Origin of the sequence: Nonomuraea sp. NPDC049784, from assembly GCF_040659615.1 — a bacterium.
Lineage (GTDB): Bacteria > Actinomycetota > Actinomycetes > Streptosporangiales > Streptosporangiaceae > Nonomuraea.
In genome coordinates this window covers 1-53,035 of the sequence record NZ_JBFAMX010000012.1, presented here as the reverse complement: position 1 = coordinate 53,035, position 53,035 = coordinate 1, and the positions used below count along the sequence as shown (strand labels likewise).

At 69.1% G+C, this 53,035-nt stretch carries 65 protein-coding genes and 2 pseudogenes (1 of these 67 cut by a window edge); 26 read left to right on the top strand and 41 right to left on the bottom strand.

What is annotated here, in order from left to right:
• Positions 1-198: the 3' portion of a TetR/AcrR family transcriptional regulator gene (locus tag AB0J09_RS05690; protein ID WP_360685659.1), read on the top strand. 435 nt of this gene lie to the left of the window's left edge; only the last 198 of its 633 coding nucleotides appear in the window; the start codon falls outside the window, past its left edge; its stop codon occupies positions 196-198.
• Between the two features lie 515 nt (positions 199-713).
• On the opposite strand, the gene AB0J09_RS05685 is transcribed toward AB0J09_RS05690, so the two are convergent.
• From AB0J09_RS05685 to AB0J09_RS05675, 3 genes are all read right to left on the bottom strand, one after another.
• Positions 714-1,109, bottom strand: coding sequence for a response regulator (locus AB0J09_RS05685; protein WP_360685656.1), 396 nt, complete (start codon positions 1,107-1,109; stop codon positions 714-716).
• Positions 1,110-1,212: 103 nt separating this feature from the next.
• The gene (locus AB0J09_RS05680) at positions 1,213-1,818 is read right to left on the bottom strand and encodes a response regulator transcription factor (RefSeq protein WP_360685653.1); all 606 of its coding nucleotides are present in this window, start codon (positions 1,816-1,818) and stop codon (positions 1,213-1,215) included.
• 118 nt (positions 1,819-1,936) lie between these two features.
• Positions 1,937-3,769, bottom strand: coding sequence for a DJ-1/PfpI family protein (locus AB0J09_RS05675; protein ID WP_360685650.1), 1,833 nt, complete (start codon positions 3,767-3,769; stop codon positions 1,937-1,939).
• A gap of 293 nt (positions 3,770-4,062) precedes the next feature.
• Between AB0J09_RS05675 and AB0J09_RS05670 the strand changes: the two genes are divergently transcribed.
• Positions 4,063-6,057, top strand: coding sequence for a histidine kinase (locus AB0J09_RS05670; protein ID WP_360685647.1), 1,995 nt, complete (start codon positions 4,063-4,065; stop codon positions 6,055-6,057).
• A 251-nt stretch (positions 6,058-6,308) separates the two neighbouring features.
• On the opposite strand, the gene AB0J09_RS05665 is transcribed toward AB0J09_RS05670, so the two are convergent.
• From AB0J09_RS05665 to AB0J09_RS05630, 8 genes are all read right to left on the bottom strand, one after another.
• Complete coding sequence (locus tag AB0J09_RS05665) at positions 6,309-6,539, bottom strand: hypothetical protein (RefSeq protein ID WP_360685644.1); 231 nt, start codon at positions 6,537-6,539, stop codon at positions 6,309-6,311.
• Between the two features lie 324 nt (positions 6,540-6,863).
• Positions 6,864-7,196, bottom strand: coding sequence for a hypothetical protein (locus AB0J09_RS05660; protein ID WP_360685641.1), 333 nt, complete (start codon positions 7,194-7,196; stop codon positions 6,864-6,866).
• Positions 7,193-7,720, bottom strand: a complete 528-nt coding sequence (locus AB0J09_RS05655) for a thioredoxin family protein (RefSeq protein ID WP_360685638.1) — start codon at positions 7,718-7,720, stop codon at positions 7,193-7,195. Before AB0J09_RS05655 ends, AB0J09_RS05660 begins: the two co-directional genes overlap by 4 nt.
• Positions 7,720-8,238 (bottom strand): DUF5666 domain-containing protein, encoded by a 519-nt coding sequence (locus AB0J09_RS05650; RefSeq protein ID WP_360685635.1) that lies wholly within the window; start codon positions 8,236-8,238, stop codon positions 7,720-7,722. The genes AB0J09_RS05655 and AB0J09_RS05650 overlap by 1 nt, the downstream gene beginning before the upstream one ends.
• Positions 8,239-8,258: 20 nt before the next feature.
• Positions 8,259-8,726, bottom strand: coding sequence for a hypothetical protein (locus AB0J09_RS05645; RefSeq protein ID WP_360685632.1), 468 nt, complete (start codon positions 8,724-8,726; stop codon positions 8,259-8,261).
• 93 nt (positions 8,727-8,819) lie between these two features.
• Entirely contained in the window at positions 8,820-8,978 is a 159-nt protein-coding gene (locus tag AB0J09_RS05640) for a hypothetical protein (RefSeq protein WP_360685629.1), read from the bottom strand.
• Between the two features lie 11 nt (positions 8,979-8,989).
• Positions 8,990-9,508 (bottom strand): hypothetical protein, encoded by a 519-nt coding sequence (locus AB0J09_RS05635; RefSeq protein WP_360685626.1) that lies wholly within the window; start codon positions 9,506-9,508, stop codon positions 8,990-8,992.
• Between the two features lie 10 nt (positions 9,509-9,518).
• Positions 9,519-10,034 (bottom strand): MauE/DoxX family redox-associated membrane protein, encoded by a 516-nt coding sequence (locus tag AB0J09_RS05630; RefSeq protein WP_360685623.1) that lies wholly within the window; start codon positions 10,032-10,034, stop codon positions 9,519-9,521.
• A 113-nt stretch (positions 10,035-10,147) separates the two neighbouring features.
• On the opposite strand from AB0J09_RS05630, the gene AB0J09_RS05625 reads away from it, so the two are divergent.
• On the top strand, positions 10,148-10,576 hold the full coding sequence (locus AB0J09_RS05625; RefSeq protein ID WP_360685620.1) for a hypothetical protein: 429 nt from the start codon (positions 10,148-10,150) through the stop codon (positions 10,574-10,576).
• Here AB0J09_RS05625 and AB0J09_RS05620 read toward each other — a convergent pair.
• The gene (locus tag AB0J09_RS05620; RefSeq protein WP_360685617.1) at positions 10,564-11,088 is read right to left on the bottom strand and encodes a Pr6Pr family membrane protein; all 525 of its coding nucleotides are present in this window, start codon (positions 11,086-11,088) and stop codon (positions 10,564-10,566) included. The two genes, AB0J09_RS05625 and AB0J09_RS05620, sit on opposite strands and share 13 nt — an antisense overlap.
• A gap of 479 nt (positions 11,089-11,567) precedes the next feature.
• Here AB0J09_RS05620 and AB0J09_RS05615 point away from each other — a divergent pair, with 479 nt between their 5' ends.
• From AB0J09_RS05615 to AB0J09_RS05600, 4 genes are all read left to right on the top strand, one after another.
• Positions 11,568-11,951: a hypothetical protein gene (locus AB0J09_RS05615; RefSeq protein WP_360685614.1), complete on the top strand. Its 384-nt coding sequence runs from the start codon at positions 11,568-11,570 to the stop codon at positions 11,949-11,951.
• A 641-nt stretch (positions 11,952-12,592) separates the two neighbouring features.
• A complete protein-coding gene (locus AB0J09_RS05610) occupies positions 12,593-12,730 on the top strand; it encodes a hypothetical protein (RefSeq protein WP_360685611.1) in 138 nt (45 codons plus the stop codon).
• A 73-nt stretch (positions 12,731-12,803) separates the two neighbouring features.
• Positions 12,804-12,968, top strand: a complete 165-nt coding sequence (locus tag AB0J09_RS05605; protein ID WP_360685608.1) for a hypothetical protein — start codon at positions 12,804-12,806, stop codon at positions 12,966-12,968.
• A gap of 41 nt (positions 12,969-13,009) precedes the next feature.
• Positions 13,010-13,156, top strand: a complete 147-nt coding sequence (locus tag AB0J09_RS05600; protein WP_360685606.1) for a hypothetical protein — start codon at positions 13,010-13,012, stop codon at positions 13,154-13,156.
• Positions 13,157-13,221: 65 nt separating this feature from the next.
• On the opposite strand, the gene AB0J09_RS05595 is transcribed toward AB0J09_RS05600, so the two are convergent.
• From AB0J09_RS05595 to AB0J09_RS05550, 10 genes are all read right to left on the bottom strand, one after another.
• Positions 13,222-13,695, bottom strand: coding sequence for a hypothetical protein (locus AB0J09_RS05595; protein WP_360685603.1), 474 nt, complete (start codon positions 13,693-13,695; stop codon positions 13,222-13,224).
• 231 nt (positions 13,696-13,926) lie between these two features.
• Positions 13,927-14,694, bottom strand: a complete 768-nt coding sequence (locus AB0J09_RS05590) for an IclR family transcriptional regulator (protein ID WP_360685600.1) — start codon at positions 14,692-14,694, stop codon at positions 13,927-13,929.
• Positions 14,695-14,722: 28 nt separating this feature from the next.
• Positions 14,723-15,682, bottom strand: coding sequence for a PDR/VanB family oxidoreductase (locus AB0J09_RS05585; RefSeq protein WP_360685597.1), 960 nt, complete (start codon positions 15,680-15,682; stop codon positions 14,723-14,725).
• Positions 15,679-15,933 carry a hypothetical protein gene (locus AB0J09_RS05580; protein ID WP_360685594.1) on the bottom strand — a complete coding sequence of 85 codons (255 nt, stop codon included), beginning with the start codon at positions 15,931-15,933 and terminating at the stop codon, positions 15,679-15,681. The genes AB0J09_RS05585 and AB0J09_RS05580 overlap by 4 nt, the downstream gene beginning before the upstream one ends.
• A gap of 5 nt (positions 15,934-15,938) precedes the next feature.
• Positions 15,939-16,988, bottom strand: a complete 1,050-nt coding sequence (locus tag AB0J09_RS05575) for an aromatic ring-hydroxylating dioxygenase subunit alpha (protein ID WP_360685591.1) — start codon at positions 16,986-16,988, stop codon at positions 15,939-15,941.
• Positions 16,989-17,203: 215 nt separating this feature from the next.
• Entirely contained in the window at positions 17,204-18,748 is a 1,545-nt protein-coding gene (locus AB0J09_RS05570) for a long-chain fatty acid--CoA ligase (RefSeq protein ID WP_360685588.1), read from the bottom strand.
• Between the two features lie 16 nt (positions 18,749-18,764).
• Positions 18,765-20,066, bottom strand: a complete 1,302-nt coding sequence (locus tag AB0J09_RS05565; protein ID WP_360685585.1) for an MFS transporter — start codon at positions 20,064-20,066, stop codon at positions 18,765-18,767.
• Positions 20,067-20,099: 33 nt separating this feature from the next.
• Positions 20,100-20,558, bottom strand: a complete 459-nt coding sequence (locus AB0J09_RS05560) for a MaoC family dehydratase (protein ID WP_360685582.1) — start codon at positions 20,556-20,558, stop codon at positions 20,100-20,102.
• A complete protein-coding gene (locus AB0J09_RS05555; RefSeq protein ID WP_360685579.1) occupies positions 20,555-21,433 on the bottom strand; it encodes an amidohydrolase family protein in 879 nt (292 codons plus the stop codon). The genes AB0J09_RS05560 and AB0J09_RS05555 overlap by 4 nt, the downstream gene beginning before the upstream one ends.
• Positions 21,430-22,341: an SDR family NAD(P)-dependent oxidoreductase gene (locus tag AB0J09_RS05550; protein WP_360685576.1), complete on the bottom strand. Its 912-nt coding sequence runs from the start codon at positions 22,339-22,341 to the stop codon at positions 21,430-21,432. The genes AB0J09_RS05555 and AB0J09_RS05550 overlap by 4 nt, the downstream gene beginning before the upstream one ends.
• 125 nt (positions 22,342-22,466) lie before the next feature.
• Between AB0J09_RS05550 and AB0J09_RS05545 the strand changes: the two genes are divergently transcribed.
• The 7 genes from AB0J09_RS05545 to AB0J09_RS05515 all read left to right on the top strand — a co-directional run bounded on the left by AB0J09_RS05545 (position 22,467) and on the right by AB0J09_RS05515 (position 30,610).
• A complete protein-coding gene (locus AB0J09_RS05545) occupies positions 22,467-23,303 on the top strand; it encodes a PaaX family transcriptional regulator C-terminal domain-containing protein (RefSeq protein ID WP_360685573.1) in 837 nt (278 codons plus the stop codon).
• Between the two features lie 13 nt (positions 23,304-23,316).
• A complete protein-coding gene (locus tag AB0J09_RS05540) occupies positions 23,317-23,781 on the top strand; it encodes a carbohydrate-binding protein (RefSeq protein ID WP_360685570.1) in 465 nt (154 codons plus the stop codon).
• Positions 23,782-23,838: 57 nt separating this feature from the next.
• Complete coding sequence (locus AB0J09_RS05535; protein WP_360685567.1) at positions 23,839-24,828, top strand: LacI family DNA-binding transcriptional regulator; 990 nt, start codon at positions 23,839-23,841, stop codon at positions 24,826-24,828.
• A gap of 181 nt (positions 24,829-25,009) precedes the next feature.
• Positions 25,010-27,175, top strand: a complete 2,166-nt coding sequence (locus AB0J09_RS05530; RefSeq protein WP_360685564.1) for an alpha/beta hydrolase-fold protein — start codon at positions 25,010-25,012, stop codon at positions 27,173-27,175.
• Between the two features lie 177 nt (positions 27,176-27,352).
• Positions 27,353-28,714 (top strand): extracellular solute-binding protein, encoded by a 1,362-nt coding sequence (locus AB0J09_RS05525; protein ID WP_360685561.1) that lies wholly within the window; start codon positions 27,353-27,355, stop codon positions 28,712-28,714.
• A gap of 82 nt (positions 28,715-28,796) precedes the next feature.
• Entirely contained in the window at positions 28,797-29,729 is a 933-nt protein-coding gene (locus tag AB0J09_RS05520) for a sugar ABC transporter permease (RefSeq protein WP_360685558.1), read from the top strand.
• On the top strand, positions 29,726-30,610 hold the full coding sequence (locus AB0J09_RS05515; protein ID WP_360685555.1) for a carbohydrate ABC transporter permease: 885 nt from the start codon (positions 29,726-29,728) through the stop codon (positions 30,608-30,610). Before AB0J09_RS05520 ends, AB0J09_RS05515 begins: the two co-directional genes overlap by 4 nt.
• Before the next feature lie 308 nt (positions 30,611-30,918).
• On the opposite strand, the gene AB0J09_RS05510 is transcribed toward AB0J09_RS05515, so the two are convergent.
• Positions 30,919-31,185, bottom strand: a complete 267-nt coding sequence (locus AB0J09_RS05510) for a hypothetical protein (protein WP_360685552.1) — start codon at positions 31,183-31,185, stop codon at positions 30,919-30,921.
• Positions 31,186-31,383: 198 nt separating this feature from the next.
• A complete protein-coding gene (locus AB0J09_RS05505) occupies positions 31,384-32,298 on the bottom strand; it encodes an alpha/beta hydrolase (RefSeq protein ID WP_360685549.1) in 915 nt (304 codons plus the stop codon).
• A 110-nt stretch (positions 32,299-32,408) separates the two neighbouring features.
• Here AB0J09_RS05505 and AB0J09_RS05500 point away from each other — a divergent pair, with 110 nt between their 5' ends.
• Positions 32,409-32,825: a MarR family winged helix-turn-helix transcriptional regulator gene (locus tag AB0J09_RS05500; protein ID WP_360685546.1), complete on the top strand. Its 417-nt coding sequence runs from the start codon at positions 32,409-32,411 to the stop codon at positions 32,823-32,825.
• A 265-nt stretch (positions 32,826-33,090) separates the two neighbouring features.
• Here the strand turns inward: AB0J09_RS05500 and AB0J09_RS05495 are convergent, their stop codons facing one another.
• Both AB0J09_RS05495 and AB0J09_RS05490 read right to left on the bottom strand, forming a co-directional pair.
• Positions 33,091-33,459 (bottom strand): VOC family protein, encoded by a 369-nt coding sequence (locus tag AB0J09_RS05495; RefSeq protein WP_360685543.1) that lies wholly within the window; start codon positions 33,457-33,459, stop codon positions 33,091-33,093.
• Positions 33,460-33,493: 34 nt separating this feature from the next.
• Positions 33,494-34,267: an oxidoreductase gene (locus tag AB0J09_RS05490; protein WP_360685541.1), complete on the bottom strand. Its 774-nt coding sequence runs from the start codon at positions 34,265-34,267 to the stop codon at positions 33,494-33,496.
• A gap of 81 nt (positions 34,268-34,348) precedes the next feature.
• Here AB0J09_RS05490 and AB0J09_RS05485 point away from each other — a divergent pair, with 81 nt between their 5' ends.
• Positions 34,349-34,921, top strand: coding sequence for a TetR family transcriptional regulator (locus AB0J09_RS05485; protein ID WP_360685538.1), 573 nt, complete (start codon positions 34,349-34,351; stop codon positions 34,919-34,921).
• 319 nt (positions 34,922-35,240) lie between these two features.
• On the opposite strand, the gene AB0J09_RS05480 is transcribed toward AB0J09_RS05485, so the two are convergent.
• Positions 35,241-35,849, bottom strand: coding sequence for a TetR/AcrR family transcriptional regulator (locus AB0J09_RS05480; RefSeq protein WP_360685535.1), 609 nt, complete (start codon positions 35,847-35,849; stop codon positions 35,241-35,243).
• Positions 35,850-35,983: 134 nt separating this feature from the next.
• Here AB0J09_RS05480 and AB0J09_RS05475 point away from each other — a divergent pair, with 134 nt between their 5' ends.
• Together AB0J09_RS05475 and AB0J09_RS05470 are read left to right on the top strand one after the other, a co-directional pair.
• Positions 35,984-36,403: a helix-turn-helix domain-containing protein gene (locus AB0J09_RS05475; protein ID WP_360685701.1), complete on the top strand. Its 420-nt coding sequence runs from the start codon at positions 35,984-35,986 to the stop codon at positions 36,401-36,403.
• 48 nt (positions 36,404-36,451) lie between these two features.
• A complete protein-coding gene (locus AB0J09_RS05470; protein WP_360685532.1) occupies positions 36,452-36,634 on the top strand; it encodes a hypothetical protein in 183 nt (60 codons plus the stop codon).
• Here AB0J09_RS05470 and AB0J09_RS05465 read toward each other — a convergent pair.
• From AB0J09_RS05465 to AB0J09_RS05455, 3 genes are read right to left on the bottom strand one after another with little or no spacing between them, the layout of a single operon-like run.
• A complete protein-coding gene (locus tag AB0J09_RS05465; protein WP_360685529.1) occupies positions 36,606-37,088 on the bottom strand; it encodes a CoA-binding protein in 483 nt (160 codons plus the stop codon). The genes AB0J09_RS05470 and AB0J09_RS05465 overlap by 29 nt on opposite strands.
• Positions 37,085-38,422, bottom strand: coding sequence for an O-acetylhomoserine aminocarboxypropyltransferase/cysteine synthase family protein (locus tag AB0J09_RS05460; protein ID WP_360685526.1), 1,338 nt, complete (start codon positions 38,420-38,422; stop codon positions 37,085-37,087). The genes AB0J09_RS05465 and AB0J09_RS05460 overlap by 4 nt, the downstream gene beginning before the upstream one ends.
• Positions 38,423-38,441: 19 nt before the next feature.
• Positions 38,442-39,647: a homoserine O-acetyltransferase gene (locus AB0J09_RS05455; protein WP_360685523.1), complete on the bottom strand. Its 1,206-nt coding sequence runs from the start codon at positions 39,645-39,647 to the stop codon at positions 38,442-38,444.
• 74 nt (positions 39,648-39,721) lie between these two features.
• Between AB0J09_RS05455 and AB0J09_RS05450 the strand changes: the two genes are divergently transcribed.
• Positions 39,722-40,270, top strand: coding sequence for an OsmC family protein (locus AB0J09_RS05450; RefSeq protein WP_360685520.1), 549 nt, complete (start codon positions 39,722-39,724; stop codon positions 40,268-40,270).
• A gap of 18 nt (positions 40,271-40,288) precedes the next feature.
• Positions 40,289-41,524, top strand: coding sequence for an NAD(P)-binding domain-containing protein (locus AB0J09_RS05445; RefSeq protein ID WP_360685698.1), 1,236 nt, complete (start codon positions 40,289-40,291; stop codon positions 41,522-41,524).
• Positions 41,525-41,533: 9 nt separating this feature from the next.
• On the opposite strand, the gene AB0J09_RS05440 is transcribed toward AB0J09_RS05445, so the two are convergent.
• The 6 genes and pseudogenes from AB0J09_RS05440 to AB0J09_RS05415 form a co-directional block, all read right to left on the bottom strand.
• Entirely contained in the window at positions 41,534-42,550 is a 1,017-nt protein-coding gene (locus AB0J09_RS05440; protein ID WP_360685517.1) for an LLM class flavin-dependent oxidoreductase, read from the bottom strand.
• Between the two features lie 355 nt (positions 42,551-42,905).
• A complete protein-coding gene (locus AB0J09_RS05435) occupies positions 42,906-44,045 on the bottom strand; it encodes an LLM class flavin-dependent oxidoreductase (protein ID WP_360685515.1) in 1,140 nt (379 codons plus the stop codon).
• A 10-nt stretch (positions 44,046-44,055) separates the two neighbouring features.
• A pseudogene (locus AB0J09_RS05430) lies at positions 44,056-44,352 on the bottom strand (pseudouridine-5'-phosphate glycosidase); the annotation flags it as partial.
• Positions 44,353-44,461: 109 nt separating this feature from the next.
• Entirely contained in the window at positions 44,462-44,692 is a 231-nt protein-coding gene (locus AB0J09_RS05425) for a tautomerase family protein (protein ID WP_360685512.1), read from the bottom strand.
• Entirely contained in the window at positions 44,692-44,838 is a 147-nt protein-coding gene (locus AB0J09_RS05420) for a hypothetical protein (RefSeq protein ID WP_360685509.1), read from the bottom strand. The genes AB0J09_RS05425 and AB0J09_RS05420 overlap by 1 nt, the downstream gene beginning before the upstream one ends.
• A complete protein-coding gene (locus AB0J09_RS05415; RefSeq protein WP_360685506.1) occupies positions 44,835-45,086 on the bottom strand; it encodes an HAD hydrolase-like protein in 252 nt (83 codons plus the stop codon). Before AB0J09_RS05415 ends, AB0J09_RS05420 begins: the two co-directional genes overlap by 4 nt.
• A 232-nt stretch (positions 45,087-45,318) precedes the next feature.
• On the opposite strand from AB0J09_RS05415, the gene AB0J09_RS05410 reads away from it, so the two are divergent.
• Both AB0J09_RS05410 and AB0J09_RS05405 read left to right on the top strand, forming a co-directional pair.
• Positions 45,319-45,939 (top strand): GNAT family N-acetyltransferase, encoded by a 621-nt coding sequence (locus tag AB0J09_RS05410; RefSeq protein ID WP_360685503.1) that lies wholly within the window; start codon positions 45,319-45,321, stop codon positions 45,937-45,939.
• 117 nt (positions 45,940-46,056) lie between these two features.
• Positions 46,057-46,266 carry a hypothetical protein gene (locus AB0J09_RS05405; RefSeq protein WP_360685500.1) on the top strand — a complete coding sequence of 70 codons (210 nt, stop codon included), beginning with the start codon at positions 46,057-46,059 and terminating at the stop codon, positions 46,264-46,266.
• On the opposite strand, the gene AB0J09_RS05400 is transcribed toward AB0J09_RS05405, so the two are convergent.
• Positions 46,244-46,828 carry a TetR/AcrR family transcriptional regulator gene (locus AB0J09_RS05400; protein WP_360685497.1) on the bottom strand — a complete coding sequence of 195 codons (585 nt, stop codon included), beginning with the start codon at positions 46,826-46,828 and terminating at the stop codon, positions 46,244-46,246. The two genes, AB0J09_RS05405 and AB0J09_RS05400, sit on opposite strands and share 23 nt — an antisense overlap.
• Positions 46,829-46,922: 94 nt before the next feature.
• On the opposite strand from AB0J09_RS05400, the gene AB0J09_RS05395 reads away from it, so the two are divergent.
• The gene (locus tag AB0J09_RS05395) at positions 46,923-47,831 is read left to right on the top strand and encodes an NmrA family NAD(P)-binding protein (protein WP_360685495.1); all 909 of its coding nucleotides are present in this window, start codon (positions 46,923-46,925) and stop codon (positions 47,829-47,831) included.
• A 242-nt stretch (positions 47,832-48,073) separates the two neighbouring features.
• Positions 48,074-48,205 carry a hypothetical protein gene (locus AB0J09_RS05390; protein ID WP_360685492.1) on the top strand — a complete coding sequence of 44 codons (132 nt, stop codon included), beginning with the start codon at positions 48,074-48,076 and terminating at the stop codon, positions 48,203-48,205.
• Here the strand turns inward: AB0J09_RS05390 and AB0J09_RS05385 are convergent.
• On the bottom strand, positions 48,192-49,013 hold the full coding sequence (locus tag AB0J09_RS05385; RefSeq protein ID WP_360685489.1) for a helix-turn-helix transcriptional regulator: 822 nt from the start codon (positions 49,011-49,013) through the stop codon (positions 48,192-48,194). The genes AB0J09_RS05390 and AB0J09_RS05385 overlap by 14 nt on opposite strands.
• 160 nt (positions 49,014-49,173) lie before the next feature.
• On the opposite strand from AB0J09_RS05385, the gene AB0J09_RS05380 reads away from it, so the two are divergent.
• Positions 49,174-49,899, top strand: coding sequence for an alpha/beta fold hydrolase (locus tag AB0J09_RS05380; RefSeq protein WP_360685486.1), 726 nt, complete (start codon positions 49,174-49,176; stop codon positions 49,897-49,899).
• A gap of 48 nt (positions 49,900-49,947) precedes the next feature.
• On the opposite strand, the gene AB0J09_RS05375 is transcribed toward AB0J09_RS05380, so the two are convergent.
• On the bottom strand, positions 49,948-50,367 hold the full coding sequence (locus AB0J09_RS05375; protein ID WP_360685483.1) for a PPOX class F420-dependent oxidoreductase: 420 nt from the start codon (positions 50,365-50,367) through the stop codon (positions 49,948-49,950).
• Positions 50,364-51,749: an MFS transporter gene (locus AB0J09_RS05370; protein WP_360685480.1), complete on the bottom strand. Its 1,386-nt coding sequence runs from the start codon at positions 51,747-51,749 to the stop codon at positions 50,364-50,366. Before AB0J09_RS05370 ends, AB0J09_RS05375 begins: the two co-directional genes overlap by 4 nt.
• Positions 51,750-51,854: 105 nt before the next feature.
• Between AB0J09_RS05370 and AB0J09_RS05365 the strand changes: the two genes are divergently transcribed.
• Positions 51,855-52,298 (top strand): MarR family winged helix-turn-helix transcriptional regulator, encoded by a 444-nt coding sequence (locus AB0J09_RS05365; protein ID WP_360685477.1) that lies wholly within the window; start codon positions 51,855-51,857, stop codon positions 52,296-52,298.
• A 458-nt stretch (positions 52,299-52,756) separates the two neighbouring features.
• Here the strand turns inward: AB0J09_RS05365 and AB0J09_RS05360 are convergent.
• Positions 52,757-53,035 (bottom strand): annotated as a pseudogene (locus AB0J09_RS05360) (DUF1707 domain-containing protein); the annotation flags it as partial.

Sequence of the window (53,035 nt, the reverse complement as noted above, 5' to 3'; positions counted from 1 at the left end):
AGCGGGGCGTTCCGGGTGTCCTTCGACGTCGACGAGGTGGTGGATCTCATCCTCACCCAGATCGACGGTATGGAGGTCGCGGTGGCGACCCAGGTGGCGGGCATGACGAGGACCCGCATGCGCGACGCTCTGCTACGCGTGATCTCCGTACATCTCGACTTCCCGCTCTCGGCGGATCTGACGCCGCTTCCGCGATAATCCGCTCTCCGCCGATGTTGGTGCTGCCCGGACAGCCATTCACCAGCCACCGTCAACATCGTGCAGGAAGTAGTGCCCTGGGACGCCGCCCGCTCACGTCTCAGGGGCCCCTGCGGGGAGCTTGGTCTCGTCATCAGTCCTCGATTGTAGTGATCGGTGTATTTGTGCAGCACGGTACGGAGGTGCCGTTCGTTGAAGATCAGCAGTCGGTCGGTGCACTCCGTGCGTGCGGTGCGTACCCATCGCTCGGCGAACGCGTCTGCGCGAGGCGCCCGCGGCGGGATCTTCAGCACGTGAAAGTCGTCGCCTGCGAAAACCTCATCAAAGCTGTCGGTGAACTTCGTGTCCCGATCCCGTATCAGGAACCGGAACGTCCCGGCCCGGTCCTTCAGTTCGGCGAGAAGGTTACGGGCTTGCTGGGCAACCCATGCACCTTCAGGGTGGGCGGTCACGCCGAGCATTATCGTGATCTCCCCGCAGAAGCGGCGGCCCAGCTACCCCCGATCTGTCTGGTGTCAGCTCATGGGGTCCGCGAAGACGTGCTCGCCGCGGGCGATTCTGCGGACGGCGTCGATGAGGTCGTCCACGGGACCATCCTTGACCAGGAGCCCGGACACTCCTACCGCCAGCGCCCGGTCCAGGTTGTGCGGTCGTGCGAGGCTGGTCAGGATCAGTACGCGGCAGCCTGGCAGTCGCCAGCGCAGCATGGCGGCGGCGGTGAGGCCGTCCGTGCCTGGCAGGTCGATGTCCAGCAGTGCCACGTCGGGGAGATGCCGGAGCGCGGCGGGCACGATGCGGTCACCGGTGTCGATTTGGGCCACCACGTCCAGATCGTCCTCCAGATCCAAGAGAGCGACTAGCGTCTCGCGTAGGACATCGCCGTCCTCGGCGACCAGGACCCGGATGCTCATTGCCTCAGTCTCGGCGTCGCAGCCCGCCGCCCGCCAGTGCCACCGGCATCGGGTCAGCGTGCAGAATGCATGCTCTGGGACCTGCCGAACGTACCGGGCGGATTCACAGCCAGCCGGCCTCGCGGGCGATGCGGGCGGCGTCGACACGGTTGCGGGCGCCCAGTTTGGTGACCGCCGAAGCCAGGTAGTTGCGTACCGTGCCGTAGGAGAGGTACGTGTCCGCGGCGATCTCGGCGGCGGACGCGCCGGCGGCGTGGCGTTTGAGCACCTCGGCCTCGCGGGGCGAGAGCGGGTTCTGGGCTGTCTCCAGCGCGGCCACCGCCAGCGTGGGGTCGAACACCCGGCCGCCCCTCGCGATCTGACGTACGGCCGCGACCAGCTCTTGTGACGGCGCGTCCTTGAGCATGTACCCCGACACGCGTGCGGCGAGCGCACGGCGCAGGTGGGCCGGCTGGCTTAGCCCAGTGAGGACCAGGACGCGGCACTCGGGCAGCTGCTGGATCAGCTCGGCGGCGGCGGTGAGCCCGTCCACCACGGGCAGGTCAATGTCTACCACGGCCACGTCGGGCCGGTGCTCCAGCGCCTCGGGTACGATGCGGTCGCCGGAGGCGACTTCGGCGACGACCTCCAGGTCGTCCTCAAGGTCGAGCACGGCCACTAGCGTGTCACGCAGGATGCGCATGTCCTCGGCGACCAGAATGCGAACCACCTGCTGCCTCCTCGGCGGACCCGGGCGACGGCGCGACCGGATCCGGCGAGTATACGGTCTGGCCATCGTACGCCGAAGCCGCCGTCCCCCCGAGCAGGGGGACAGCGGCGCCGGGAGCTCAGCGGGACCGGCGCGCCAGCCGCAGCAGACGGAGGGCGATGCCCAGCGCGGCCAGCCCGGCCAGCCCGAGGAGGATCGGCCGCAGGGTGGGCATCCACGGCCAATCCGGGCCGGAGAGCCGGAGGCCGGTGTCCGGGTACTCAAGGATCTTGGCGGCCCACCGCGCCGTGGGCACGTCCATGGTGCGGGCCATCTCCCGCAGTACCTCGTCGAAGGCGAACCCCGGCTGCCGGTGCAGGTAGGTCACGGGTACGTCGGCCGCGAGCTCGGGGGCGGCCGAGCCGGGAACCAGCAGCCGATCGACGTCGCCGGCCACCCGATCCAGGTCGGCACGCGGCAGGAGGGTCAGGCCGTGGCGAGAGCGCACCGCGCCGTGCCCGGCCGCGACCGCGATGGTCCGGGCCGACTTGACCTCGGCGAACGACGAGAACACCGAGGCCAATTCGAGCTCGCCCACGCCGTCGCTGAGCATCACTCCCACGGTGGTGGTCTTGGCGCGGAAGCCGACGTTGAGCAGGTGTGTGACGGCGTCGGCCGGGGTGAGCCGCGACGGTGGGAGCGCGGCGGCGGTCCCGGGGGAGTAGTACCGCCACCCGATGGCCCTCGCCGCTGCCGCGGCGGCGTCGCCGTTCAGCAGCCGCTCGATCACCCGCAGGGTGCCGTCGACCGAGGACAGCAATCCACCCGTCGTGATCACGTCACCGTCGTCCAGATAACGGCTCCCGCGCCGCCAGTGCACCTCGGGGTGGTTGTCCTGGAGGCCAGAGAGCCGGAACCAGTGCGAAGTCGCGTCGCGGCCGTCGAGCAGCCCGGCCTCGGCGAGCAGTCGGGCGCCGGTGCACACGCCCAGCAGAATGCCCTTGCCCTGGCCCGCGGTGTCCCGCAGCCATGCGGTCACCTGAGCGTCGCCGGCCGCGTCGGTGGGCATGTCCGGCACGACGACGACGTCCGGCGCCACGCCGCCGAGCCGCTGCCGCAACTGCGCGAAGCTGAGGTCGGGGACCAGGTCCAGCCCGCCGAGCAGGGGCGTGGGGCGGCGTTCGGGCGCCACTGTGTAGAGGTTGAAGGCGCCCGTGGCGGCCAGGATCTCGTACGGCACGAGCACGTCGGCGACGTTGGCGCCGTGGTTGCCGACGACGATCGCGACGGTGGGTTTGGCGGGGTCGTGCGTCGGCAGGGTCGCGGCGGTGACCGTATTGGCCGTCGGCGGGCGGTACCGGCCGGCCTCGTAGGCAGTCGAGTCCGTCACGAAGAATATGCTCGGGAGCAGGAGGAATGCGATCACGATGAGCGCGCCGCGCCCTAGCATCCGACCGACCCGCGAGCTCCGCGAGCCTTTGCCTCCGCCGCGCCGGCCGTGGTCCGCGTGCGTCAGGTACTCGTCCCTGCGGCGCAGCATGACGGCCAGCATGAGCGGGAACATCACGACGTGCTCCAGGGTCATCGCCACCCCGCCGCCCAGCGCGCCGAGCCACACCAGCGGGACCATGACGACCGCCGGGGCCAGCATGACGGCGCCCATCTCCAGGGTGCCGGGCCAGCCGTGGCGCCGGAGCCGCATCCAGGCGCACATGGCGACCGTCATGGTCACGCCCATCTCCAGGATCACCAGCGCCGGGTACAGGTCCATGGAGTACGGCACGCCCGCCGCGTCGAGGATCACGCGCAGCGCCCCGCCGAGCACGACCATGCCGACCAGCATCGCCACGACCATCTCCAGATAGTGACGCGTGAAACCCAGCCACCTCCGGCGGGCGGCGGTGTGCCGATGGCCGCCTGGCTGCGCGATGTCGGGCTGCTCCGTGTGGATCCGCCGCTCGGTAATTTTCATGCTGACCTCCGTGAGGTCCGGCCGGATCAGCGTGTCCGGACTCTGTACCGTGATTACGTGTCGAGTCTGCTCTGACCTGCGCTGACGCGACCAGTGTCGACGGCACGACCTCGCCGTGGGGTTCGCACGAGCCCGGGGGTGCAAATTGCACACGGCACGCGCACACACCGGTTTCGGGTGATCTATCGTGCTCACGGATAGTTTGTGCGTACGGTCGGCTGCCAGGCTCGGCGGCTTGGGACGCGGGGCTCGGGAACGCCTGGGCTCAGGGGCGGGGGAGTAGGTGGTGCGGGATGGTGGCGGTCTATGACGGTGGGCGTACCGCGCCGGCCCCCCGGCTCGCCGCGGTGATCCCGGCGGCGTTCCTCTGTCTGACCTTGTTCACCCGGTTCGGCAACGCCGTGTATTGGAGCGGTCTCGCCGGTGGCATGGTGCTGGCCGGGTTGTTCGTACTGCCAATGCTCTACACCGTTCCGCGCGGCCGGAGGTTATGGACGCGCCATCGCGACATGCTGCTGGCCGTACAGGCGGGCCTGACGTACGCGCCGCTGGCCGTGTTCGGGCAGAACTGGATCAACATCGCCCCCGCGCTCCTGGTCGGGCTGTTGCTGGTGACGGTCAACCGGCCGGGCGCGTGGCTGCTGTCCGGCGCTGTGCTCGCGGGCGAGGCCGTGCGCATCGCCGTCCTGGGCGTCCCATGGCCGGGATCCGGCGTGGCGATCATCATCTGGATGCTGGTCGCCCCGGCGAACACCGGGCTGGCGTTCTTCGGCCTGGTCCGGCTGGCCGACATGGTCACCGCCCTGCACCAGGCCAGGACGGAGCTGGCGGACTTGGCCATCAAGCAGGAACGACGCCGGTCCGCGGAGCATCTGCGTACGATCATCGGCGACCGCCTGGAGACGGTCACACGCCACGCAGGCACCGCCTTGTCGGCTCTGCGGGGAGATCCCGATCTGGCCCGCGCGCAGCTCGCCGAGGCGGCGCGCCGTACGCGACAGGCCCTCGACGAAGTCCGTACGGTCGTGGCCGCCGACCAGCAGGGCCCAGATCCGAGACCGGGAGCCGCGGACGAGGGCGACGGCCGGACGGGGCGCGCCGAGGTGGCGCCACGACTGGCACGCCTGACCCTGGTCGTGGTGCTGACCGCCTACGCCCCCATCTTGATGTCGAACATCCTGGTCGCGGGCGGTCCGCCGGTGGCCATGGCCGGAGCGGTCGGCACCATGGTCGCCGTGGCGGCCCTGCAGCTCCACCACTCCTTCGGATGGCGAGGGCGATCCCGGCCACGCGCCTGGCCCTGGACCCTGCTCGCCCAAACGCTGTTGCCGTACGCCTGGTTGCCCGCGTACGACTGGAACGTCCTCACGCTGGCGGGACTCGCCGCGGGCTCCGGACTGCTGCTCCTGCCCCGCAGGTGGGCATGGACCATGTTTGCGGCCGTCATGGTCAGTGTCGGAGTGGCGTGGAGTCTGCCCGTGCTCGGCCTCTACTACGGCGTCGGCAACCGCTTCGTCCAGGTCGTGGCCACCGACAATGCCACCGTCCTTTACCAGATAGGCGCGGTGGCGACCGTCGGCATCGTGGTCTACGGGCTGTCCCGGTTGACCGACCTCGCCGAGCAGGTGGAGACGATCCGGCGGGAACTGGCCAGGACCGCGGTGGAGCGAGAACGGCTGCGCGTCGCCCGGGACACGCACGACCTGCTCGGGCTGGGCTTGTCGGCGGTCGCGCTCAAGAGCGACCTGGCAGCACGGCTGATCGGCCGCGACGACGCCCGGGCCCGCACCGAACTCCAGGCGCTGCTGCGGCTTTCCGCACAGGGCCGCGCCGAGGCCCGGGCGGTCGCCGCCGAGACGCGTACGCTGTCCCTGCGCGCCGAACTGGCCGCCGCCCACGACCTGCTCGCCCCCGCGAGCATCGAGGTCGACGTACGTGACGATGCGATCGGTGAACCGCTCCCCCCGGCGGTGGACACGGTCCTGGCGACCGTACTGCGCGAGGCAGTCACCAACGTGCTACGCCACGCCAAGCCCAGCAGATGCGAGATCGAGCTGACCGCGGACCAAGGCGAGATCCAGATGTGCGTCACCAACGACGGCATCCCGGCAGAGCCGAACCGGGAACTCGAAGGCGAGCACGAAGGGAGGCCGCGGCAGCGCGCTGGCGGGCGCGGGCTGGCCAGTCTCGCCGCCCGCGCCGCGGCCCTCGACGGCACCCTCAGCACCCACGCCAACGCCGAGACCGGCCAATTCCGGCTGACTGTCCGCATCCGTCTGCCCTCGTAGCCGGCCAGAGTGTCCTTTTGATTCGCTTGACGTGCTGGAGCCATCCAAACCTCCAACGGCTCGCAGGCGCGCTCGGCGATGTCGAGGCGCTGCCGCATTCCTCCCCGACTGGCAAGAGGACCGCTCGGGTCGGCGCGATCGGACGCTGTAGCTCGACGCAGTCGCTGCTACGAAAACGAACATCCACGGGACCTGCCTGTGCGGTGCCAAAAGAGTAGAGACCGTGGTTGAGCTGGGCATTCGCAGGGTGGTTAGGAAGCTCTGTGGTACTCGCTGATCAACCCGGTGACGGTCCTTCGATGGCGGATCCGGGCGGTCATGTCGATCACCTTGCCTGGGTCGTACATCGGCGGATGGAGAGAGCGGCCTTGATGCGGGCGATGATCGTTGAAGTGGCGTTCATGCTCGGCCAGAACTGTACGCAGGTGCCTTTCACCGTAGATGATCAGGTGGTCGAGGCACTCACGACGTAGCGTTCCCACAAACCGCCTTGGACCTCTGCGAGCGACCCAGCAGCACTAGCCAGCCCGCGAGCCGGACGAAGATCAGATAAAGCAGCCGCAGCGCCATGAACAACGATCATGCCCGCCAGAACTGGAACACCAAAACCCAGGTCAACCCCAACGACCGAGTTTCGGGCACCCACAGGCTGAGCAAGTTCATTGAGACAGCTCGGGGCCAGATGATCTGCTGGCCGGAGGGATTATCCAGACAGACCTGTTCCAGCAGTGCGCGGAACAGGCGCCGGCGCTCGGGGCGCGGCGATCATGGTGCGGTGGGCCCAGCCCACCGCACCACGTCCTTGCTCAGCTGCAGGTCCGGTGATTCACCCTGCAGATACACGGGCTGCCGCTCTTGCTGAAGTCGCAGCAGTCGAACCGGTACAGAGTGCTGCCCAAGTAGGCGCACGTCGTCCAGCACTGCTTCCCACCGCACGAGTAGAGCTTGGTACAGCCGCTCGCGCAGCAGGTCGTGGCCGAGCAGCAGCTACAGCTCGCATAGCCGTAGCAGCCGTCCGGCGCCGCCTCGGCCCGTCCGGGGAACCAGGCGTTGCTGGCCACCCCGACGAGTGTCGCCCCGGCGACGGCGAGGAATCTGCTCCTCGTCAGCCGAGTCTTCTTCACGTGCTCGACAATCATGCGCTCATCCCCTCTGGTACATCCACTCTCTGCTCCCACAGCACCTCGAGGTCCGCGGCGCTGTCTGCGTCGCTGCCCGTCGCGAATGCGACCATGAAGCCGTCCCGCTGGAGGACGACGGTGGGCCACATCGCCATCGGCAGATCGGCGTCGACGGCCTTGGCCTGCTCGCCGTCGAAGGCGTTGACGTGCGGTGGGAGCATCGCGAGCAACTCGGCCGTGGAGTCGCCTGCGATGATCGCCACCGTGTGGCGGTCCTCGAACCCGTTCAGGTCGGCCGCGAGGCCGTGACAGGTTCCGCAGGTGCTGGACATGAAGAGCACCAACGTGTCCCGCGTCGGGTCGGGGATCAGCCGGACCAGGCTGTCAGGGAGCTTCCTGCCGATGATCAGCTGGGCACTGGGGTCCATGCCGCGCCCGGTGAGGCGCAGGCGAAGCTCCGCGATTCCTCGCAGGCAGGCCAGGAGGGCCACTGTGAGGACGACGCACGCCGCCACCAGTACGACGGCGAGAACACTTTCCATCAGGCCGCCTGCCTGAGCCGCCGCATGAAGTGGACAGTCAGGGTGCTGTCCACGCGGTTGTCGAAGCACTCCAAGGTGACGCTGTCGCCGGCCTTCAGCGGCTGGGCCAGCGGTTTGGCGGATGGCTCGCCCGCCATGCCCTCATAGTGCAACGTACGCGGGTCGAGCAGGCAGACCTGGCCGTTCACCGTGATGCGGTCGTCGGCCACCTGCGTCACGGTCCCGCGGACGTTGCGGTGCAGCGTGACCGCGACGGGCCCGCCCGGGGTGGTTTCGTCGATCACGACGAGGTCGCCGGGCCTGAGCGCCCAGCCGTAGGGTAGTTCCTCGGCCTTGGCCGCGACGGGCGCGGTGGCCGTGAGGCCCGCCGAGGCGCCGTAGCGGCGCACGGTCACGTCCTGGCCCGAACCGCTGACCAGGACGCCGATGGGGGCATCGGACGGGGGCAACGGCGAGCTGCTGGCTGGGTCCCTGAGGATTCCGGCGAACAGCCCGCGTCTGGTCGATTCCTCCCTCATTACTGCTTCCTCTCTGTTGATTACAACAACGGCGTGAGAACGGGGTACAGCGCGCCGAGCGCGGCGAGTGCCAGCGGATCGGCGACCATGCGGGCCCGCGCGATCCCACCGGTGACGTAGACGTCCGCCGAGGTGAGCAGCGCGGACAGGCCCACCCGCGTCAGCGCGAACACGCTGTAGCCGGCCGCTCCGAGCACCGGATCGGCCACGACGAAGGCGGACAGCGGGACCACGTACCAGAGCCAGAAACCGATGCGCGTCGTGAAGCCGAGACCGAGCGCGAAGCCGTTGTACGCGGCGGTGCGCCAGTCGTTGTACCCGAGCCAGCGGGTATTGGTCTCCCGGTCCAGTTGCCACGGGACCGGCCTGAGCGCCGCTCCGACGATCACGGCCGACACTGCGGTCACGGCGAGCAGAGCCCGCAGCGAGGGCTCCACGGCCGCGCCGAGGAGACCGGCGAAGGCCCCGGCGAGCGCCGCTCCGGCCATCGCCGACAGGATAAGGACGGCACCAGCCACCACTGAGGATCCGAAGCACCCGGACACGCGGGCGCGCGTGATCATGATGATCACGTTGGGGCCTCAAGGGAGGGTCTGCTGCGCGATCCCCACTATCAGCGCGGCTATGACGAGCAGAGCCCACGGCTGAAGACCCACGAGATGGCCGGCGAGCACGCCGAGCGCGACCGGCGGAAGCGCCAGCGCCGGCCTGATCCGGGAACTGGTCACGATGTCACCCATCGGTGTCCCCCTCACCTGCCGACCGAGGCCGCGCCATAGGCGGCATGATGAAGACGCTCCAGGTCGTCGGCGTACCGCAGCACGCCCTTGGCCACCACCAGGCCATCGGACACCGCCACGCCGAAGGGGCCGGAGTGCACCTTGTACCGCTCTCTCACGGCGCCGGCCTCATCGCCTGTGAGCACGCGTGCGTCCTCTGGCAGGATCCGCGCGAAGCCGGTCGACGACCCCGCCATGGTGCCGTCGCTGACCACGCAGGCGAACCCACCCGGATCCGCGGACCGTGCCACCTCCGTCGCCACCTCGTGGCAGGGCTCGCAGTCCCCGAAGAAGAACAGGACCACGTCGTCGGACCGCAGGCCGGGAAACTGCGGGGCGAGCGCGCCGACGGCGAGCCCGTCGGCGGGCGCGGCCCCGCTCACCGCGACCCGGTCCTGGAGAATCGACAGTTCGCGGCGTACGACCAGTAGCCCGAGGGCGAGGATCAGCAACCAGACGAAAGACACGACTAATAACGCGGTGTAGCCCATGACGACCCATTCACCCGTCGAGTCGGACGCTGAAAGGCTTGAGCACGGCCAGAGTGGACATCAGCAGATATCCGCAAGTGATGACCGTGCCAATGAGCAGTCCTGAAATACGCTGATCCATGGTGGGGACCACCGGCGCTGCGGCGACGAACGCCGCGACGCCGATCAGGACGAGGTTCCTCACCACTGTCACCCACGAGGTCGTCTCGCCCGTGCCGAAGCAGGCACACTCCACGCTCTGCCCCGCGAGGACCGACCGTACGACCACCGCGGTGAAGGCGACCAGGAGCACAAGGGCGCTGATCGCGGCCGGGAGTAGGGTCGGGCTCACCGCCACGGCTATGCCGACGGCGACCTCCAAGGCACCGAGGAGCCGGCCCAGGCCGGGCCGTACACGCCTGACGACGCCGAAGCGGACGAGCGCGAGCGCGAGCCCGAACGGCCGTCTAATTTTGGGAACGCCACTGGCGACGAAAAGAGCGGCAAGGAGTCCGCAGCCCGCACCCACTAAATCCGCGAGATCCATGGACGTGATCATAAACGGCGGCAATACTTTGATCAATGAGGAAATCAACATTCTTCCCGCTCTCGGCGTTAGTGGCGCTGTCATGCACACAAACGGCCTGTTCAGCGGGCCAGGTGGAACAGCCGCCGAGCACCCTGAGCTGGGCGACCCCCGTCACACCACCCGCGACCCCGTCCGGCAGCGGCGTGCCCTGCGTCGACGCCGACCGCGCTGGAGACAAGGGCACCTCCGTGGGCGGCGTACGGGCAGGGCCGTTCGGCAGCGGCCTGCGCGGCCAGCGCGGCGGTGTGGCCAAGCTGTGGGTCGCGCAGGACCCCGTCAAGGGCCGTGCGGACGCGCTGATCCGGGTCGAGCACGTCGAATCGGGCACCGTCGCCTACTACGTACGCGACGCCGCGGCGACGGCCTCCGTGCTCAACGACGACGGCTCGCCCTCCCGGGACACGATCTACCCCGGCTCGATCCTGCTGCCAGCCGACGGGCACGTCCGTATCACTGTCAGCATCGGCCGTGCCTCCGGCTGCTTCGCCTACACCCTGTAGACGACGGCAGGCGTTCGGGCCGACGCGGCGACCGCCAGCGACGCGACCGTCGGCCAGCCCAGTCGCTCCACGTTCAGGAACGGGTAGACGTAGTGGCGGGGCAGGTTCGGGGCGGCGAGCAGCACGAAGGCGCCGTACAGGAGCGGGTAGCACAGCCAGGCGAACGGCGCGGCCCAGCGCACCCGGCGCGACCGGTCGAAGGCGGCCCAGTCGACCAGCGCCATGACGGGCGTCACGTAGTGCAGCAGGAAGTTGCCCAGCCCGCGCACGCTGCCGCCGTCCAGCAGTACCAGCGGGTTCGCGAGGTCGCGCGAGATGTAGGTGACCAGGCATGTGATCAGTAGGTATAGGGTCACCGCGCCTTTGACATCGGGTGAGGCCGACCTGCTGCGGTAGTTGACCAGCCGCCAGCCGTAGTAGAGCGCGAGCATGACATTGCTCTGCACCGTGAAGTACGCCCAGGCGGCCGATTGACGTCGCCAGGCACTGCGCCTGCCGGAAATTTCATCCATGCAGGTCAAGCGGCATGTGAGTACTCGTCGAGGACTCCGCCGATCCGGTCTCGTCGGCGTATGTTCAGGTCGATGATTCGCCCGGGGTCTGTGATCGGGTCCGGGACGGGACGCAGCGGGGCGGCTTGGTCCAGGGCTTGGTGGGCGCGGTGCTGGTTGTAGAACCGTTCGTACTCGCGCAGGGCGTGCCGCAGGTGGCGTTCGTTCCATACGAGGCAGCGGTCGAGGAGCTCGTGACGGCACGACTGCCGCCCTCGCCGCGCTTCAGCCTGCCTGCGACGAGGAGCATATCCCGCTGACCATGCCCGAGGTCCGCCGGCTGCTGGCCGTCCTCATCCTGACCCGCCACCCCACCACCCGGCAGATTCTGCACTGGTCACAATGGCGCCGCCGCCATCAAGCCACCGCCCGACGCTGTCACTACCAGCGCAGATCGCAACCATGATCGCGCATGTCACTGGAGCACTAGGTTATGTCGCATGATCTCCGTGATCCTTGCCTGCGACGACCCCTACCGCGCCGCCGAGTCCTTCAAGCGGGCGGGCTGGGAGCTGGTGTTCGCCACGCCATCGGACTCCGATGACCGCCTTGCCTGCGTGAGCCTGGGCGATGCCCAAGTCATGCTGGGCGTCGACGACGAACATTTCCTCCCAGCGGCCGCACGTGACCACCGCGGCGCAGGTGTCGAGGTCTACATCCGGCTGGATGACGGCGTGGAGAAGGTCCACGAGCAGCACCAGGCAGCCGGAGTGGTGACTCAGGAACTACGCCACGCGCCGTGGGGTGAATGGGCGTTCAACGCCATGATCGAGGGCTACCGATTTCTCATCGCCCAGGAGGGCGCATCCGGCCAGCAGCCATGATCTCAAAGTGACACTGGAGTACGTGTGCGGTGCCAAAACGCGGATACTGTTGCTGAGCTCGGCGTTTGCAGGGCGATCAGGCCGCTCTGCGGTACTCGCTGATCAGTCCAGTGACGGTCCTTCGACGGTGGATCTGGGCGGTCATGTCGATCGCCTTGCTGGGATCGTGCAACGGTGGGGCGGAGCGAACGGCCCTGATGCGGGCGATGGTGGTTGAAATGGCGTTCTTACTCGGCCAGGACCTTACGCAGGCGCCGCTCACCATAGATGAGCAGGTGGTCGAGGCACTCACGGCGTAGCGTTCCCACGAACCGTTCGGCGAACGCGTTGGAGTACGCCGTCAACTACACCCGATGGCAACGATCGGTACCGACGTGTTCGGGTGACCCACCCGTTTCATCCGCTGTCCTCGGACTTCTTCGACCCGCGCGATGCGGTGCAGGTCAAGTACGAGATGGTGCGCGCCGTGGAGGACGGGACAGCGGTGGCCCACGGCGGCGGCGTTCGGGTACTCCCGGCCGGCCTACTACGCGGCCGCTGCCGCCCTGGCCGACGGCGGGCTTGGCCGCCCTGGTGCCGGCCAAGCCGGGCCCGAAGGGTGGCCACAAGCTCACCGAACAGGTCTGCGTGTTCGCCGAAGAATGGCTGGCCGCCACCCGGCGCTGCGGGCCAAGGACCTCATCGGCCCGATCGAGGAGACCTTCGGCGTGCGCGTGCACCCCCGCCCCATCGAGCGAGCGCTGGCCCGCTACCGGGAGCACTCCAAAAGCCGCCCCTGACCTGCCCGCCCGCGAGAACCCCGAGGAGGTGAACCCGTCCCCGCCCCTGTCCCGTCGACCTCACCCTGACCTGGTGGCTGCACCCCCGGGCACCGGCCCGGATACCGGTCAGGGACATGCTCCCAGCAACGGGCGCACCACCCGGCGCGGCGATCTGCTGGACGCCCGCTACGAACACCTTCGCCATGCCGCCCTGCACGCACGCGCGAACGCGTTCCACTCGGCCTTGCCGTACTGATCGGCAAAGGCATCACCGCCTGGCTCACCGTCCTGGCCGACGTGATCGGCCCACCCCGCCGCGCCCCCGCCACCGTCTCCACCACCGCCCCCGTCTCCGGTTCTCGGGACCGCTCACCAGCACTGCCCGCAGACCTGACCAGCGAACTCGTCAACATTCTGGCGGCCATGACCCTCATCCCGCCCTGACTACCCGCACCGCTCGCCTGGAGGAAGGAAGACCATCGATGTCTCACCTGTCAGCACCCACCCCCTCATCGGCGCCGACCTCGGCGCCAGTGGCAGGCGGCCCGTCCAAGGTGAGTGCGGCCCACCTGCATCGCCACGTCTACCTGTATGTCCGCCAATCCAGGCTCAAGCAGGTCCTCACCAACACCGAATCCACCCGCCGCCAATACGACCTGAGACGCCCGTCCGGTCACCACGGGCGAAACCGTTGGCTTCACACTGCACCCCTTCGGTTTGATTCGCTTGTTCCTGGTGTTTGTGCAGGTCGCCGGTCGGCGAGCTTGGGGAGTCCGTGATGCGGGGGCGGCGTCACGGTCGCGGATGAGAAACCTGAAGGCGCTGGCGCGTTCACCCAGGTCCATCAGCAGGTTCCGGGCTTGCTGGGTGGTCCATGCACCGGTCGGGTTGGAGGTGACGTCCAGTATGTGCACGCGGCGTGTCTGGATCTCCATGACGAACAAGACGTACAGGCGCTTGAGGAACGCGGTGTCGACGTGCATGAAGTCGCACGCCAAGATGCCGGAGGCTTGCGAGGTGAGGAACTGTCGCCAGGTCGGTGCAGTTTGACGTGGCGCTGGGCCCAGACCGGCCGCGGCGAGGATCCGGCGGATGGTGCCTTGGCCGGGGATAGAAGGCCAGGTCAGATGCCATGGGCGAGTATTGGCACTGCAAGGCCGGCAGGCTCAGGCGCGGGTCCGGGCGCGCTGAGGGCTGACCGTCCCGCGAGCTCGTCAGTGTCCGGCCGCGAACGGCGGGAGGGCGCGGGAGATGGCGCGGGCGCTGGTGCGTACGAGGTGGGCGAGTGCCTGGGTCGAGGCGGTGCCGTGGCGGACGACCAGGGACACGGCGGCGACGACCTCGCCGTCGAGGTCGTGGATCGGGGCGGCGACGGACAGGGCGTCCATGGTGACCTGGCGGTCGCTGACGGCGTAGCCGCGGGCGCGGGCGCCGGCCAGGGCCGCGCGGATCTGGTGGGCGGTGGTGAGCGTGCGCTCGGTGTACCGCTCGACCGGGTGGGCCAGGACTTGTTTCTGCACGTCGGCGGGGGCGTACGCGAGCAGGACCAGGCCGACGCCGGTGGCCGTGAGCGCGAAGCGGCCGCCGACCCGGGTGAGCACCGGCACCGCGCCGCTGCCCGCGATCCGTTCGACGAACACGACCTCGGTGCCCTCCCGCACGGCCAGCTGCACGTTCTCGCGGGTCACCTGCGACAGGTCCTCCAGATACGGCAGCGCGACCTCACGCAGGCCCAGCCCGCGCGGGGCGAGCGAGCCGATCTCCCACAGGCGCAGGCCGATGTGGTAGCAGCCGGCCGGGCCCCGTTCCAGCGCGCCCCAGGCCACGAGCTCTGCCACCAGCCGGTGCACAGTGGAGACCGGCAGCCCGGAGTGCCGGGACAGGTCGCTGAGCGTCAGCGACCGCCGATCGGAGGTGAACGCGCCGAGGATCTGCAGGGCGCGCGCCACGACCGGCCCGGTCTTTACGGCGGCTGACGGCATCGGCGGCTCCACGGTCAGAGCTCCATAGTCAGAGCTCGAGGACCAGCTTGGGGCAGGCGGCGCGGGAGACGCAGACGAACATCACGTCGTTCGCCGCCTGCTCTTCGGGGGTGAGGAGCGAGTCGCGGTGGTCCACGACGCCGGCGAGGACAGGGGTCTCGCACGTGCCGCACGTGCCCTCCCGGCACGAGGTCAGGACGTGTACGCCCGCCTTCTCCACGACCTCCAGGATCGACCGGTCCGGCGGCACCATCAAGGTGAGACCGGAAGCGGTCAGCTCGACCTCGAACGCACCGGTCATGACCGGGTCGCCCGTGTCCTTGGGGGTGAAGCGTTCCACGTGCAGCGGGCGGTTCGCGCAACGCGCCTCGACGGCCTCCAGGAGCGGGGCGGGGCCGCAGCAGTAGACGAGGGTGTCCACGGGCTCCTCCGCCAGGAGGGTGTCGAGGTCGAGCAGGCCGTGCTGGTCCTGCGGCCACAGGAGCACGCGGTCGCCGTGGGTGGCACGCAGGTCGTCGGCGAACGCCATCGACGCCGCCGTGCGGCCGCCATAGGCCAGCCGCCATTGGGCGCCTTCGACGGCGGTGATCATGGGAAGGATGGGGGTGATCCCGATCCCACCGGCGATGAACAGGTAGCGGGTAGCGGAGTGGAGCGGGAAGTTGTTGCGGGGGCCGCGGGTCAGGATCGTGGCGCCCGGGCGGAGCTCGTCGTGCACGTAGGCGGAGCCGCCCCGGCCGTCGGGCTCGCGCAGCACGGCGATCCGCCACGTCGTCCGGTCGGCCGGGTCGCCGCACAGTGAGTACTGGCGGACGAGGTCGCCGCCAGCGAGCACCAGGTCGACGTGCCCGCCGGGCGTCCAGACGGGCAGCTCTTCGCCGGTCGGATCACGCAGTTCGATCGCGACGACCCCCTCGGCCACCTGCTCACGCGCGTGCACGACGACCTTGCGCTCGGCCGCGCCACGTACACTCCCCACTGCGGTCATCGGGTCACCCCCGCACCGGAAGGGGCTGATGGGCCGTGAGCCTGCTCCGGTCCTGGGGCGACCGCAGGCGGGCCGGGGGCCGGTTCGGGGGAGTGGTCGACCGGGTGGGAGAGGAGCCATTCCCACACCTCGATCGGCCCCTCGGCGATGTGGGTGGCGCCGCAGTGGCACATGCCCTGCAGCATGTCGCTACCCGGCAGCCACACCACACGGAGCACCTCACGCCCGGTGAGCATGCGCGTCGATTCCATGCCCGTCACACCCGGCTGTCGACGCCTTGCTGAGCGAGCCTGGCCAGCATGCGCCGCGCCGCCAGCCCGCCGGTGTCGATGTTGATCGACAGCTCCTGGTAGCCCTCCGGCTCAGACGCGATCACCTGCTCCAGCACGTCCAGCGCGGCCACGTCCTGCAGCACCACGGTCCGGTTGTTCTCGGCGAGGAAGTCCGACACACCTTGATCGTCCAGGGAGAAGTCCCGCGCCACGGCCCAGAAGTCGTGCGTGGTGTGCTCGGTCTCGGGCGTGATCGCGTACACGACCTCGACATGGAAGGCGTCCGGGTCGGTGCCGTCGGCGTTCGGCAGCACCCCGGGCGGCGCGATCCGCGAGTGCAGCTTGTACAGGCACGGCGGCGTATATTCGATGTCCTGCCACCGCATGATCCGCCCGGTCAGCCCGGTGGACTTGGCGTAGAACGGCGGGCACTCGGCGTCGTCCATGCGCCGGCTGACGTATACGATCCCGGCCTCCTCGTCCACCTCAGTGGTGATCGGGGTGGCGGCCACCTCGGGGGTGCCGATGTACCCGCCGTGCAGGTACGTCTCGTGCGACAGGTCGAGCAGGTTGTCCACCAGCAGCCCGAACCGGGCCTTGAGCGGCTCCATCCCGGACACGGAGGTGTAGCCGGGGGAGACCAGCCAGGGTGCCCGCGGGATGTGGGTGGCGTCGCTCTTGGCCGGGTCGCCGATCCAGACCCAGACGAACGAATCCTGCTCGACGACCGGGTAGCTCTTCAGCCGGGCGGTCCGCGGCACCCGGGTCTGGCCGGGGACGGCCACGCAGCCGCCGTCGGCGCCGTAGGTGAAGCCGTGGTAGCCGCACACCACCTGGTCGTCGACCAGCCGGCTGGGCGGCTCGGACAGCGGGAACCGGCGGTGCACGCAGCGGTCCGACATGGCGGTGACGGTCCCAGCGCGGGTCCGCCAGAACAGGATGGACTCACCGCAAATGGTGCGGCTGAACAGCTCGTGGCCGATCTCGCGCCCGTACGCGGCGACGTACCACTGATCGCGGGGGATGAGTGACATGGGCGACTCCTTCAACAATGGAACGATGGTGACCTGGGTCACCGGCACCGCGGAACGGCGGTTTCCGGATACCGGAAAACGAATGTCCCTAGAACCGCGGGACCGGCTTGATCGTGTCGCCGGACACGACGTCGCCGTCCGCGCTCTGGATCTCCTCGACCTTGTCATGCCTGTCCCGACCACGCCGTCGGCGCCGAACGCCGCGACCTGGAGATCTACCTCAACCGCTGCCGTGACGGCTCTGTCGGACCTGCCGCCGCACTGACGCCCGGCAGTTCCCAGAGCTTGCGCTTCTGGATCTTGCCGGAACCGGTTTTCGGTAGGTCGTCGAGGAATGTGACGTACCGTGGGATCTTGTACTTGGCCAGCCGGGTGAGCAGGAACTCGCGCAGCTCGTTTCCCGTGACGGCGTGCCCGGGACGGGTCACCACGAACGCGCGGCCGGTCTCCCCCCACGTCTCGTCCGCGACGCCGACCACCGCCGCCTCGGCAACCGCGGGATGCTCGAACAGGACCGCCTCCACCTCCGCCGGATAGACGTTCTCGCCGCCGGAGATGTACATGTCCTTGACCCGGTCCACGATGTACAGGTGCCCCTCCTCGTCGCGGTAGGCGACGTCGCCGGAGCGGAACCAGCCACCCTCGGCGAGGGCCGCGGCGGTGGCCCCTGCGTCGTTCCAGTAGCCGGGGGTGACGTTCGGGCCCTGGATGAGGACCTCGCCGGGCTCGCCCGGCGAGGCGTCGTCGAGGTCGGCCCGGACCACCCGCACGTCGGCGAAGAAGACGGGCACGCCCGCTGAGCCGACTTTGCGCGTGCTCTGACTGGCCTCCAGGAACGTCGCGCCAGGTGAGGTCTCGGTCATCCCGTATCCCTGGCAGAACACCAGCCCCCGCTCCTGGTACGTGCGGATCAGCGCGGGCGGGATCGCCGCTCCCCCGGACATCAGCGTCCGCAGCGAGGACAGGTCCGCCCCGGCCCAGCGCGGCGATGCGGCGAACGCGGCGAACATCGTGGTGACCCCGAACATCCACGTGACGCCGTACTTTTCGATCAGGTCGTAACAGGCGTCCACGTCCCACGACGGCATGATCGCCGATCTGCCGCCCTTGGCGAAGGTCGGCAGCAACGTCTGGTTCAACGCCGCCACGTGGAACAGCGGGGCGCTGACCAGCGTCGTCTCGTCGCCGGCCACGTCCACCCCGATGAGCATGTTGTACGTGTTCCAGATCAGGTTGGCGTGGCTGAGCGTGGCGCCCTTGGGCCGGCCGGTGGTGCCGGACGTGTAGAGGATGAGCGCGATGTCGTCCTGCGCCACCGGCACGTCGATCGGGGCATGATCCCCCGCCGCCAGCCAGCTCTCGTAGGCGTCGAGCGGGATGATCTCATCCGGACCCGGCGTGCTGGTCAGCGCCGCCACCAGGCCCGCGCACTGCGGCGCGTGGATCAGGACCTTCGCGCCGCAGTGCCCCAGCATGTAGTCGATCTCGGGCGCCGCGAGCCGGAAGTTCAGCGGGACGAAGATCGCACCGAGCACGTGCGTGGCGAACATGGTCTCGGCGAACGCGGTGTGGTTCGGTCCGAGATAGGCGACCCGGTCCCCGGCCCGCACGCCGCTGTCCCGCAGCCGCGCCGCCACCCGCGTCACCCGCTCGTGGACCTCGGCGTACGTCAGAGAGCGGTCCTCGAAGACGAAGGCCGTGCGGTCCGGCGACATCATGGCCCGCCGCGCCGGCCAGCCGCCGATCCCGGAGTTCTGCATGAGCGTGCCTCTCGTGTCAGGACGTGGTGGCCTTGGAGACGACCGGCTCCGCGAGATCACCGTGGCTGGTCTCCTTGAGCGCGAGCGTGCAGACCACGGCCAGCAGGCACGCGGCGGCGATGATGGCCGAGATGACCAGGGTCCCGCCGCCGCTGTTGGAGGCCTGGATCTGGGCGAACACCACGGGAGCCAGCCCGGCGCCGAGCCCGGCCAGCTGGTAGCCGAGCGACGCCCCGGTGTAGCGGGTGCGGGTGCTGAACAGTTCGGTGTAGAGCGCGGCCAGCGGACCGTACATCATCGGGTGCACGACGGCCTGGCCGAGGACGAGCGCGGCGGTGAGCAGCCCGGCGCTGCCCGTGTTCACCAGCGGGAACAGGGCGAACGCGAACACCGCCATGATCAGCGCGCCGATCACGACGACCGGCCGACGCCCGATCCGGTCGGACAGCGCCGACCAGCCGAGGATGCCGAACACGGCCAGCGCCGACGACAGCGTCAGCCCGTTCAGCACGGTCTGCCGCTCGAAACCGGCCCCCACGCCGTACGCGATGAGGAACGTGGTGAGCGTGCCCTGCGCCACGAACGCCGCCAGCCCCACGCCGACCCCGAGGAGCAGCGTCCTAGGCTGGTCGCGCAGCACGTCCAGCAGCGGGGCCCTGGAGGCGCGCTCCTTGACGGCGGCGCTGAACACCGGGGTCTCCTCCACCCGCGTCCTGACGAACAGGCCGATGGCGAGCAGCACGATGCTGATCAGGAACGGCACTCGCCAGCCCCATGCCAGGAAGGCCTCGTTGCCGACGAGAGCGACGGTGCCGCTCAGCGCGCCCGTGGACAACACCATCCCGAACGGCGCCCCGGCGTTGGTGAAGCTGGCCCACAGGCCGCGGCGGGCGGTGGCGTGTTCTGCGGACATCAGCACCGCGCCGCCCCACTCGCCGCCGACCGCGACCCCCTGCAGGACCCTCAGCAGGACGAGCGCGATCGGGGCGAGCACCCCGGCCTGCGCGTACGTGGGCAGCAGCCCGATGAGGAAGCTGGCCGCGCCCATCAGCACCATGGTCAGGACCAGCATGCGCTTGCGCCCCAGCCGGTCGCCGAAGTGGCCGAACACGACGCCGCCGATCGGCCTGGAGAGGTAGCCGGTGGCGAACGTGCCCAGGCTGGCCACCGTGGCGACCAGCGGGTCGAGGTTGGAGAAGAAGACCTTGTTGAACACGACGGCCGACGCCGTGGCGTACAGGAGGAAGTCGTAGTACTCGATGACGCTGCCGAGGAAGCTCGAGGCGACCGCGCGGCGCAGCTGGACGGGATTGGACATGAGTGGGGGGCTCCTCACATCTCGGAAGGGGGTTCAGGCGTAGTGCCGGTAGACGGCACGGGCCACGCACGCGGGCTTGGCCGCGCCGTCGATCTCCACGGTGAAGTCGAGCGACATCTGGACGCCGTCGCCGGGGACGTCCTCGACCTCGGCGACCTTGGCGGCCAGGCGGATCTTGCCGCCGACCTTGACCGGGCTGGGGAAGCGCACCTTGTCCAGGCCGTAGTTGATGCTCATCTTCATGCCCTGGATGTCGAGCAGCTCGTTGAAGAGCGGGATGAGCAGGGCGAGGGTCAGGTAACCGTGCGCGATCGTGCCGCCGAACGGGCCGTCCTTCGCCTTTTCCGGGTCGACGTGGATCCACTGGTGGTCGTCGGTGGCCTGGGCGAAGAGGTTCACCCGGTCCTGGGCGATCTCCTGCCAGCCGGTGTGGCCGAGGTCGTGCCCGGCCAGCGCCTTGAGCTCGGTGAGACCGTTCGCGACGATGGTCATGACTGTGTTTCCTTGGGGGTGAGGCCGAGCAGGCGCGCGGCGTTGTCTTTGAGGATCTTGGGGCGGACCTCGGGCTTGATGTCGAGCTTGGCGAAGTCCGCCAGCCACCGGTCCGGGGTGATCACCGGGTAGTCGGAGCCGAACAGCACCTTGTCCTTCAGCAGCGTGTTGGAGTACCGGACGAGCTGCGGCGGGAAGTACTTCGGGGACCAGCCGGACAGGTCGATGTACACCGACGGCTTGTGCGTGGCGACGGCCAGGGCCTCGTCCTGCCAGGGGAACGACGGGTGCGCCAGAATGATCTTCAGGTGCGGGAAGTCCACGGCCACGTCGTCGACCAGCATCGGGTTGGAGTACTTCAGGCGGATGCCCGCCCCGCCCGGCACGCCCGCGCCGATGCCGGTCTGGCCGGTGTGGAACAGCGCCACCGCGCCGAGCTCCTCGATCACCTCGTAGAGGGGATAGGCCATCGGGTCGTTGGGGGCGAAGCCCTGGATGCTGGGGTGGAACTTGAAGCCGCGCACGCCGTACTCGGTGACCAGCAGGCGGGCCTCGCGCGCACCCGCCCGGCCCTTCCACGGGTCGACACTGGCGAACGGGATGAGCACGTCGAGGTGCTCGGCGCAGCCCTCGGCGATCTCCTCGTTGGAGATGCGGGGGTGGCCGGTGGCGTGCTCGGCGTCCACGGTGAAGACCACCGCGGCCATCTGCCGCTCCCGGTAGTAGGCGGCCATCTGCGCGATGGTCGGCCGCTCGTGCGCGCCGAAGTAGTCCGCCGACGCGCCGAACAGCTCCGGGCTGAGCGAGCCGTGCCCGTCCTTGGATACCTCCGCGTGGGTGTGGACGTCGATCGCGACCAACTCGTCGATGTTCATGACGTGGGGGCCTTTGGCGCGGGGATGCCGTACGTCTCCGGCTCGGCGCCGACGCCGGTGTCCCAGGAGGCGGCGATGGCGTCGGCGGACCAGCCGCCGTCGGCGTACGCGACGGCCTGCTCCTTCGGGTGCGACCAGAGGGCCAGCTTGTCGCCGCCGATGCCGATGGCCTGCCCGGTGACGCCCACGGAGGCGTCGGAGGCCAGGTAGACGATGAGCCCGGCCACGTCCTCGACCGTGCCGAGGCCCTCGTCCCTGCGCAGCCAGTCCGGCAGCGGGCCGCCGGTGCGCTCGGCCTCCTCCAGGATCGGGGCGAAGGCCGGGATCGTCTTGGTCATCTCGGTGGCCGCGACCGGGACGACGGCGTTGACCGTGATGTTCGCCCTGGCCAGCTCCATGGCCCAGGTGCGGGCCATGGCGACGATGCCGGCCTTGGCGGCGGCGTAGTTGGTCTGGCCGAAGTTGCCGCGCTGGCCGGCCGGTGAGGAGATCAGGATCAGCCGGCCGCCCTCGCCCTGCTCACGCATGCGGACCGCGGCCGCACGGGCACCGGTGAACGTGCCCCGCAGGTGCACCTCGACGACCGCGTCGAAGTCCTCGTCGGACATCTTCCACAGGACCCGGTCCCGCAGGATGCCGGCGTTGGTCACCATGACGTCGAGCCGGCCGAACTCCTTGACCGCCGCCTCCACCAGCTGCTGCGCGACCTGCGCCGAGCCGACCGCGCCGGCCTCGACCACGGCCTTGCCGCCCGCGGCGACTACGGCCTCGGCCACCTCAGTGGCCGCCGCGGCGTCCACGTCGTTGACGACGACCGCCGCTCCGGCGGCGCCGAGCGCCTCCGCGTAGGCCCGGCCGAGACCGCGCCCAGCCCCGGTGACCACCGCCACCTTGCCCGACAAATCCATCTATTCCCACCCAAACAATGTAGAAGTCCGCCGATGCGGCAACGTTGCCGCGTTCTACGTTGGGCATAATTTCAACCTAAGTCAAGAGTTTGCCCGATGTCTCGGTTCGGTCTACGCTCATGCCTGTGAAGCACGACGACGAGCAGGACCAGCTGCCTTCGGCGCGCCCCCAGTCACTGATGTTCAGCTTTCTCGGCATCTACGTGCTGGGGCGTGACACCGCGGTCTACTCGGGCAGCGTCATCGACGTCTTCGCCCGCCTCGGCGTCTCGGAGGAGGCAGTGCGCTCGACGCTCACCCGCATGGTCAAGCGCAACCTGCTGGCCAGGCACCGTCAAGGCAAGAAGGTCTATTTCGGGCTCACGCCGCACGCCACGGAGGTGCTCGACAACGGGCGCAGGCACGTCTGGGAGAAGGGCGCGGTCAACCGCGACTGGGACGGCACCTGGACGCTGGTCGGCTTCTCGTTACCGGGCAGCGAGCGCAGCACCCGCCACGACCTGCGCTCCCAGCTCATCTGGGCCGGGTTCGGGCTGCTGCAGGGCGGGTTGTGGATCGCTCCCGGGGCGAAGGACGTGGAGTCGATGCTGGCCCCCTTGGGCCTGGGTGACAACGTCACCGTGCTGCAGGCGCGGGCGTTCAAGCCGACGGAGTCGGCCGACCTGGTGCGCAGGGCGTTCGACACCGACCAGATCGCCGAACGCTACCGGGCCTTCCTCGACCGCTGGGACACGGCGCACCCGCTGCCGTCGGCCGCAGACGACCTGGCCAGGCAGCTGTTCCTGCACACCGACTGGCTGCAGCTGGTCCGCCAGGACCCCCGTCTGCCCGCCGAGCACCTGCCCGCCGACTGGCCGGGGATCCGCGCCGAGACCGTGTTCCACACCCTGGCCCACCGCTACGAGCCCAGCGCCGCGACGCTCGCCACGTCCGTGCTCGACGAGCTTCCCCTGCGCCCGTAACGCATCGGGGCGTGTGGATGCCGGAAATGTGTCACCTCATGCGACCTGGGTGTATTCGTGGATAAGTCCACCGAGTCGATCTCGCCGTAGGACCTCCAGCGAGGGCGGCATGAACGTCGGCTGGATCGAGAACGGCGACCACATCAAGGTCAAGGGCGTCGCCTTCGGCTCCGGCGCGACGTCCTTCACCGCGCGGGTGGCCGCCGCGACCAGCGGCGGCCGGATCGAGCTCCACCTCGACGGCGTCAACGGCACGCTGGTGGGAACCTGCACCGTGCCGGGGATCGGCGGCTGGCAGACGTGGACGACCGTCACCTGCCCGGTGAACGGCGGCGCTCGGGCGCTGTCCATCACCGGACGCGCGGCGGCACCTGGCCCCGACCGCGCGATCCGGCCCATGCTTCTATCCGATGAACGGTCGGCCGAAAAGGTCTTGTTTCCGCAATCGTCATCGCTTACCTTTGCGCTGCAAACGTAACCGATAACGATTGCAACTTGTGAGGGCGGCATGGCCGAGGGCGGTGCGCCGGTGACGATGAGCGATGTCGCACGATTAGCGGGCGTCTCCACCGCGACCGTGTCGCGGGTGGTCAACGGGCGTTACGGCGTCAGCGCGAGCACCATCGCGCAGGTCCGCTCGGCCATCGAGCGGCTCGGCTACGAGTCGAGTCTGGTGGCGACGAGCCTGCGGCGCAGCCGTACCAACGTCCTGGGGCTGGTGACGCACAGCTTCCAGTCCTATACGGCCGAGGTGCTCAAGGGGGTCATGGATGCGCTGAGTCAGTCGGGTTTCGATCTGATCATCTACGCCAACAGCGACCTCTACGGGACGTACTTGGACGGCTGGGAGCAGCGGCATCTGGCCCGCCTGTCGGGCACGCTCACCGACGGCTGCATCGTGGTCACGCCCTCGGGCGAGGTGCGGAGCGGCACTCCCGTCGTGGTCATCGATCCGGCGAAGGGCTCGACGGTGCCATCGGTGACGGCGGACAACTTCGCGGGCGCCACCGCAGTCGTCCAGCACCTCCTCGGCCTGGGGCATCGGCGCATCGGCTTCATCGCGGGCCGCGCCAGCCTGGAGGCCGCGTGGTCGCGCGAGGAAGGTTACCGCAGGGCGCTGACCGAGGCCGGTGTTCCGATCGATCCGCAGCTGATCGCAAGAGGGAGCTTCAATCCCGAGTCCGCGGCACCGCTCGCGCGGGCGCTGCTGGACAGGGCGGACCGTCCGACGGCGATCTTCGCAGCGAGCGACGGAATGGCGCTGAAAGCCCTGGCGGTCGCGAAGGACTTGGGGCTCAGTGTGCCCGGCGACCTGTCGGTGGCCGGCTTCGACAACATTCCGGAGTCCGCGTTGACCGAGCCGGGGCTGACCACGGTGGACCAGTCGATGTACCGGCTCGGATACGAGGCCGCGCGCATGCTCAAGTCGCTGGTGTGCGGCGACTGGGAGGGCCCCGGTCAGATCGTGCTCCCGACCCGCCTGGTGGTTCGCGGCTCCACCGTGGCGCCGGGGAACCCTATGTGACCGTGACGCCGCCCACAGATACGGCGTTCGATCTCACCTGACGTTCGCGGCAACGAACGTCAGGTGGGCAAGCTGACCCCACGACGGATGGAGGTGCGAACACCAACCACGAACTATCCACCGCATGAATCAGGCCGGCCAGTCGGGCATCAACCGTGGCCAGCCATTAAGGGAGTTTCGCATGCGTTCTTTACTTTATCACGGCAGGTCACGCCCCCATGGCGGGCGCCGGCTCGCAGCGGCGATCACCGCCGGGGTCATGGCGATCGCGGCGATGTTGCTCGCGTCGCGGCCGGCGGCAGCGGACACGCCATGGCTGAGTGTCTCCGAGGACGGCTACGCGTCCTTCAGTGTTCCGGTGGCCTCCATCGAGGCCAGCGTGGGCCCGGTGTCGCAGGTCGTCATCGAGGGGAACTTCGGCCCCTCTTTCACCCGGGCGGAGTTCGGTCTGACCCGACGGGGCGACGTCTGGTCAGGGGTCCTTGGCCCGCTCAGGCCCGGGTTGTACTCCTACCAGGTCACGGGCGATGACACCAAGGGTCTCAAGGATCCGACGAACAGCACCGGCGTGGCGTCCAAGCCTCTTTGGAGCACCTTCTTCGTGCCGGGCGACGCGGCGCGCCTGCTGGCGGACGCCCCTCAGGGGCAGGGCGGCAAGGTCGAGACCCTGACCTACCAGGCCAAGCACCAGGAGAGGTCGGCTCAGGTATGGACGCCACCGGGATACACGGCCAAGGGTCCCAAGGCCTACCCGGTGCTGTTCCTGCAGCCCGGCGACGGCGGGAGCGCCACCGACTGGCTCGACCTCGGCCGGGCCAAGCAGATCTTCGACAACTTGTCGCTCCAGAACGCCATGGAGCCGATGGTGGTCGTGATCAGCGACGGTGACGGTATGCAGGATCTCCGGACGGCGGTCGCCGACCGCTACCGCGTTTATCGTGACCCGGCGCACCAGGCGATCGCCGGTGTGGCCGAGGGCGGGACACGGGCGCTGCGTGCCGCTCTGACCCACCCGGGCGAGTACGCCTACGCCGGCTCGTTCTCCGGTCTCCTGACGGATGGCGTCGGCCGAACGGACGCGAACGCGATCAACCGCCACGTCAAGCTGGTGCGCCTGTACACGGGGAACGTGACGGATCCCGCGTACAACGCGACCTACCGCCTGAAGAAGGCTCTGGACCGCGCCCGGATCACGTACGAATTCGACGGGGTAAACCCCGATGCCGGGGCGAACTGGAACGCCTGGCAGGAGAACCTCATCGATTTCGCGCCGCGGCTGTTCCGCAAGGTCTCGGATCACGGTCCGAGCGCCGGGCACGGGAAACTGAAGGGCGAGTTCAATCCGCCGGCCCCCGGCACCACCCCGACGCCGTTCGTCACCGAGGACGGCTTCGTCACCTTCGAGACCACGACGGAATTCACGGCTGCTGAGCGCGTCAAGGTGTGGGCGAACTGGGCGCCTAACGGAAGTTGGCTGCGCATCCCGCTGTCGCGTGCGGGCGACCGGTGGCGGGCGACCGTGGGGCCGCTCGACCCGTGGTTCTACTACTACCGGCTGATGGTGGACGGGGTCTCGGTCAAGGATGCCTCGAACCCGACGAAGGTGACCTCTGAGCCGACCTGGAGCACCTTCCTCGTCCGTGGGGACAAGGCACGCCTGCTCACGGACGTTCCCGCCGGCCAGGGCGGAAAGGTCGAGAGCATGACGTACCGGAGCGGCGTGGCGAACCAGGACCGGACCGCCCTGGTCTGGACCCCGCCGGGATACGACCCGAACCGCGCGCAGCCGTATCCCGTCTTCTACCTCCAGCACGGTGGCGGCCAGAGCTACACGGACTGGGTGGAGATGGGACGCGCCAAGCAGATCCTCGACCACCAGTTCCTCGACGGGGACCTGGTGCCGATGGTGGTCGTGATGAGCAACGGCAACGTCTCCGACTTCAACAAGGAACTGCTGGAGAACATCGTCCCGGCGGCCCGCGCCCGCTACCACGTCTCCGACGACCCCTCGCAGCAGGCCCTCGCCGGCCTGTCGATGGGTGGCGGGCAGACGTTCGGCGTGCTCAAGGCCTTCCCGGGTCGGTTCGCCTACGTCGCGGCGTTCTCGGCCGGGTTCGGCAGTGCCGCCGGCGTCGACGCGGAGGCGATCAACAGCGGCACCAAGCTGTTGCGCCTGTACGTCGGCGACCAGACGGACTTCGTCCACCCGTCGTTCATGACGTCCCTGACCACCCTGAACAACCTCGGTATCCGCTATGAGTTCGACGGGGTCACCCCGGGGCCGCACGGCTGGGACGTGTGGCAGAAGAACCTCATCGACCTGGCGCCACGCCTGTTCAAGCGCTAGGCGAGCCCGTCCGCCCGGCCTTCGCCGCCGGACGGGGGCTGTGTTAGCGCTCACATGAGGATCGGCACGAAGGACGGGGCGCGGGTCGCGTCATCCGTGCCCCGTCCCGGCCGATCGCTCGGTTTCAACGGCGGCGTATGAACCTCCGTGCGCCGCGATCCCCAAGGGAATATGCCAATGAACAAGAAATGGATTTCTGCTGCTGCGGCCGTGCTCGCCGTCACGACCGCGCTGGTCGCCTGCTCCTCCAACGGGGGAGGGGGCACAAGCACCGCGAGCGGCAGCGGCGCGAGTAACTGCACGAACACGATCCCCAAGAAGAACCTGCCGGTCGTGACCATGTGGGGCTGGTACCCCAACATGCAGCTCGTCGTCGACAACTTCAACAAGCAGAACGGCGAGGTGCAGGTCTGCTGGACCAACGTCGGCCAGGGCGGTGACGAGTACGACAAGTTCCAGACGGCCATCTCGGCCGGCACCGGCGCACCCGACGTGATCATGATCGAGATGGACCGGATCCCGACCTTCCAGATCCAGAACGCGCTCGTCGACATCAAGAAGTACGGCTTCGACGCCGTCAAGGCCGACTACAGCGAGGGCGCGTGGAAGGACGTCTCGGTCGGTGACGCGGTCTACGGCGTGCCGGTCGACGGTGGTCCGATGGCGATGATCTACCGGAAGGACATCTTCGAGAAGTACGACATCACGCCGCCCAAGACGTGGGCCGAGTACGAGCAGGCGGCCCAGAAGATGAAGGACGCGGGTGGTCCGGCGTTCGGCGACTTCGCCGCGAACGTGTCGGCCCTCACGATGGCGCTGCAGATCCAGAAGGGCGCGGCCCCGTTCACCTACAATCCGGCGCAGCAGAGCTCAATCGGAGTCAAGCTGAACGACCAGGCCTCCAAGGACGTGCTCGACCACTGGGGGCGCCTGGCGAAGAAGGGGCTGGTCGGGACGCAGGACCAGTTCACCCCGGAGTACATCTCCGGCGTGATCAACGGTAAGTACGCGACGTACATCTCGGCGGCCTGGGCGCCCGGCTACCTCACCGGTGCCGGCGTCGGCAAGGGCAAGGACACGGGCAAGTTCGCGGTGGCGCCGCTCCCTCAATGGGATCCCGACCACCCGGTGCAGGTGAACTGGGGCGGGTCTGCCTTCTCCGTGACGAGCCAGGCGAAGAACCCGGAACTCGCGGCGAAGGCGGCGTACGGCCTCTACGCCGACAAGGAGTCGCTCACCCACGGCTGGACCAACCAGATCATCTTCCCGCTGAACCTCAAGGCGCTCAACGACCCCGAGTTCGTGAACCTGAAGGTCGGGTTCTTCGACGGCCAGCAGGCGAACAAGGAGGTCTACATCCCCGCGGCCAACGCCTACAAGGGCGTCACCTACAGCCCGTTCGGCCAGTACTACTTCGACGCCATGACCAAGCAGATCAGCGCGCTCATCGAGGGCTCCGTCACCGGTGCGCAGGCCGCCGACCGGATTCAGGAGGACGTGGCGAACTACGCCAAGGAGCAAGGCTTCACCGTTCAGTGACGTGAGGGGTGGGCCGTCTTCCACTCCGCCGGCCCACCCCTGATCCCTCGGCATCGACATCCCGGAGTCCAGGTTGACCCTCATGATCGACAAGAGTGTGCCAAGCACCCAAGACAGGACGCACAAAATTCGTGGCAAGGTGCGCCTCCGTGAGCATGTGATGGGGTGGCTCTTCGTCGGGCCATTCGGGATCGTCTTCCTGGCGTTGCTCATCGCGCCACTCGCGTACGCGCTGTACCTCAGCCTTTTCCAGAAAAGGCTGATCGGCGGCACCAGTTTCGTCTTCCTCGACAATTACGTGAAGGCGTTCACCGACCCGAGCTTCCTTTCCGGGTCATGGCTCGTCATACGCTTCTCGCTGGTCTCCATCCCGCTGCAGATCATCGTCGCGCTCGCGATGGCCCTGATCCTGGATGCCGTGACCTCTCTGTTCACTCGCTTCTCCCGCCTCATGATCTTCCTCCCCTATGCGATCCCCACGGTCATCGGAGCCGTCATGTGGGGATTTCTGTACAGCAAGAGCTTCGGGCCGCTCTCCGACCTCTTCGGCCTGTTCGGCGCCGCCCCGCCTGATTTCCTCAGCAGCAACCTGATCTTCTACGGTCTGGTCAACGTCGTCACCTGGCAGTGGGCCGGCTATTACATGATCATCCTGTATGCGGCGCTCCAGGGCATCGATCCGGCGCTTTACGAGGCCGCCCGCATGGACGGCGCCGGCAAATGGCAGATCGCACTTCGGATCAAAATCCCGCTGATCGCCCCCGCACTGCTGCTGATCCTGGTCTTCTCGCTTATCGGCACCCTGCAATTCTTCAACGAACCGCAGATTCTGCGTTCCCTCGCGGCCGGCACGATCGGACCGGATTTCACCCCCAACATGTACGCGTATCAGCAGGCGTTCGCACTCGCGAACTTCAACTACGGATCGGCGATCTCCTTCGCCCTCGGCGGGATCGTCTTCGTCGGTGTCTACGCCTTCCTGTTCTTCACCCGCAAGCGGAGGAGCTTTCTGTGACGAGCGACCGTTTCCGCGCCGGCGTCCGCCGCCGGCCACAACGCCACCTCCCCCTCCAGGTGCTCCTCGGCTTCCTGGTCGTGTACTTCCTCGTGCCGTTCTGGTGGGTCATCGTCAACAGCTCCAAGGACGCCCCCGGCCTTTTCGGCGGCGGCAACACCCTGTGGTTCGCCGACCGGATCGACTACCTCGGCAACCTCGAGCAACTGTTCACCTATGACAACGGCATCTACGGCAGGTGGATCCTCAACTCCACGCTGTACGCACTCGTGGGCGGCGTCGGCGCCACGGTCCTGGCCGTCATGGCCGGCTACGGATTCGCCAAGTACCGATTCGCCGCCAGGCGCTTCAGCTTCTCACTCGTGCTCGGCGCGTTGATGGTGCCGGCGACGGCCCTGGTGATCCCCACCTTCATGATGTTCTCCGAGTTCGGCCTGACCAACACGATCTGGGCGGTGATCCTCCCATCACTGCTCAACCCGTTCGGCGTCTACCTGATGCACGTATACGCGCGCGACGCGGTTCCCGACGAGATCCTGGACGCGGCGCGGGCCGACGGTGCGGGTGAGGTGCGAACGTTCCTCCAGGTCGCATTCCCCCTGATGCGGCCCGCGGTGGTCACAGTGCTGCTCCTGTCTGCCGTGGCGTCCTGGAACAACTACTTCCTGCCTCTCGCCATGCTTTCCGACAATCGCCTCTTCCCCGTCACTGTCGGACTCGGCCTCTGGCAGGGAATCGCCTCGGCGAACAACGCGGGCAGCACCTCCCTCTGGAGCCTCATCGTCATGGGCGCGCTCGTGTCGGTCGTTCCCCTCGTCATCGCCTTCTTCACGCTTCAGCGGCACTGGCGCGGAGGGCTGTCCGTCGGTGGCCTGAGATAGGCCGGGGTCGGTCTTCCAGACAATCAACCCGTACGGATGTCCGGGTGCTGGAGCACGCGCCGAGCACAGGATCTTGGTGTTGCGGCATGAGATCGCGGTGCTGCGTCGCCAGGTCGCCCAGCCCCGGCCGGACTGGGCTGATCGGGCGCTGCTGGCCGCGGCCAGGCTGTCACGCGCTCGCCTTCGACTGCATCGCATCGTGACACCCGGCACGCTGCTCGCCTGGCACCGCAGGCTGGTCAAGAAGAAGTGGACCTACCCCGCCAAGCAAGGTCGGCCCCCACTCTCCGAAGAGATCCGCGATCTGATCATCCGGTTGGCGCGGGAGAATCCCCGATGGGGGCATCGGCGCATCCAGGGCGAATTCCTCGGTCTTGGGGCACAATGTCCGCCGAGGCGATGATCGCCGCCTGCGCGCGGCTGCGCCTGGGATGCAGGCGGCTGCCGTCGGGCTGGGTGAAGACGAACCCGCTGTCGGTCCACGCCTCGCCCATGGCCAGCCGTTCCTGGGGTTGCTGCTGTCGGTGAGCGCGCAGCACCTGGGCGGTGTCGGTGTCCAGGGCGATGGTGCGCACGGAGGCGTCGGTCTTCGGCGTGCCTTCGTGGACCTGCCAGGCCAGCGAAACCCCAGCTCACAGCTCGAAACCGTTTTTTCGAGCGGGACAGGCCTGAGTGTTGTCCGGCGAAGCCCTCGAAGCAGCCGCTCACCCCGGGAGACCTCCGACCGTCAGATGAACACGATGGCGTCGGCCTAGCCTGGGCAGCCCTCCGGCTTACAGGTGGTCCGAGTAGAAGTCGACGAGCCGATCGACGGCGGCATCGACGTACTCGGGCTCGTCGTACATCTCGTAGTGGCCGGCGCCTTCGATCACCATGAGATCGACTGGGTTGGGCGCCAGCTTCCACAGCTGCATGCCGGACTCGTAGGAGCCGGTGTTGCCGATGCGTCCAGCGAGGATGACCTGCAGCGGCTGGGTCATGAGCGGATCGACCAGGTGATATGCGTCGTAGCCCAGGAGCAGCGAGTCGCCACGCGCAAGGCGGCGGTTCGTCGAGTGCTCGTTCCTGCCCCGCTCGGTGCGGTAGAAGGTGATTGCCTGGGTCGTGTCGATATCGGTCAGGCCGGCCGCGGCGGCATCCTCCAAGGTGTCGGGCAGCCAGTTCACGCGGGTCAGCTCACCGGTGTGGGTTTCCTCGATGCGCGCATCGGCCATGGTGTCGAGTGCGACCACCGGGCCGTCCGGCTGGAAGCTGCGGAACGACGTGCCCATATTGCCCGGAACGATCGTGCCGACTGCCTTGATGCGGTGATCCGTGCGGGCGGTGTGCACCGCGTAGCCGCCACCGGCGCAGATGCCGAGGACGCCGATGCGGTGCGGGTCGATGCCGGGGATTGTGCTGAGCGTGTCAATCGCGTAGGAGATGTCCTCACCGCGGCGGTACGGGTCTTCGAGGTCGCGAGGCTCTCCGCCGCTCTGCCCCTGGTGGGCCGGGTCGAACACGAGCGCCGCGATACCCCGGGCAGCGAGGCGGGATGCGTAATTCGCGCCGATCTGCTCCTTCACGCTACTGCCAGGCGTCGAGAGCACTACGGCGTGCAGCGGCGCGGGTTCCTCGACGTCGTCGGGCAGGTGGAGGTCGGCCGCGAGCTCGATCGGCCCGCGCGGGATCGTGATGTGCTGAAGCATCTGATGGCACCTTTCGCATAGGGTTTGTTCGACCGCTGGACCAGTTCAAAATGGCTACTAGTACAATCTCGTACTAGTTTAAGACTGTACCACCTGGAGAAGGGGCTCGCGTGTCGGTTGACGCCGCACAGCTGTGGACGCTGAACCATCGCCTGCTGACCGTCGTGCTGGACGCCTGCAGCGCCGAGCTGGCCGAGCTGGGACTGGAGGCGAAGGAGTTCTTCGTGCTCGCCGAGGTTGCCGCGTCGCCGTACCCGGCCGAGCTGGCGGCGAGGCTGGTGATCCCCAAGGCGAGTGTGACGGTCTATGTGCGCAACCTCGTCGCCAAGGGGTTCATGCGACGTGAGATCGACGACGCGGACCTGCGGCGACACCGGCTCGTACTCACTGACGAGGGCGAGGCGGCGCGGGACCGCGCGCTCGCAGCGCTCGCGGCGGAGTTCGACCGCAGGTTGGCGACGATCGTGCCTCGCGATCGCGCTGAGCTGCACCGGATTCTCCTGGCCTTGCTCGAGCCCGCACAGTAGGACTCTCATGAGAAGCCATCCGCTACAGACTCGGCCCCTGGACTGCGGCTGAACTGGCCCAGCTCGACCGTGCGACGCTGATCTGCGTCGCAGGAGCACGTGCCGATGGGACGCTGCGACCCTTCGTGCTGATCGGACATATTCGCCTCGGCCAAGACGAACTCATCCGCTCGCTCAACGTGTACCGCTCGAATATTGGGTTACGTGGCCTGAGATGTGGTTAAGCGGCGTGGTGGTATTCGCTGATCATGCCGGCAACCACGGGTCAGGCCGAGCGAACGCAGAAGGGGTGTCCGGCCGGGCTGGCGTACACCCGGGAGCCCGGCTGAGTGGAGGCGACGACATCGTCGGTCGGTCGTAGCCGTCGACCGCCGGCGTCGAGCACCCGCTGGTCCGCGCTCGCCGCGTCGTCCGTGGCGAGGTCGAAGTGCATCTGCTGGGAGGCGCCGTCGGGCCACTGCGGCGGCACATGCCCCGGGGCGTGCTGGATCACGATCACGGGGAAGCCGTCGATCTGCAGAAAGTGGTGCGTCGCCGTCCTCGTGATCGAGCCGCCGAGCAGCCGGTGCCAGAACGAGCTCTCGCTGTCCACGTCCGCGGCGTCCACGATAAGTGACGTCAGGCTGAAGGTCATGGTGTTTCTCCTCGAATGGCGTACGGGGGTGCGGTCAGACCACGGGGATGATGCCGCCGTCGACCCGGAACTGAGCACCGGTGAGCCATTTGGCGCGGCCGGAAGCGAGGAACGCGATCATCTCTGCGACGTCCTCGGGTTCGCCGGGGCGCCCCATCGGCACCTTCAGGTGGTCCACGATCTGCTGCTTGACATCGTCGATGCCCACGCCCTGGCTGTCGGCCATCTGCTGAAGATGGGCGACCGCTCCCTCGGTGACGACGAAGCCCGGCAGAACGCACACCACGCGTACGCCGTGCTCGCCCACCGCCGTCGCCAACTCGCGGCTGTAGGCGTTGAGCGCCGCCTTCGATGCCGCGTACGACGCCTCGGCAGGCTGGGGGAGGTGGCTGGCGATGGAGGAGACGTGCACCACGACGCCGGAGCCACGCTCGACCATCCCGGGAACCAGGGCCCGGTCGAGCCGGACCGCGCTGAGCAGGTTCATCTCCAGGTCGGCGAGCCAGGACGCGTCGGACCGCTCCAGGGTCGGCATCGGTCCGGTTGCGGCTCCGGCGTTGTTGACCAGGACGTCGATGCCTCCGACACTGTCCACTACTCGTCGGCCGAGTTCCGCTGCCCCCTCCTCGGACCGCAGGTCGGCGGGAATGAAGGTGGCGGGCAGGTCTTCCGGGGGCGCGGTTCGCGAGGCCGTCAGCACGGTGGCGCCGGCTGCGGCGAAGCGACGAGCCGTCGCCTCCCCGAGCCCTCGGCTACCGCCGGTCACCAGCACTCGCAGGCCGGTAAGCCCTTCGTGCTCGATCGTCATGGGCGTACTCCTTCAGTAAAATGAACCGGACTCCGGAAACTGTACACACAAACGGAGTCGGACTCACCTTATGGAGGATCGTTGCCGTCATCACGTCCACTGCGCGCCGATGCCCGCCGCAACCGCGAAGCGCTCCTGGTCGCGGCGCGGGAGGCGTTCCTCGCCGACGACGACGCCCATGTGGAGGAGATCGCCCGCCGAGCCGATGTGGCCATCGGCACGCTGTACCGCCACTTCGAAACGCGCGAGGCGCTCGTCGCGGAGGTGTACCGCCAGGAGGTCGCCGAGCTCTGCGCAACCCCCGCCCGGCTGCTCGCGCAACACGCCCCGGACGAAGCACTGCGCACCTTCCTGCTGCTGCTCGTGGAGCACGCGGCAGTAGGCAGAGGGATGGGTGAGGCGCTGGAGAGCATCATGGCAACCGATTCGCCGGTCTTCGACGACGCGCGCGAGGAGATGGCCCGCGCCCTCGGCGAACTTCTCGCCGCAGGTGTCGCAGCCGGCCTCATCCGCAAGGGCATCAGCGGGCGCGTCGTGCTGCGCGCCCTCGGCGGCATCTGCGGGATGCGCGCCAAAGGCTGGAAGGACGACGCGCTACGCATCGCGACGATCCTGTTTGACGGGTTGCGCTACGGCGCAGCGAACCACCGCTAGATCGACCACAACACACCCGAGCGAAGTCATCAGATCGCGAGAGGGCCTAGCGGGTCTTCAGCGAGCTTTGTGCGGACAGATGCATCGGAGCTTGCGGCAGTTCTGCGACTACATCAACGATCCGTACTACGGCTGGCCAGCCGAATGCGAGGATCGTTTCAGGCGCGCGAAGTAGTCCGGAGCCGTGCTTCCGCGGCCGACCGTCATGCCAGGTCGGCCAGAACGGCTGTGAGGAAATACCGCCGCCGCGCCGTGGGATCCGGCCGGCAACCGCCGGCAGGGGCTCGACCGCTTCATTCCTGAGCGTAGGCCTGCGGCTTCAGGCGCCCGCCGGTCCGCTGTAGTCGGTGGCGGCATAAACCTGCAGGAGCCTGTCGACTCCGCGCAGGAAGGTCTCGCAGATCAGCACCGGGTCGAACAGGCACCCGGCGGCCATGGCGCCGTCGCGCATCATCACGAAGTGGCGGGCGGCGGGCTCGGCGCCGGTCTCCTGGATCTTGGCCAGCAGTTCCGTGACGGTGTCCAGGAACCATTGGCGGTGGGCGAGCACGGCCTTTTGCACCGGGGACTCGGGGTCGGGATACTCGGCGGCGGCGTTGAGGAAGGCGCATCCCCGGAAGCCGGGGGACTGGATGCCCTGGGCGATGGACTTGCTGAGGGCCTGGATGGTGTCGGCGGCCGGTAGTCCGGCGGCGATGGCCTCGTCGGCCTGGCTGCGCATGGCCCGGTCGACCTCGTTCAGGTAGGCGAGGACGAGGTCTTCCTTGCCGGGGAAGTGCCGGTAGAGGGTGGCCCGCGTCACCTGCGCCTCGGCGACGATGCGATCGATGCCGACGGCGTGGATGCCCTTCGCGTAGAAGAGCCGGGTGGCGGTGTTGAGCAGCCGGGACCGCGCTTCGGACGGCCGGCCTTCGGATTGGCTGGACATGCCACCATCCTAGCGGATAGAACGTTCGGTCTTGACAGACTGCGCCGCAGGTTGCCATGCTGAGCCTGACAGAACGTTCGGCCTAGCGGGAGAGGTCCAGCAGCGGCTCATCGTATTCACGTACGTACCAGTGGCTGTCGCGACCAGGGGCGTCGCGCAGCGCCATCCGCCGGCAGCGCCTCCACCGGCACGAGCGAGGCGGCGGCCTGGCAGACCATCCCGTCCTGGTACCTGCTCAGCAGGCAGGACCAGGCCATCGCTGGGGCCCGCGCCGCTTCAACGAGCTCAGGCGCACCGTTCCCGGCATCAGTCAGCGCATGCTGACCGCCACCCTGCGCGTGCTCGAACACGACGGGCTGGTCACACGCAGCGTGTACGCCGAGGTGCCGCCCCGCGTCGACTACGAGCTGACGCCGCTCGGCCGCACGTTGCTCGAGCGGGTCTGGGGACTGATCGACTGGGCCGTGGAGCGCCATGACGACATCGAGGGCGCCCGCGGCCGCTACGATGTCCGGCGCACACCCGAGAAATCCCAACAAAACTTACGGAAATAATCGGAATAGTCTGCAATGGCGCCGTAGAAGGACTTCATCGGGCTGGTCGTGCCCGAGCTGCAGCGCAGGGGCCGCTACCGGACCTCCTACGAGGACTCGACGCTGCGCGAGCGGCTGCTCGACCCGGGCGTCCACCGGTTGCCCGCCACCCATCCGGGGCCGCCCACCGCCGGGGTTGACGGGCAGAGGTTGATGGGGCGGGCTACTGGAGCCCGGCGCGGACGGAGGTGATGCGCCGGGTGTTGAAGCCGAGCCAGTGCATCCGGCCCACATAGCGCGCGTGCTCGACCTTGAGACAGCGGTCCATGACCACGGTCACGCCGCCGTCCTCGGCGATCCGCGCGCCCTCCTCGTTGATCACCCCGAACTGGCACCAGAGGGCCCGGGCGTCGATCGCCACCGTCTCCCGTGCGATCTCCGGCAGCGCGTCCGGCGCGCGGAAGACGTTCACGAGGTCCACCGGAACGGGCACGTCGAGCAGGCTCGCGTAGCTGGTCTCGCCGAGAATCTCCTTCTCGCGGGGGTTCACCGGGATGATCCGGTAGCCGTGCCGTTTGAGGTAGTAGCCGACGAAGTGGCTGGCCCGCAGCTCGTTGCCCGACAGACCGACGATCGCGATCGTCCTGGTCGAATGCAGGACGCGCTGGATCGTCAGCGCGTCCTGGTAACGGTCGAGTTCCGTCATGCCGAGGCCACCTTTCCTGCGATCGTGGGCGCCACGCGGGCCAAGCCCTGCTCCAGGTCCCAGATCAAGTCGCCGACGGACTCGGTGCCGACCGACAGCCGTACCGTCCCTGGTCCGACGCCGGCCGCCCGCAGCTCGTCGTCGCCGAGCTGGCGGTGGGTCGTGCTGGCGGGGTGGATGACCAGGCTCTTGGCGTCGCCGACGTTCGCCAAGTGCGACCAGAGCGTCAGGCCGCCGATGAGGCCCTGCCCGCCGGCCCGGCCGCCCGCGCAGTCGAAGGAGAACACCGCGCCGGCGCCGCGCGGCAGGTACTTGTCCGCCAGCGGCCGGTAACGGCTCTCCGGCAGCCCGGGGTAGGTCACGTTGGAGGCCAGCTCGTGCGACTGGAGGAACGCCGCGACCGCCCGCGCGTTGTCAACGTGACGATCCATGCGCAGCGACAACGTCTCCAGCCCCTGCAGGAACAGGAAGGCGTTGAACGGCGACAGCGCCGCGCCGAGGTCACGCAGGGTCTCGGCGCGCAGCTTCATCAGGTAGCCGTACTCGCCGAACGTCTCGTGGAAGCGCAGCCCGTGGTAGGCCGGCGACGGGTCCGCGATCACCGGGAAGCGCCCGTTCGACCAGTCGAACGTGCCCGCCTCCACGACGACGCCGCCGATGCTCGTGCCGTGGCCGCCGATGAACTTGGTCGCCGAATGGATCACGATGTCGGCGCCCCACTCGATCGGGCGGCACAGGTACGGCGTCGCGAAGGTGTTGTCCACGATCAGCGGCAGCTCGTGCTCGTGCGCGACGGCCGCCACGGTCTCGATGTCCAGCACGTTCCCGGAGGGATTGCCGATCGTCTCGCCGAAGAACGCCTTCGTGTTCGTCTGGATGGCCTTGCGCCAGGCGTCGGGATCGTCGGGATCGACCCACGTCAGCTCCACACCCATCTTGCGCAGCAGGTGCTTGAGCTGGTTCACCGTCCCGCCGTACAGCGCCGAGGACGACACGACGTGGTCGCCCGGCTGCAGCAGCGTGAAGAGCGCCGCCGCCTGCGCGGCGATGCCGCTGGCGAACGCCACCGCGCCGGCGCCGCCCTCCAGGTTCGCCACCCGTTCCTCGAACACCGCGACGGTCGGGTTCATGATGCGCGAGTACGTGTTCCCGTACTCCTGCAGGTTGAAGTACGCCGCCGCGGACTCCGGGTCCTCGAAGACGTAGCTGGTCGTCTGAAAGATCGGCACCGCGCGGGCACCCGTGTTCGGGTCGGGGCGTTGCCCGGCGTGCAGTTGCCTGGTCTCGAACCCGAACTCGCGGGCCTCTTCTGCACGGGGGAGCTTGTCGGTCACCAATTCCTCTTCCTCGACGTCACCCGGCCTGGGCCAGGAACCGGCGGATGATCGGCGTCTGTCGCGCCTCTTCCAGTAAGAAGCAGTCGTGGCCGTACGGCGCTTCGATCACCGCGCACTCGACTGGCTTGCCGAGCGCGCGCAGCGCCTGCTCGATCTCCTCCGATGCTGACGGCGGATACAGCCAGTCGGAGCTGAAGGCGATCAGCAGCGTGCGCGCCGAGACGCCGTCGAGCGCCTGCGCGAGCGACCCGCCGCCGTGCTGCCGGGCGAGATCGAAGTACGTCAGCGCGCGCGAGGTGTAGAGGTAAGTGTTGGCGTCGAAGCGCTTGACGAACGAGTCGGCCTGGTGGCGCAGGTAGCTCTCCACCTCGAACTCCGGCTCGGTGATCGTGTAGCGCAGGTCGTCGGCGAACTGCAGCCGTCGCCCGAACTTGTCGCTCAGCGCAGGTGCCGACAGGTACGTGACGTGGCCGACCATCCGCGCCACGCCCATTCCGGCGTCGGGGGTGCGGCTCGTGCCGTAGTAGCGCCCGCCCTGCCAGGCCGGATCGCGCATGATCGAGTCGCGCGCGATGGCGTTCCAGGCGACCCCTTGCGGGTGCAGCGCGTGTGTGCTGGCGATCGGGATGACGGCGTCGACCTGGTCGGGGAAGAGCACCGCCCACTCCAGCGCCTGCATCCCGCCGAGCGAGCCGCCGGCCACCGCCGCGAGCCGTTCGATGCCCAGGGCGTCCAGGAACGCGCGCTGCGTCCGTACCATGTCCGCGACCGTGATCACGGGAAAGTCGGGCCCGTACGGCCTGCCCGCAGCCGGGTCGATCGAGGACGGTCCCGTCGTCCCCCGGCAGCCGCCGAGCAGGTTCGTGGAGACGACGAAGAAGCGGTCGGTGTCGAACGCCTTGCCGGGGCCGATCATCCCGTCCCACCAGCCGAGCCCCTTGCCGCGCGCGCCGTCGCGGTCCTCGGCCCCGAACCCGTCGCGGGTGCTCTCCCCGGACGGCGCCCTGGAAAGGCCCGCCGCGTGGGCGTCGCCGCTGAGCGCGTGGCACACCAGGATGACGTTGTCACGCCGGGGCGAGAGGGCGCCGTAGGTTTCGTACGCCACCCGGACCGGGTGCAACTCCCGGCCGCAGTCGAGGCGCACCGGCTCAGGCAGGTCGAGGTACCGGGTCTCCACGACGCCGACGCTGCCGGCCGCGAGCGTTGTGGCTGGCTGCGACATGGGACTTATGGTAGCCGCCACGCCCGGTATATGGTCAAATACCTACCGGAAATACGGGAGACAGGGGCGAAAGCATGACCACAGTCGCGAACGGTGTGAACGTGCAGGCGCTGCTCGACGCGCGCGAGGTGCTGAAGGGCGCGCCCGAGGCCGCCCAGTTCGTCTGGCGGGCCTCCTCCACGTGGCGGAACGGCGTGCACAGCACCACGACCGTCAAGGAGTTCTTCGGTCTCGGGGAGGAGCGCAGCCACAAGACGGAAGCGGTGTTCGACGCCGACCACCCCGAAGTGTTCGCGGCGGAGGACAACGGGATCACGCCGATCGAGTACCTGCTCGTCGGCCTGGCGAGCTGCCTGACGGCCGGGGTGGCGTCCGTCGCGCAGAACCGCGGCATCCAGCTCCGCTCGGTCGAGGCGACCCTAGAGGGCAAGCACGACATCCGCGGCATTCTCGGCGCCGACGCCGACGTACGCAACGGCTTCAGCGACATCAAGGTGACGTTCCACATCGACGCGGACGCCTCCAAGCAGGACATCGAGGCGCTGGTGGCCCAGTCCCAGAAGCGCTCGGCCGTGTTCGACGCCCTGACGAACCCGACGAACGTCACCGTCGACGTCGCCTGAGCCCGGGAAGGCCGAGCCATCATCGAGCACGTCACGACCGTCGTCATCGGCGCCGGGCACGCCGGCCTCGCCGCGAGCCACTTCCTGCGCGAACGGTCCATCGATCACCTCGTGATCGAGCGCGGCGAGGTGGCGAACTCCTGGCGGCGCGAACGCTGGGACTCCTTCCGGCTGCTCACCCCCAACTGGCAGAGCCGCCTGCCGGGTCTCGCCTACGAAGGCCCGGATCCCGACGGCTACCTGACCGCGAAGGAAGTGACGCAGTTCATCGAGGGCTTCGCCGCGCTCTCCCGGGCTCCCGTCAGGGCCGGCACGAACGTCACGTCCGTACGGCGCGTCGATGGCGGATATCACGTGACGACGAGCCGCGGCGAGATCGGCTGCCGGGCGGTGGTCATCGCGAGTGGCGCCTGCAACCGGCCGGTGGTGCCACCGTTCAGCGAAGCGGTGCCGCCGTCCGTGGAGCAACTGACGCCCTTCGACTACCGCGAGCCCGGCCGGCTCCCCGACGGCGGCGTGCTGGTCGTGGGCGCGTCGGCGACCGGTGTGCAACTGGCGGCCGAGCTGCGGCGGTCGGGGCGGCCGGTCATCCTCTCGGTGGGGGAGCACGTGCGGCTGCCCCGCCTCTATCGCGGGCGCGACGTGCTGTGGTGGATGGACGCCTCGGGCGTGTGGGACCAGCGGTACGACGAGGTCGAGGATCTCACGCGGGCCCGGCGGCTGCCCTCGCCCCAGCTCGTCGGGACCCCCGAGCGCATGACGCTCGATCTCAACGCGCTCACCTCGATGGGCGTCGAGTTGGTGGGCCGCTGGGCGGCCGTACGCGATGGACGGGCGCTGTTCTCCGGTGGTCTGCGGAACGTGTTCTCGCTCGCGGACCTCAAGATGGAACGCCTGCTGGACACGTTCGACGCCTGGGCTCGTACGCGCGACCTCGAGATCGGCCCACCCGAACGCTTCACGCCGACCCGGGTGCCCGAGTCGGCGCGCCTGCAGCTCGACCTGCGGGGCGGCGAGATCCGCACGATCGTGTGGGCGACCGGTTTCCGTCCTGACTACGGGTGGCTCCACGTGCCCGTGGTCGATGAGAAGGGGCGGCTGCGCCACCACGGCGGTGTCGTGGACGGCCCCGGACTGTACGTGCTGGGGCTGCCCCTGCTGCGGCGGCGCAGGTCCACGTTCATCCACGGCATCGAGGCCGACGCGCGCGAGGTGATCGACCACCTCGCCGGGTACCTGGCCGTACGGCGGTGAACGTCGCGATCACGCGGGATGCCAGCCGAGTTCGGGCCCCAGCCTGGTGGCGATGTCGGTGAGGATCTGCACGTAGTCCTCGTGGTCGAAGGTGAACGGCAGCGCGAACGCGACCTCGTCGATCTCCCGGAAAGCGGCGTGCGCGTACAGTTGCTCGGCGATCTCGGCGGAGCTGCCGACGAGGTCGGGCGCGAACATCATGCGGGCCGGACCCTGCGGCGTGGCGGTGCGGGGCAGGCGCTTGCCGGCGTACTCCTTGTACTTGGCCCGCTGCTCCGGCGTGGCCGAGTCCGTGGGGATGACGACCAGACCCTGCGAGACTCGGGCCCGCTCGCCGTCCGGGTGGTGGGCGCGGAACTCCCGTACGTGCGAAAGCTGGATCTGCGCGAAGTTCTCCGATTCCTCCGCCTTGACCACGCTGCTGGTCAGGAAGTTCATGCCGTGCTCGCCCGCCCATCGGGCCGAGCGCAGGCTGGCGCCGCCGTACCACATGCGGGCACCCAGGCCGGGCGAGTGGGGCTGCACCCGGTCGGAGAAGACCTCGAACCCCTCCGTCCCCCTGAAGGCGGTGGCCGGCTCGCCGCGGACGAAGGACAGCAGCCGGCGCACCCGCTCGTAACTGAAGTCCTCCAGGTCGGCGGTGCCGGGGTGGAGCGCGTCCTTGATCTGGTCGTAGTGGAGCGGCGGGCCGACACTGACGCCCGGGTTGAGCCGGCCGCCGGACAGGACGTCCACTGTGGTCAGGTCCTCGGCCAACCGCAGCGGGTTCTCCCAGCCGAGGGGGATGACCGCCGTACCCAGCTCGATGCGGGTGGTGCGCTGGGAGGCCGCCGCCAGGACGGCGACGGGGGAGGAGATGCCGTACTGCAGGTGGCGGTGCCGCACCCACGCGCTGTCGAAGCCGAGCCGCTCGCCCAGCTCGATGATCTGCAGCGTCGACTCGTGTCCCGGGCGCGGGTCGTCCCCGTCGAACAGCCCGATGGTCAGGAAACCCAGTTTGCGCAGGGGTCGCGTGGGCAGCGGCACGGCGCTTCCTCTCTCCTCAATCGCGAGCGGATCGGACGTTACTACACCGAGCAGGAGAAGCCTGCCGACTGGGTGCTGGACCGCCTGGCGTGGCGGATCGCGGACAAGGGCGGCCTCGACGGCCGGCACACCATCCGCGATTCGTTCCATCGGCAGGGCTTTCCTCTCGCCTGACCCACCGGCCCGACGGGCTCTTCCTCGACTTCCTGTCCTCGCCGTACGGCGCGCAGATCCCCAGGAAGTCTCTGAGGACCTCGGCTTTGATCCCGCCACGGGCACTCCGGCCGGTGCCTACGCCGTCAGCGTGGGCACCTGACGGTCCGGGCGCCCGCGCCACCGCGCGGGCGTCCATCCGTCAGATTCCGGCAGTGATCTTCTGCAGCAGGTGCGGTCCGCGCTCGGCCCCCTCGCGGTCGCGCCTGGCCACCTCCTCCCTGACGATGGGGATGACGTGGCGGCCGAAGTCGATGGCGTCGCCGAGCAGGTCGTAGCCCCGGGCGGAGACGATGTCCACGCCCAGGTCGTAGTAGTCGAGCAACGCCTTGGCCACGGTCTCGGGGGTGCCCACCAGGGCGTTGGAGTTGCCCTCGCCGCCCGTGGCGGCGGAGGTGGGCGTCCACAGAGCCCGGTCGAAGCGCTCTCCCTTGGCGGCGATGGCGATCAGCCGCTGCGCGCCGGTGTTCTCCGGCCCGTCCGGCTGGTGCCCGCGCGGCGCCTGCCGTCCGCCCGCCCGCCGCGCCCGGATGGACTCGACCGTGCGCCGCGCCTTCTCCCAGGCCAGTTCCTCCGTGGGGGCGATGATCGGGCGGAAGGCCGCCTGGATGCGCGGCCGGTCCGCCCGCCCGGCCGCTCGCGCCGCCGCCCATACCGACTCGATCTGCTGGGCGGTGTCCGCCAGGGGCTCGCCCCACAGGCAGTAGATGTCCGCCTCCGCGCCGCCGGCGGCGTACGCGGCGGGCGAGGAGCCGCCGAAGGAGACCCCGGGACGCGGTTTCTGCACCGGGAAAATGTCGCTGACGTAGTCGTGGAATCGGTAGTGCTCGCCCTCGTGGTCGAACGGCTTCTTGCTGGTCCACACCTTCTTGACGATCTGGATGTACTCCCTGGTCCGGCTGTAGCGCTGGTCCTTGGTCAGCGTGTCGCCCTCGCGGCGCTGCTCGTGGTCGTTGCCGCCGGTGATGAAGTGGATGGTCAGCCGCCCGTCGCTGATGTGGTCCAGCGTCGCGAACGAGCGCGCGGCATAGGTCGGGTACGACACGTTCGGCCGGTGCGCGAGCAGGATCTGCAGCCGCTCCACCTTCGCCGCCAGCCAGCCCGCGGCCGGCGTGGGGATCGGTGTGTCCGATCCGTAGGCGAACAGGACCCGGTCCCAGCCGTGGTCCTCGTGCGCGCGGGCGAGTTTGAGCGTGTAGTCCTTGTCAAAGGAGAGCCCGGAACGGGCGGTAATCTCCGAGGCGTTGTTTGTGTAGGCGATGCCGAGAAACTCCACGGGCATGTGAGCGTCCTTATCGGAGAGCGGATCGATGGCGGGCGTGTGCGGCCGCGAGCACGCCGCCGACTTCGGCCGTGCTGATGACCATCGCCATGTTGGCCTGCGAGGTCCGCCCGCCCGTGACCTCGTCCACGGCTCGCATGAGGTATTTGGTGATCGCGTTGCCCTTGACGCCGTCCCGCTCGGCGGCGGCCAGCGCCGCGCGCACGGCGGTCTCGGCCACCGCGGAGTCCACGGCGTCCTCGGGGCGGGGCGGGGTGGTGATGACGACGGCGCCGCGACTGCCCGCCGCCCAATGGTTCTCGACAACGCGGGCGACGGCAGGCCATGCGTGATCACGTTCGACTCCAGCGCGACCACCGCGCGCCCCTCGGCCAGCGCCTGGGCCATCTCCTCGGCGACCACCAGGGGGATGCCGCTCAACCGCGGTACTCCGGAGCCTTGATCAGCAGATCCGGGCGGCCGGCTATCCGCGGCTCGTACACCGCGGCGGTCCAGTCACCGGGGTCCACCGGTTCGAGCGCGATGGACACGGCTCCCTCGTAGGTGCCGAACTGTTCCACGACCACCGCGGTCAGCGCGTCCGCCAGGCGTCGCTTCTGCTCCGGGGCGAGGTCGAGGGGGAAGTGCTGGATGGCGACGTGCGGCATCACGACTCCTTCGTGCTCGTGCGGATGGCGCGGGCGAGCTCGGCCACGCCGGGCTCCTTGAGCGCGCCGTAGTGATCGGCGACCAGCTCGAACACCTTCCCGTCGATGTGCGGCTGCTCGTCGCCGGCGGCCCTGATGACGGTCACCGGCGCGGTGAGCCCTTGAACAGGCGCTGATAGTGCCGAACTCCGCGGGAGACCAGCTCGCCGTCCGGTGCTGCGGCCAGCAGGTCGCCGAAGGCCCGTTCGAGCGGGAGCCCGATCGTGGCGCGGATGACCGCGGGCCGGGGTGCGGCGACGCCCAGCGCGCCGAACGCCGCGGTGAAGGTCTCGACGATCGCGCGTGGGGTGTCGACGAGCGTTCCGTCGAGATCGAACACGGTCAGGTGACTCATGACATCCTCTCCGGCTGCTGGAGCTTCAAGGTAGGAAGAGATTTGCCATAAATCAAGTGGGTTATATGGGAATCCCATAACCAACTAAACAAGTAGGTCTTGACGGCTTTTGGGAGCTGTGTTGAGCTGGGGGCGGCTGACGGACGTGAGAAAGGCCTCGGCTCATGCTTGTGGAGTTCCTTGGTATCGATGGAACCGGCGACGGTTCGGGCTCGCCGAATCGGGTCGCGGCATGACCGCACCCACCTTCCCCGCTGCCCCTGACGGGTTCCGTCCCTTACCGGTCGCGGAGAGGGGCGTCGGCTTCGACGCGCTGAACGACCCGGTGCGGGCCTCGCTGCTCGGGGCGCACGCACACCTCGCCGAACAGCGCGGCCGGGTGCTGCGCTACCCACTCGACGTCTCCCCGTTCCTGTCGATGCCGCACGACCCGGGCCCCGCCGACTGGGAGGACGTGGCGGCATTGGCGGGTGAGGGCGGCGACGTGCCGCTGACCGGTCCGGCAGCGGTGCCGCCGACCGGCTGGGAAGAGGCGAAGAACGTCCCCGGAGTCCAGCTCACCGGCGAACGCGTCGCCGGGACGCACGACGCAGGCGTGGTGCGGCTGGGGCCGGCGGACGTGCCGAGGATGCTGGACCTCGTCGAGCGGACCAAGCCGGGTCCGTTCCTGCCGCGGACCATCGAGCTGGGCGTCTACCTCGGGATCCGGCGCGGCGGTGCGTTGGTGGCCATGGCCGGGGAGCGGCTGCATCCGCCGGGCTGGACCGAGATCAGCGCCGTCTGCACCGACCCCGCCCACCGGGGCCGGGGGCTGGCGACCCGGCTGGTGCTCGCGGTCGCCGCGGGCATCTGAGACCGCGGCGAGACGCCGTTCCTGCACGCGTCCGCCGCCAACGCGCTGGCCCGCCCGGCGTTCGAACGCTTCCGCCGGCAACCCGTCGCCGCGAGCAACGGCTTCCCCTACGACAGCTTGGAGGACTTCGTCGCCCGCGGTTCGGCGCTGATCGGCAGCCCCGCGCAGATCACCGACAAGCTGCTCGCCCTGCACGCCGACTTCGGCAACGACCTGTTCGGCGTCGGCTTCGAGGGCTTCTTCTTCACCGACGCCGCCACCACACGGGGCCACCTGGAGTGCTTCTTCGCCGAGGTGGTGCCGGTCATCCGCGCCGAGCTGCGCTGACCTGCGGGCTCAGGCCCGCCACCGCGAGCCGGAACAGCCGCTCCGCCCGGGCGGCGGGATCGGGATGGTGCTCAGTCGCGAGGACGATCCCGACGATCAGCGCGATCAGGTCGGCGACGGTGACGCCTTCCGCCACCACGCCGTCCCGCACGGCACGGCGCAGCAGCGGATCGCCCGCCTTCTCCACCATCGCCGAGCAGGTGTTCTCATGCACCGAGCCGGGCTCGGCTCCCTCGTAGGACAGGGCCGCCGCCAGCCCTCGCGCCGCGACGCAGTAGGCGACGACGTCACCGAGCCAGCTCAGGAGCGCCACGCGGCTGTCGCCCTCGCCCGCCAGCTCGTTCGCGCGGGCGCACAGGGACTCGATCCGCTGGTGGGAGACCGCCTCCAGCAGTGCGCGGCGGGTGGGGAAGTGGCGGCGCACGGTGGCCGAGCCCACCCCCGCCACGCGGGCGATCTGCTCCAGGGAGGCTCCGGCGCCGTGCGTGGCGACCTCCTCCTCGGCCACGGCGAGGATGCGGGCGTAGTTGCGCCGGGCGTCCGCGCGCTGGCGGTCGGGCATGGCGTCATCTCCAGTGTTGCTAAGTGGCGGGCCCCGCCGTATCGTATCGCACAGAAAACGGCGGGCCCCGCCGTTTATTGCCCTAGGGAGCATCATGCCCGCACCATCCGCGCCCGTCCTGGTCATCGGCGCCACCGGCAGACAGGGCGGGGCCACCGCCCGCGCCCTGCGCGCGGCCGACGTCCCCATCCGCGCCCTGGTCCGCGACCCGGCCACCGACCGGGCCAGAGCCGTCGAAGCGCTCGGCGCCGAACTCGTCACCGGCGACCTCCACGACCGCGAATCGGTGATCCGGGCCGCCAAGGACGCCCGCGCCGTCTTCTCCGTGCAGATGGCCCCTCTGACCACCGGCGGCTTCGACTTCGACGATGAGGTGGCCCAGGCCGTCAACCTCATCGAAGGCGCGAAGGCCGCGGGAGTGCCGCAGTTCGTGCACACGTCCACCAGCGGCGCCGGCCGCCACACCGAGGCCCCCGGCCGGGAGGTGGTGGCGGCCCCGCTGAACGCCAAGGCCGCGATCGAGGAGCGCGTCCGCATGGCCGGCTTTCCCCACTGGACGATCCTCAAGCCGGCCTTCTTCATGGACAACTTCCTGCCGTCCATGGCGTTCCTGTTCCCGCGCGGCGTCGCGGGCGGCCTGGTGAGCGTGATAAAGCCGCAGACCCGCCTGTCCCTCGTCGCTACCGACGACATCGGCAGGGCGGCCGCCGCGGCCATCGCCACGCCGGAGCGCTTCGACGGGGTCGAACTGGAGCTGGCGAGCGACTATCTGCCGATGACGGAGATCGCCGGAATCCTCTCCCGCGCGCTGGGTACGCCCCTGTCCGCGCCGGACATGACCGAGGAGCAGGCACTCGCCGCCGGCATGCCGGCGATGGGCAGCTCGCACGAGTGGCTGAACGTGGCCGGCCAGCCGGCCCGGCCCCAGTACGCCAGGGACCTCGGCCTCACGCTGACCAGCTTCGAGGAATGGGCGCGGCAGCACCTGCGGCCCGCGGCATGACCCACTGAGCGACAGTCGAGTGCCCGCATCGACACTGCGCCTGCCAGAAACTCCAGGCCCTGCCCACCCGCTCCGATGTCAACGGCCAAGTGCCACTTTTACATGGCCACGGACATCCGAAGCCATGATCTACATCGCCGTGATCCACCTCATGACCCGCGCCTCACGAGCGAGAACACCCCCCACATGGCGCGGCACCTGAACCCGGGACCAGACAGGATTGAACGCCCACTCAGATCGCGGTGAACCTGCCGTTCGCCGCGACCACGGTGCCCGTGATGCAACCTGGAGCGCGGCCCGGCGAGGAAGCAGAGCACCTCGGGCTGGATCACCCGGCCGAGTGGCTGAGCATGGGCGGGGTCATGTCCGCATGACGGACGCGAGGAGCGCCAGCTTGTCGGCACTGTCGGTGCCGGGGTCCGGGTGGAGGACGACGAGCGTCTGGCCTGTCGCGCCGGTGACGGCCAGTCTCTCCCGGTTCAGCCACAGGCCACCGATCTGGGGATGGTCGATGTGCTTGGGTGTGCCTTCGCACGTGTTCACGTCGTGGCGGGCCCAGAGCCTGCTGAAGCGAGGGCTGGCGAGGGAGAGCTCGCCGACGAGTTCGATGAATCGGGGGTCGTCCGTGTCGGTGCCGACGGATTCGCGGAAGCCGGCGACCATGCCCTGCGCGGCGTCCTCCCAGTCCGGGTAGAGGGCCTGCTCGGCGGGGTTGAGGAATACGTCCCGCAGGCGGTTGCCCCCCGCCACGAGTCGCGGCGACAGAGCGGTCGCCAGCGCGTTGGCGGCGAGGACGTCGAAGTAGCGGCCCTCCACGTACGCGGGGAGCGGAAGCGTGACGACGAGCTTGGCGACGCCCGGAGGGACGGTCTCCTTCCGGGGTCGCCGCCGTCGCCGCCGGGGTTTTCCGGCCCCGAGGCGTAGCAGGTAGGCCGTTGCGTCGTCGTCGAGCAGCAGCACGCGGGCGAGGGACTCGAGGACCTGCTCGGAGGGGTTGCGGTCGCGGCCCTGCTCCAGGCGCAGGTAGTAGTCGGCGCTGATGCCGGCGAGCATCGCGACCTCCTCCCGGCGCAGGCCCGGTACGCGCCGTACGCCCACGGAGGGGATGCCGGCCTGTTCAGGAGTGACGAGCTCCCGGCGGGCGCGTACATAATCGCCCAGAAGGTTGGATTCGTCGCTCATGTCCCCACTGTAATTCGCACGCCTTCGTGCGTGCCTGGTCCTGTCACCCCCAGGATCGCGGGGGCTCTGGCTCCGTCAGCGGGTGAGCGGAAACCTCACTTCCAGGACGAACACCGGCGAAATCGGCCGGTGGTCCCTTCCGCTAGCAAGGAGCTACACCATGTCAACATTTTTGCTGGTACACGGGGCCTGGCACAGCGGGCAATGCTGGGAGCGGGTGGTCCCGTTGCTGGCATCGGCCGGGCATCGGGTGGTCGCGCCGTCGCTGACCGGCTACGGCGACAAGGCGCATCTGCTCGGCCCCGAGGTAGGGCTGGACACGCACGTCGACGACATCGTCAGGCTGATCACCGAGGAGGACCTCACCGACGTGATCCTGGTGGGCCACAGCTACGCCGGGCTGGTCATCTCGTCCGCCGCCAACCGGATCCCGGATCGGATCGCCCATCTGGTCTATCTCGACGCGATGGTCCCCGAGGACGGCGAGAGCGCGGTGGACGTGCAGCCCATGACCCAGGCCCTCATCGACCGCGCCGCGGAGTCCGAGATCGGCTGGCGGATCCCGCCGATGCCCGAGCTGCCGCCGCCCCTGGGCTTGTTCGGGGTCACCGACCCGGCGGACGTGGCGTGGCTGCGGGCGATGCTGTCGGATCAGCCGGTGCTCTGCCTCCGGCAACCGGTCCGGCTGGACAACCCGGCCGTGCGCACGATTCCGCGGACGCACATTCACTGCGTCGCCGGCGTACCGGAGGGCATCAAGCGGCGGCCAGTCCCAGCGATTCAGCCCAACGGCAGCCCGGCACAGGTGTGGGAACTGCAGACGGGACACGACTGCATGATCACCATGCCGGCTGAGCTCACCGAACTGCTGCTCAAGCTCGGCTGACTCGGGGGTCTACTGGAACGGAATCCGGCGTTGCAGAGGTTCCGCTGATCAGCGAGCCGCCGCTCTCCCTCTGCCGAACGCGGCTCGCGCCGGATTCCGTTCGAATTCACTCACCGGAGGCAGGCGCGGTAGCCGGCGAGGGAACGTTGTGCCGGTAGCGGGCAGTGATCGCCGATCCTCGGCGATGGACACGGATCGTGGCCATGAGTCAGGTGTCGACGGGCGCGGCCGCCACGGCGGCAGCACGTCGTCGATGACCAGCGCGGCGCGGCCGTTGCGCGCGACGTCGCGGAACTTCCTGGAACGGGCGAGATTGCGCCCGCCGATCTCGATGAGCGTGCCGGTCTCATCAAAGGACCAGCCGACGGGTACGACGTGCGGCATGCCGTCGGCGCCGACGGTGGCCAGGCGCCCCAGCAGCCGCTCGCCGCGCAGGTAGGCCAGCTCGCGTTCGCTGAAGATGCTCATGCCGTCACCGTCCGCAGGACACGCACGGCGTACGGTGAGACCGCGACCCCGAGGACCGCCACGCCTCCCGCCAGCCAGAACAGGACGGTGAAGGCCGAGTCGGGCACGGCCACGGCGCGTCCGCCGCTGCCGGAGGCGATCACGGCGGCGGCCAGCTGGCTGCCGACGACGCCGCCGACGGTGCGGGCGATGTTGTTGAGCCCGTTCGCAGTGCCGGTCCTGGCCGGTGGCACGATGTCGGCGATCAGCTTGGGCAGCGCCCCCATGACGAGCCCGGACCCCGCGCCGACCATCCCGTAGAACACGAGGTGATGCCAGTACGCGCCATGCTCCATGGCGATCAGCGCCGATCCCGCGGCCATCGCCAGGAACCCGATCGCCAGCGGCCAGCGGGAGCTGAACGCCTCCGAGATCCGGCCGACCGCCATGCCCGCCGGGATGATGGCCAGCATGCCGGGCAGCATCAGCAGGCCGGCGACCGTGACCGAGGCGCCGAAGCCGGCGCCGTCCGGGCCGGGCTGCTGCTGGGCGAACAGCGGGATCGCCACGTAGAAGAAGTACGACCCCGCGCCGAACAGCAGCGCGGCCAGGTGCGTGGCCAGCATCGGTCGGTCGGTCAGCTCTGCGACGTCGATGAGCGCGTCACTCCTGCGCCGCTCCAGGACCAGCAGGGCGGCCGCGAGCAGCACCCCGAGCGCGAATAGGCCGAGCACCGGCGCCGAGGACCAGCCCCACGAAGGGCCCTGGGTGAGGGCGAGCAGCACCGCGACCAGGCTGAGGCCGAGCAGCAGCGAGCCTGGCACGTCGAGCCCGCCGGAGGCGGCGCGTTCGCCGCGAGGTACCCATCGCGCGACCATGCCCAGGCTGATCAGCGCCAGCAGCGCGCCGAGGACGAACAGGTAGCGCCACGACAGCCGGTCGGCGAGCAGTCCGCCAACCACCAGCCCGGCTCCGGCCCCCGCGCCGACGATGCCGGACACCAGGCCCATCGCGGACGCCAGCCGTTGTCTGGGCAGCGCCTCTCGCAGGATCGCCATCGACAGCGGCACCACGGCCAGCGCCGCGCCTTGCACGATGCGGGCGGCGATGAGCTGGGCGATGTCCTGGGCGAGCGCGGCGCCGGCCATGCCTGCGGCGTACGCGGCGAGCACGCCGACCATCACGCGGCGCTTGCCGTATAGGTCGCCGAGTCGTCCGAGCAGCGGGGTGAGCACCGCGCTGGACAGCAGGAACGCGCTGAGGATCCAGGCCGACCAGGCCGGCGTGGTGCGCAGTTCGCGGGTGAGCAGGCCGAGTGCGGGCACCACGACCGTTTGCATCAGTGAGTAGCCGAAGACCGTCGTGACGAGCGCCGTCACGATCTGCCGGGGGGACGTCAGCATGGTCTCACCTCCACATTTAATTAGTACTACGAACAGTTCGCAGTACTAACAAGATAGTTTGGAGCGCGAACTGTTCGCAACTACACTCGGCGGCAGGAGGTGCGGATGGAGAGCGCGACGGACGCCGGGGCGCGGCCCGGGCCGGGCTTCGCCGCGGCGCTGGTGCGGATGTCACACCTCGTGCAGCACGTCTTCGCCGACGTCAGCCGCGAGCGCGATGTCACCCCACAGCAGGCGCAACTGCTATGCGTGCTGACGAGCGGCGACGGGGTCGGGATGACGGACCTCAGCAGGCTCCTGCACCTGGAGAAGCCGAGCCTCACCGGGCTGGTGGACCGGGCGGAGCGGCGCGGCTTGGTCCGCCGCGTGCGCGACGACGCCGACCGGCGCGCGTGCCGGGTCGAGCTGACGCCCGAGGGCGAGGACCTCGCCGTGCGGGTGCACGGGGAGATCGTCAACAGGCTGGAGGCGCTGGCCGCGGACCTGCCGGGCGAGGACAGGCTGCGGGTCGCCGACACCTTGACCATCCTGCTCGCGCAGACCCGCTAAACGGCGGCCTTTCGGGTCAGGAGAACCGGTGCGTCCCCTCGCGCTGAGGGCGAGGCCGGCAAGGCCGAGCGAGCCGTCCGCGAGGTCGCATTGCAGGCTGGGCCTCCGTACCTCAACTCCCAACGAGCCCAGGCTGCCCGCAGGTGACTCGACCTGGGCGATCGGATCGGTGGCTTCCGATTCTTGATCAGAGACTCGACCGGATCCTGATCATGAACGAACGCCACCTGCGCAAAGTCCTCGCCGAGTACGAGACCTACTTCAATATGCATCGTCCGCATCGATCCCTGAAGCAGGCCAGCCCTCTGCGGGAGCTACCCCCATTCGGTCGACGCCGACATCAATGTCTCCCGACGAGACCGCCTCGGCGGCCTCCTACATGAATACGCCCAGGTCGCATGAGGAGACACGATATTCGGCACCCACACGGTCGGCGCATCCATTCGCGCCACGCCGCGTCACCGCTGCGGCGTCTGCCGGCGGACGTCGAGCCGGCCGTGCCGCATTCGGCCTATCAAGCGGATGCGCAACGTCTCCGGTGTGCTGTCGTCGGCGTCCCTGCTGATCGCCAGCGTGCTGTGCCGCACCGACAGTTCGTTGGCGTCCACCGTCATGCCCGGCGCGAGGTCCAGTTCCACGTTGCCGCCGTTCACCCGTAGCTCGATGACCAGCTCGGGCGCGCTGCGCACGGCGCTGGTCAGGTCCAGCAGCACGTCGCACCACGCGGTGCGCAGCGC

Excerpts from the sequence above, each read along its gene's own strand:
- AB0J09_RS05685 (WP_360685656.1), bottom strand. The coding sequence starts at position 1,109 with ATGAGCATCCGGGTCCTGGTCGCCGAGGACGGCGATGTCCTACGCGAG.
- AB0J09_RS05675 (WP_360685650.1), bottom strand. The coding sequence starts at position 3,769 with ATGAAAATTACCGAGCGGCGGATCCACACGGAGCAGCCCGACATCGCG.
- AB0J09_RS05670 (WP_360685647.1), top strand. The coding sequence starts at position 4,063 with ATGGTGGCGGTCTATGACGGTGGGCGTACCGCGCCGGCCCCCCGGCTC.
- AB0J09_RS05660 (WP_360685641.1), bottom strand. The coding sequence starts at position 7,196 with ATGATTGTCGAGCACGTGAAGAAGACTCGGCTGACGAGGAGCAGATTC.
- AB0J09_RS05655 (WP_360685638.1), bottom strand. The coding sequence starts at position 7,720 with ATGGAAAGTGTTCTCGCCGTCGTACTGGTGGCGGCGTGCGTCGTCCTC.
- AB0J09_RS05650 (WP_360685635.1), bottom strand. The coding sequence starts at position 8,238 with ATGAGGGAGGAATCGACCAGACGCGGGCTGTTCGCCGGAATCCTCAGG.
- AB0J09_RS05645 (WP_360685632.1), bottom strand. The coding sequence starts at position 8,726 with ATGGCCGGAGCGGCGCTCGCCGGGGCCTTCGCCGGTCTCCTCGGCGCG.
- AB0J09_RS05640 (WP_360685629.1), bottom strand. The coding sequence starts at position 8,978 with ATGGGTGACATCGTGACCAGTTCCCGGATCAGGCCGGCGCTGGCGCTT.
- AB0J09_RS05635 (WP_360685626.1), bottom strand. The coding sequence starts at position 9,508 with ATGGGCTACACCGCGTTATTAGTCGTGTCTTTCGTCTGGTTGCTGATC.
- AB0J09_RS05630 (WP_360685623.1), bottom strand. The coding sequence starts at position 10,034 with ATGGATCTCGCGGATTTAGTGGGTGCGGGCTGCGGACTCCTTGCCGCT.
- AB0J09_RS05620 (WP_360685617.1), bottom strand. The coding sequence starts at position 11,088 with ATGGATGAAATTTCCGGCAGGCGCAGTGCCTGGCGACGTCAATCGGCC.
- AB0J09_RS05615 (WP_360685614.1), top strand. The coding sequence starts at position 11,568 with ATGATCTCCGTGATCCTTGCCTGCGACGACCCCTACCGCGCCGCCGAG.
- AB0J09_RS05610 (WP_360685611.1), top strand. The coding sequence starts at position 12,593 with ATGGCTGGCCGCCACCCGGCGCTGCGGGCCAAGGACCTCATCGGCCCG.
- AB0J09_RS05595 (WP_360685603.1), bottom strand. The coding sequence starts at position 13,695 with ATGCACGTCGACACCGCGTTCCTCAAGCGCCTGTACGTCTTGTTCGTC.
- AB0J09_RS05590 (WP_360685600.1), bottom strand. The coding sequence starts at position 14,694 with ATGCCGTCAGCCGCCGTAAAGACCGGGCCGGTCGTGGCGCGCGCCCTG.
- AB0J09_RS05585 (WP_360685597.1), bottom strand. The coding sequence starts at position 15,682 with ATGACCGCAGTGGGGAGTGTACGTGGCGCGGCCGAGCGCAAGGTCGTC.
- AB0J09_RS05580 (WP_360685594.1), bottom strand. The coding sequence starts at position 15,933 with ATGGAATCGACGCGCATGCTCACCGGGCGTGAGGTGCTCCGTGTGGTG.
- AB0J09_RS05575 (WP_360685591.1), bottom strand. The coding sequence starts at position 16,988 with ATGTCACTCATCCCCCGCGATCAGTGGTACGTCGCCGCGTACGGGCGC.
- AB0J09_RS05570 (WP_360685588.1), bottom strand. The coding sequence starts at position 18,748 with ATGCAGAACTCCGGGATCGGCGGCTGGCCGGCGCGGCGGGCCATGATG.
- AB0J09_RS05565 (WP_360685585.1), bottom strand. The coding sequence starts at position 20,066 with ATGTCCAATCCCGTCCAGCTGCGCCGCGCGGTCGCCTCGAGCTTCCTC.
- AB0J09_RS05560 (WP_360685582.1), bottom strand. The coding sequence starts at position 20,558 with ATGACCATCGTCGCGAACGGTCTCACCGAGCTCAAGGCGCTGGCCGGG.
- AB0J09_RS05555 (WP_360685579.1), bottom strand. The coding sequence starts at position 21,433 with ATGAACATCGACGAGTTGGTCGCGATCGACGTCCACACCCACGCGGAG.
- AB0J09_RS05550 (WP_360685576.1), bottom strand. The coding sequence starts at position 22,341 with ATGGATTTGTCGGGCAAGGTGGCGGTGGTCACCGGGGCTGGGCGCGGT.
- AB0J09_RS05535 (WP_360685567.1), top strand. The coding sequence starts at position 23,839 with ATGAGCGATGTCGCACGATTAGCGGGCGTCTCCACCGCGACCGTGTCG.
- AB0J09_RS05530 (WP_360685564.1), top strand. The coding sequence starts at position 25,010 with ATGCGTTCTTTACTTTATCACGGCAGGTCACGCCCCCATGGCGGGCGC.
- AB0J09_RS05525 (WP_360685561.1), top strand. The coding sequence starts at position 27,353 with ATGAACAAGAAATGGATTTCTGCTGCTGCGGCCGTGCTCGCCGTCACG.
- AB0J09_RS05520 (WP_360685558.1), top strand. The coding sequence starts at position 28,797 with ATGATCGACAAGAGTGTGCCAAGCACCCAAGACAGGACGCACAAAATT.
- AB0J09_RS05505 (WP_360685549.1), bottom strand. The coding sequence starts at position 32,298 with ATGCTTCAGCACATCACGATCCCGCGCGGGCCGATCGAGCTCGCGGCC.
- AB0J09_RS05495 (WP_360685543.1), bottom strand. The coding sequence starts at position 33,459 with ATGACCTTCAGCCTGACGTCACTTATCGTGGACGCCGCGGACGTGGAC.
- AB0J09_RS05490 (WP_360685541.1), bottom strand. The coding sequence starts at position 34,267 with ATGACGATCGAGCACGAAGGGCTTACCGGCCTGCGAGTGCTGGTGACC.
- AB0J09_RS05480 (WP_360685535.1), bottom strand. The coding sequence starts at position 35,849 with ATGTCCAGCCAATCCGAAGGCCGGCCGTCCGAAGCGCGGTCCCGGCTG.
- AB0J09_RS05465 (WP_360685529.1), bottom strand. The coding sequence starts at position 37,088 with ATGACGGAACTCGACCGTTACCAGGACGCGCTGACGATCCAGCGCGTC.
- AB0J09_RS05455 (WP_360685523.1), bottom strand. The coding sequence starts at position 39,647 with ATGTCGCAGCCAGCCACAACGCTCGCGGCCGGCAGCGTCGGCGTCGTG.
- AB0J09_RS05450 (WP_360685520.1), top strand. The coding sequence starts at position 39,722 with ATGACCACAGTCGCGAACGGTGTGAACGTGCAGGCGCTGCTCGACGCG.
- AB0J09_RS05435 (WP_360685515.1), bottom strand. The coding sequence starts at position 44,045 with ATGCCCGTGGAGTTTCTCGGCATCGCCTACACAAACAACGCCTCGGAG.
- AB0J09_RS05425 (WP_360685512.1), bottom strand. The coding sequence starts at position 44,692 with ATGCCGCACGTCGCCATCCAGCACTTCCCCCTCGACCTCGCCCCGGAG.
- AB0J09_RS05415 (WP_360685506.1), bottom strand. The coding sequence starts at position 45,086 with ATGAGTCACCTGACCGTGTTCGATCTCGACGGAACGCTCGTCGACACC.
- AB0J09_RS05410 (WP_360685503.1), top strand. The coding sequence starts at position 45,319 with ATGACCGCACCCACCTTCCCCGCTGCCCCTGACGGGTTCCGTCCCTTA.
- AB0J09_RS05400 (WP_360685497.1), bottom strand. The coding sequence starts at position 46,828 with ATGCCCGACCGCCAGCGCGCGGACGCCCGGCGCAACTACGCCCGCATC.
- AB0J09_RS05395 (WP_360685495.1), top strand. The coding sequence starts at position 46,923 with ATGCCCGCACCATCCGCGCCCGTCCTGGTCATCGGCGCCACCGGCAGA.
- AB0J09_RS05385 (WP_360685489.1), bottom strand. The coding sequence starts at position 49,013 with ATGAGCGACGAATCCAACCTTCTGGGCGATTATGTACGCGCCCGCCGG.
- AB0J09_RS05380 (WP_360685486.1), top strand. The coding sequence starts at position 49,174 with ATGTCAACATTTTTGCTGGTACACGGGGCCTGGCACAGCGGGCAATGC.
- AB0J09_RS05375 (WP_360685483.1), bottom strand. The coding sequence starts at position 50,367 with ATGAGCATCTTCAGCGAACGCGAGCTGGCCTACCTGCGCGGCGAGCGG.
- AB0J09_RS05370 (WP_360685480.1), bottom strand. The coding sequence starts at position 51,749 with ATGCTGACGTCCCCCCGGCAGATCGTGACGGCGCTCGTCACGACGGTC.
- AB0J09_RS05365 (WP_360685477.1), top strand. The coding sequence starts at position 51,855 with ATGGAGAGCGCGACGGACGCCGGGGCGCGGCCCGGGCCGGGCTTCGCC.